This window comes from Lentzea sp. NPDC006480, assembly GCF_040611995.1.
In the GTDB taxonomy this organism is placed as follows: Bacteria; Actinomycetota; Actinomycetes; order Mycobacteriales; family Pseudonocardiaceae; genus Lentzea.
Map to the genome: position 1 here is coordinate 1 of NZ_JBEXPJ010000062.1, position 44,040 is coordinate 44,040.

The 44,040-nt window shown below is 68.8% G+C and carries 45 protein-coding genes and 1 pseudogene; 21 read left to right on the forward strand and 25 right to left on the reverse strand.

Annotation, left to right across the window (positions count from 1 at the left end):
* Positions 1-121 precede the first annotated feature (121 nt).
* From ABZX92_RS23755 to ABZX92_RS23775, 5 genes are all read right to left on the reverse strand, one after another.
* On the reverse strand, positions 122-2,407 hold the full coding sequence (locus ABZX92_RS23755; protein ID WP_355563204.1) for a bifunctional (p)ppGpp synthetase/guanosine-3',5'-bis(diphosphate) 3'-pyrophosphohydrolase: 2,286 nt from the start codon (positions 2,405-2,407) through the stop codon (positions 122-124).
* Between the two features lie 122 nt (positions 2,408-2,529).
* Entirely contained in the window at positions 2,530-2,706 is a 177-nt protein-coding gene (locus ABZX92_RS23760; protein WP_355563207.1) for a DUF397 domain-containing protein, read from the reverse strand.
* The gene (locus ABZX92_RS23765) at positions 2,681-3,532 is read right to left on the reverse strand and encodes a helix-turn-helix transcriptional regulator (protein ID WP_355563210.1); all 852 of its coding nucleotides are present in this window, start codon (positions 3,530-3,532) and stop codon (positions 2,681-2,683) included. Before ABZX92_RS23765 ends, ABZX92_RS23760 begins: the two co-directional genes overlap by 26 nt.
* A gap of 124 nt (positions 3,533-3,656) precedes the next feature.
* Positions 3,657-4,769: an HEXXH motif-containing putative peptide modification protein gene (locus ABZX92_RS23770; protein WP_355563212.1), complete on the reverse strand. Its 1,113-nt coding sequence runs from the start codon at positions 4,767-4,769 to the stop codon at positions 3,657-3,659.
* Positions 4,766-5,878, reverse strand: coding sequence for an FxsB family cyclophane-forming radical SAM/SPASM peptide maturase (locus tag ABZX92_RS23775; RefSeq protein WP_355563214.1), 1,113 nt, complete (start codon positions 5,876-5,878; stop codon positions 4,766-4,768). The genes ABZX92_RS23770 and ABZX92_RS23775 overlap by 4 nt, the downstream gene beginning before the upstream one ends.
* A gap of 259 nt (positions 5,879-6,137) precedes the next feature.
* Between ABZX92_RS23775 and fxsA the strand changes: the two genes are divergently transcribed.
* From fxsA to ABZX92_RS23795, 4 genes are read left to right on the forward strand one after another with little or no spacing between them, the layout of a single operon-like run.
* Positions 6,138-6,311 carry an FxSxx-COOH cyclophane-containing RiPP peptide gene (gene fxsA / locus ABZX92_RS23780; RefSeq protein ID WP_355563217.1) on the forward strand — a complete coding sequence of 58 codons (174 nt, stop codon included), beginning with the start codon at positions 6,138-6,140 and terminating at the stop codon, positions 6,309-6,311.
* A 23-nt stretch (positions 6,312-6,334) separates the two neighbouring features.
* A complete protein-coding gene (fxsT, locus tag ABZX92_RS23785) occupies positions 6,335-10,012 on the forward strand; it encodes an FxSxx-COOH system tetratricopeptide repeat protein (protein WP_355563220.1) in 3,678 nt (1,225 codons plus the stop codon).
* Positions 10,013-10,027: 15 nt separating this feature from the next.
* Entirely contained in the window at positions 10,028-11,029 is a 1,002-nt protein-coding gene (locus ABZX92_RS23790; protein ID WP_355563223.1) for a hypothetical protein, read from the forward strand.
* Positions 11,029-12,216 carry a hypothetical protein gene (locus ABZX92_RS23795; RefSeq protein ID WP_355563226.1) on the forward strand — a complete coding sequence of 396 codons (1,188 nt, stop codon included), beginning with the start codon at positions 11,029-11,031 and terminating at the stop codon, positions 12,214-12,216. The genes ABZX92_RS23790 and ABZX92_RS23795 overlap by 1 nt, the downstream gene beginning before the upstream one ends.
* On the opposite strand, the gene ABZX92_RS23800 is transcribed toward ABZX92_RS23795, so the two are convergent.
* The 3 genes from ABZX92_RS23800 to ABZX92_RS23810 all read right to left on the reverse strand — a co-directional run bounded on the left by ABZX92_RS23800 (position 12,164) and on the right by ABZX92_RS23810 (position 16,205).
* Complete coding sequence (locus tag ABZX92_RS23800; protein ID WP_355563229.1) at positions 12,164-14,479, reverse strand: hypothetical protein; 2,316 nt, start codon at positions 14,477-14,479, stop codon at positions 12,164-12,166. The genes ABZX92_RS23795 and ABZX92_RS23800 overlap by 53 nt on opposite strands.
* Complete coding sequence (locus ABZX92_RS23805) at positions 14,479-15,324, reverse strand: hypothetical protein (protein WP_355563232.1); 846 nt, start codon at positions 15,322-15,324, stop codon at positions 14,479-14,481. Before ABZX92_RS23805 ends, ABZX92_RS23800 begins: the two co-directional genes overlap by 1 nt.
* Before the next feature lie 89 nt (positions 15,325-15,413).
* Entirely contained in the window at positions 15,414-16,205 is a 792-nt protein-coding gene (locus ABZX92_RS23810; protein WP_355563235.1) for a hypothetical protein, read from the reverse strand.
* A 206-nt stretch (positions 16,206-16,411) separates the two neighbouring features.
* Here ABZX92_RS23810 and ABZX92_RS23815 point away from each other — a divergent pair, with 206 nt between their 5' ends.
* The 3 genes from ABZX92_RS23815 to ABZX92_RS23825 are packed head-to-tail and all read left to right on the forward strand — an operon-like array spanning position 16,412 to position 17,670.
* Positions 16,412-16,687 (forward strand): hypothetical protein, encoded by a 276-nt coding sequence (locus ABZX92_RS23815; RefSeq protein ID WP_355563238.1) that lies wholly within the window; start codon positions 16,412-16,414, stop codon positions 16,685-16,687.
* 49 nt (positions 16,688-16,736) lie between these two features.
* Positions 16,737-17,009 carry a hypothetical protein gene (locus ABZX92_RS23820; protein WP_355563240.1) on the forward strand — a complete coding sequence of 91 codons (273 nt, stop codon included), beginning with the start codon at positions 16,737-16,739 and terminating at the stop codon, positions 17,007-17,009.
* A 1-nt stretch (position 17,010) separates the two neighbouring features.
* Positions 17,011-17,670 (forward strand): hypothetical protein, encoded by a 660-nt coding sequence (locus ABZX92_RS23825; RefSeq protein ID WP_355563243.1) that lies wholly within the window; start codon positions 17,011-17,013, stop codon positions 17,668-17,670.
* Here the strand turns inward: ABZX92_RS23825 and ABZX92_RS23830 are convergent.
* The 7 genes from ABZX92_RS23830 to ruvC form a co-directional block, all read right to left on the reverse strand.
* Positions 17,648-18,139, reverse strand: a complete 492-nt coding sequence (locus ABZX92_RS23830) for an adenine phosphoribosyltransferase (protein ID WP_355563246.1) — start codon at positions 18,137-18,139, stop codon at positions 17,648-17,650. The genes ABZX92_RS23825 and ABZX92_RS23830 overlap by 23 nt on opposite strands.
* Positions 18,140-18,162: 23 nt before the next feature.
* A complete protein-coding gene (secF, locus tag ABZX92_RS23835) occupies positions 18,163-19,317 on the reverse strand; it encodes a protein translocase subunit SecF (RefSeq protein WP_355563248.1) in 1,155 nt (384 codons plus the stop codon).
* A gap of 1 nt (position 19,318) precedes the next feature.
* Positions 19,319-21,106 carry a protein translocase subunit SecD gene (secD, locus tag ABZX92_RS23840; protein WP_355563251.1) on the reverse strand — a complete coding sequence of 596 codons (1,788 nt, stop codon included), beginning with the start codon at positions 21,104-21,106 and terminating at the stop codon, positions 19,319-19,321.
* A 129-nt stretch (positions 21,107-21,235) separates the two neighbouring features.
* On the reverse strand, positions 21,236-21,580 hold the full coding sequence (gene yajC / locus ABZX92_RS23845) for a preprotein translocase subunit YajC (RefSeq protein WP_045314541.1): 345 nt from the start codon (positions 21,578-21,580) through the stop codon (positions 21,236-21,238).
* A gap of 93 nt (positions 21,581-21,673) precedes the next feature.
* A complete protein-coding gene (ruvB, locus tag ABZX92_RS23850) occupies positions 21,674-22,690 on the reverse strand; it encodes a Holliday junction branch migration DNA helicase RuvB (RefSeq protein ID WP_355563254.1) in 1,017 nt (338 codons plus the stop codon).
* Positions 22,687-23,268 carry a Holliday junction branch migration protein RuvA gene (gene ruvA / locus ABZX92_RS23855; RefSeq protein WP_355563257.1) on the reverse strand — a complete coding sequence of 194 codons (582 nt, stop codon included), beginning with the start codon at positions 23,266-23,268 and terminating at the stop codon, positions 22,687-22,689. Before ruvA ends, ruvB begins: the two co-directional genes overlap by 4 nt.
* Positions 23,269-23,298: 30 nt before the next feature.
* Entirely contained in the window at positions 23,299-23,865 is a 567-nt protein-coding gene (gene ruvC / locus ABZX92_RS23860; RefSeq protein WP_355563260.1) for a crossover junction endodeoxyribonuclease RuvC, read from the reverse strand.
* A 135-nt stretch (positions 23,866-24,000) separates the two neighbouring features.
* On the opposite strand from ruvC, the gene ABZX92_RS23865 reads away from it, so the two are divergent.
* Genes ABZX92_RS23865 through ABZX92_RS23880 form a run of 4 tightly spaced genes read left to right on the forward strand, consistent with a single transcriptional unit; the run spans position 24,001 to position 27,265 of the window.
* A complete protein-coding gene (locus ABZX92_RS23865) occupies positions 24,001-25,485 on the forward strand; it encodes a GGDEF domain-containing protein (protein ID WP_355563263.1) in 1,485 nt (494 codons plus the stop codon).
* A complete protein-coding gene (locus ABZX92_RS23870) occupies positions 25,482-25,913 on the forward strand; it encodes a cupin domain-containing protein (RefSeq protein WP_355563266.1) in 432 nt (143 codons plus the stop codon). The genes ABZX92_RS23865 and ABZX92_RS23870 overlap by 4 nt, the downstream gene beginning before the upstream one ends.
* Before the next feature lie 24 nt (positions 25,914-25,937).
* Positions 25,938-26,741, forward strand: a complete 804-nt coding sequence (locus ABZX92_RS23875; RefSeq protein ID WP_355563268.1) for an alpha/beta fold hydrolase — start codon at positions 25,938-25,940, stop codon at positions 26,739-26,741.
* Positions 26,738-27,265: a S1 RNA-binding domain-containing protein gene (locus tag ABZX92_RS23880; RefSeq protein WP_355563270.1), complete on the forward strand. Its 528-nt coding sequence runs from the start codon at positions 26,738-26,740 to the stop codon at positions 27,263-27,265. The genes ABZX92_RS23875 and ABZX92_RS23880 overlap by 4 nt, the downstream gene beginning before the upstream one ends.
* On the opposite strand, the gene ABZX92_RS23885 is transcribed toward ABZX92_RS23880, so the two are convergent.
* Positions 27,249-28,121: a hypothetical protein gene (locus ABZX92_RS23885; RefSeq protein WP_355563273.1), complete on the reverse strand. Its 873-nt coding sequence runs from the start codon at positions 28,119-28,121 to the stop codon at positions 27,249-27,251. The two genes, ABZX92_RS23880 and ABZX92_RS23885, sit on opposite strands and share 17 nt — an antisense overlap.
* Before the next feature lie 82 nt (positions 28,122-28,203).
* On the opposite strand from ABZX92_RS23885, the gene ABZX92_RS23890 reads away from it, so the two are divergent.
* Positions 28,204-28,644, forward strand: a complete 441-nt coding sequence (locus ABZX92_RS23890) for a MarR family transcriptional regulator (RefSeq protein WP_355563276.1) — start codon at positions 28,204-28,206, stop codon at positions 28,642-28,644.
* A 62-nt stretch (positions 28,645-28,706) separates the two neighbouring features.
* Here ABZX92_RS23890 and ABZX92_RS23895 read toward each other — a convergent pair whose 3' ends face one another.
* Both ABZX92_RS23895 and ABZX92_RS23900 read right to left on the reverse strand, forming a co-directional pair.
* Entirely contained in the window at positions 28,707-29,306 is a 600-nt protein-coding gene (locus tag ABZX92_RS23895) for a hypothetical protein (protein ID WP_355563279.1), read from the reverse strand.
* Between the two features lie 11 nt (positions 29,307-29,317).
* On the reverse strand, positions 29,318-29,998 hold the full coding sequence (locus ABZX92_RS23900; RefSeq protein WP_355563282.1) for an SDR family NAD(P)-dependent oxidoreductase: 681 nt from the start codon (positions 29,996-29,998) through the stop codon (positions 29,318-29,320).
* A gap of 53 nt (positions 29,999-30,051) precedes the next feature.
* Here ABZX92_RS23900 and ABZX92_RS23905 point away from each other — a divergent pair, with 53 nt between their 5' ends.
* Positions 30,052-31,089 (forward strand): serine hydrolase, encoded by a 1,038-nt coding sequence (locus tag ABZX92_RS23905; RefSeq protein WP_355563285.1) that lies wholly within the window; start codon positions 30,052-30,054, stop codon positions 31,087-31,089.
* Between the two features lie 111 nt (positions 31,090-31,200).
* Here the strand turns inward: ABZX92_RS23905 and ABZX92_RS23910 are convergent, their stop codons facing one another.
* Genes ABZX92_RS23910 through ABZX92_RS23920 form a run of 3 tightly spaced genes read right to left on the reverse strand, consistent with a single transcriptional unit; the run spans position 31,201 to position 34,158 of the window.
* Positions 31,201-32,007, reverse strand: coding sequence for a sugar phosphate isomerase/epimerase family protein (locus ABZX92_RS23910; RefSeq protein ID WP_355563288.1), 807 nt, complete (start codon positions 32,005-32,007; stop codon positions 31,201-31,203).
* On the reverse strand, positions 31,989-33,023 hold the full coding sequence (locus ABZX92_RS23915) for a dihydrodipicolinate synthase family protein (protein ID WP_355563291.1): 1,035 nt from the start codon (positions 33,021-33,023) through the stop codon (positions 31,989-31,991). Before ABZX92_RS23915 ends, ABZX92_RS23910 begins: the two co-directional genes overlap by 19 nt.
* On the reverse strand, positions 33,016-34,158 hold the full coding sequence (locus ABZX92_RS23920; RefSeq protein ID WP_355563293.1) for a Gfo/Idh/MocA family oxidoreductase: 1,143 nt from the start codon (positions 34,156-34,158) through the stop codon (positions 33,016-33,018). The genes ABZX92_RS23915 and ABZX92_RS23920 overlap by 8 nt, the downstream gene beginning before the upstream one ends.
* Before the next feature lie 122 nt (positions 34,159-34,280).
* Here ABZX92_RS23920 and ABZX92_RS23925 point away from each other — a divergent pair, with 122 nt between their 5' ends.
* From ABZX92_RS23925 to ABZX92_RS23935, 3 genes are all read left to right on the forward strand, one after another.
* Positions 34,281-35,297 carry a LacI family DNA-binding transcriptional regulator gene (locus ABZX92_RS23925; protein ID WP_355563296.1) on the forward strand — a complete coding sequence of 339 codons (1,017 nt, stop codon included), beginning with the start codon at positions 34,281-34,283 and terminating at the stop codon, positions 35,295-35,297.
* Between the two features lie 126 nt (positions 35,298-35,423).
* A complete protein-coding gene (locus ABZX92_RS23930; protein WP_355563299.1) occupies positions 35,424-36,731 on the forward strand; it encodes a hemolysin family protein in 1,308 nt (435 codons plus the stop codon).
* Positions 36,728-37,753, forward strand: coding sequence for a hemolysin family protein (locus ABZX92_RS23935; RefSeq protein WP_355563302.1), 1,026 nt, complete (start codon positions 36,728-36,730; stop codon positions 37,751-37,753). The genes ABZX92_RS23930 and ABZX92_RS23935 overlap by 4 nt, the downstream gene beginning before the upstream one ends.
* Here ABZX92_RS23935 and ABZX92_RS23940 read toward each other — a convergent pair.
* Complete coding sequence (locus tag ABZX92_RS23940; protein ID WP_355563304.1) at positions 37,750-38,322, reverse strand: HAD-IA family hydrolase; 573 nt, start codon at positions 38,320-38,322, stop codon at positions 37,750-37,752. The genes ABZX92_RS23935 and ABZX92_RS23940 overlap by 4 nt on opposite strands.
* A gap of 53 nt (positions 38,323-38,375) precedes the next feature.
* Between ABZX92_RS23940 and ABZX92_RS23945 the strand changes: the two genes are divergently transcribed.
* A complete protein-coding gene (locus ABZX92_RS23945) occupies positions 38,376-39,260 on the forward strand; it encodes a hypothetical protein (protein WP_355563307.1) in 885 nt (294 codons plus the stop codon).
* Here ABZX92_RS23945 and ABZX92_RS23950 read toward each other — a convergent pair.
* Both ABZX92_RS23950 and ABZX92_RS23955 read right to left on the reverse strand, forming a co-directional pair.
* The gene (locus ABZX92_RS23950; RefSeq protein WP_355563309.1) at positions 39,251-39,580 is read right to left on the reverse strand and encodes a cupin domain-containing protein; all 330 of its coding nucleotides are present in this window, start codon (positions 39,578-39,580) and stop codon (positions 39,251-39,253) included. The two genes, ABZX92_RS23945 and ABZX92_RS23950, sit on opposite strands and share 10 nt — an antisense overlap.
* On the reverse strand, positions 39,581-40,357 hold the full coding sequence (locus ABZX92_RS23955) for a carbon-nitrogen hydrolase family protein (protein WP_355563312.1): 777 nt from the start codon (positions 40,355-40,357) through the stop codon (positions 39,581-39,583).
* A gap of 25 nt (positions 40,358-40,382) precedes the next feature.
* Between ABZX92_RS23955 and ABZX92_RS23960 the strand changes: the two genes are divergently transcribed.
* Positions 40,383-41,018, forward strand: coding sequence for a GntR family transcriptional regulator (locus ABZX92_RS23960; protein ID WP_355563315.1), 636 nt, complete (start codon positions 40,383-40,385; stop codon positions 41,016-41,018).
* Here the strand turns inward: ABZX92_RS23960 and ABZX92_RS23965 are convergent.
* Positions 40,979-42,325: an MFS transporter gene (locus ABZX92_RS23965; RefSeq protein ID WP_355563317.1), complete on the reverse strand. Its 1,347-nt coding sequence runs from the start codon at positions 42,323-42,325 to the stop codon at positions 40,979-40,981. The two genes, ABZX92_RS23960 and ABZX92_RS23965, sit on opposite strands and share 40 nt — an antisense overlap.
* Before the next feature lie 46 nt (positions 42,326-42,371).
* Here ABZX92_RS23965 and ABZX92_RS23970 point away from each other — a divergent pair, with 46 nt between their 5' ends.
* The 3 genes and pseudogenes from ABZX92_RS23970 to ABZX92_RS23980 form a co-directional block, all read left to right on the forward strand.
* Positions 42,372-43,052: a DUF2848 domain-containing protein gene (locus tag ABZX92_RS23970; RefSeq protein ID WP_355563320.1), complete on the forward strand. Its 681-nt coding sequence runs from the start codon at positions 42,372-42,374 to the stop codon at positions 43,050-43,052.
* Between the two features lie 80 nt (positions 43,053-43,132).
* Positions 43,133-43,729, forward strand: a complete 597-nt coding sequence (locus ABZX92_RS23975; protein WP_355563322.1) for a dihydrofolate reductase family protein — start codon at positions 43,133-43,135, stop codon at positions 43,727-43,729.
* Positions 43,707-44,040: pseudogene (locus ABZX92_RS23980) on the forward strand (hypothetical protein); the annotation flags it as partial. The gene ABZX92_RS23975 and the pseudogene ABZX92_RS23980, both read left to right, overlap by 23 nt.

Genomic DNA, 44,040 nt, shown 5'->3' on the forward strand with positions numbered 1-44,040 from the left:
AGCACGACCAGGCCGTTGACCAGGATGAGGCCCATCGCCTCGGGCCAGCTGACCTTCGCGGCCACCGAGACGGCGACGGCCGAGACCAACTGCGAGTTGGTAGTACTTGCAGACGCCTGAACTAGGAGGCTGAGGTCACGCGGTAGACGTCGTAGACGCCCTCCACGCTCCGCACGGCCTTCAGGACGTGGCCCAGGTGCTTCGGGTCGCCCATCTCGAACGAGAACCGGCTGACGGCCACACGGTCCCGCGACGTCGTCACCGACGCCGACAGGATGTTCACGCGCTCGTCGGCCAGCACCTTCGTGACGTCCGACAGCAGCCGGTGCCGGTCGAGCGCCTCCACCTGGATCGCCACCAGGAACACGCTGGAGGCCGACGGCGCCCACTCGACGTCGAGCAGGCGTTCCGGCGACTTCAGCAGCTCGTCGGCGTTCGTGCAGTCGGTGCGGTGCACGGACACACCGCCGCCTCGGGTCACGAAGCCGAGGATGTCGTCGCCCGGCACCGGAGTGCAGCAGCGGGCGAGCTTCACCCACACGTCGCCCGCGTCCTTGACGATCACGCCCGCGTCGCCGGTGGGGCGGCGCCGGGTGACCGTGGACGGGGTGGCGCGGTCGGCCAGTTCCTCCTCGGCGTGCTCGACACCGCCGAGCTGCGCGACGAGCCGTTGCACGACGTGGCGGGCGGAGGTGTGACCCTCCCCGACCGCCGCGTACAGCGCGCTCATGTCCGGGTAGTGCAGTTCCTTGGCGAGGGCCTGCATCGAGTCGACGCTGACCAGGCGCTGGATCGGCAGCCCGACGCGGCGGACTTCCTTGGTGATCGCGTCCTTGCCCTGCTCGATCGCCTCTTCCTTGCGCTCCTTGGCGAACCACTGCTTGATCTTCGCCTTGGCGCGCGGTGAGGCGACGAAGCTCAGCCAGTCGCGGGACGGGCCCGCACCCTCCGCCTTGGAGGTGAAGATCTCGACGACCTCGCCGTTCTCGAGCTTGCGTTCGAGAGCGACCAGCCGGCCGTTGACCCTGGCGCCGATGCAGCGGTGCCCGACCTCGGTGTGGACGGCGTAGGCGAAGTCGACCGGGCACGAGCCCGTCGGCAACGTCTGCACGTCCCCCTTCGGCGTGAACACGAAGATCTCGCGCGCGGCGAGGTCCCACCTGAGTCCTTCGAGGAACTCACCGGGGTCCGCGGCTTCCCGCTGCCAGTCGAGGAGCTGGCGCATCCACGCCATCTCGTCGATCTCGACGGACTTGCCGTTGTGCGTGCCCTTGGTCTCCTTGTACCGCCAGTGCGCCGCGATGCCGTACTCGGCCCGCTGGTGCATCTCGTGGGTGCGGATCTGCACCTCGAGAGGCTTGCCGTCGGGACCGATGACGGTCGTGTGCAGCGACTGGTAGACGCCGAACCTGGGCTGCGCGATGTAGTCCTTGAACCGTCCCGGCATCGGCTGCCAGGCCGCGTGGACGACGCCCATCGCCGCGTAGCAGTCGCGCACCTCGTCGACCAGGATCCGCACACCCACGAGGTCGTGGATGTCGTCGAAGTCCCGGCCGCGGACGATCATCTTCTGGTTGATCGAGTAGTAGTGCTTCGGCCTGCCCTCGACCTTCGCGACGATCCGCGCGGTCTCCAGCTGACCGTTGAGCTCCTGGACCACGGTCCGCAGATACGTGTCACGACTGGGCGCGCGCTTCGCGACCAGCCGCACGATCTCGTCGTACTTCTTGGGCTGCAGGATCGCGAACGCGAGGTCCTCCAGCTCCCACTTCACGGTCGCCATGCCCAGGCGGTGGGCCAGCGGCGCGAGCACTTCGAGCGTCTCCCGGGCCTTGCGAGCCTGCTTCTCCGGCGGCAGGAACCGCATGGTGCGCATGTTGTGCAGCCGGTCGGCCAGCTTGATGACCAGGACCCGCGGGTCCTTCGCCATCGCGATCACCATCTTGCGGATGGTCTCGGCCTCGGCCGCCGCCCCCAGCTTGACCTTGTCGAGCTTCGTGACGCCGTCGACCAGCCGGGCGACCTCTTCACCGAAGTCTTCCTTGAGCTGGTTGAGCGAGTAGTCGGTGTCTTCCACGGTGTCGTGCAGCAGCGCGGCCACCAGCGTCGTGGTGTCCATGCCCAGCTCGGCGAGGATCGTCGCCACGGCGAGCGGGTGGGTGATGTACGGGTCGCCGGACTTGCGGCGCTGCGGGCGGTGCTTCTCCTCGGCAACGTCATATGCGTGCTGCAGAAGCGCCAGATCGGCCTTGGGATGGAGGTCGTAGTGCGCGGCGGCGAGAGGTTCGAGGACCTGCTTCACCGGGGCCGCACGTTGGGCGGTGATACGCCGCGCAAGGCGGGCGCGCACACGCCGGGTAGCCGACGGTTGAACAGCCGTCGCAGCGGGTTCGGTGTCTTGACTCAACCCCACGCTCCTCGGGTCTCGCGAGTACCGAGGATAACGCGTTTACGGTGACGAAACTTCCGATGACGCGACGAGCGGCGCAGCTCACACGGTGAACGCCGCCCGAACTTTTGCTGGGCCGATCAGGCGACGCTCGCCACGAACGCGCGCCACGCCTGAATCGAGAAGACCAGGGCGTCACCGCGAGCGACCTTCGAGTCACGCACGAGAGCGTCCTGGGCGAGCGACACCTCGACGCAGGCGCTGTCACCCTGGTCGCCGCTGTAGGTGCTCTTACGCCAGCTCCGCCAGTGGGTCATCGAGGTCCCTTCGCACGCCGCTGACGTAGCTCGCCAGCAGGCTCCGCGATTGTCCCTCATCCAAAGCGAGCGAATCCAACCACTTGAAGAACTCCCTGCTCTGCGCGATCGCCTTGCCGTCGTGCGCGAACACGTTCGCCATGTCCGTCTCGCAGTACGCGACCGGCACGAGTTTCTCGAAGCTGAACAGCATCCGGGCGGACCGCCTGATCGCCACCGGTCCGGCCGACATGGGTATGACGCGCAGGACGTGGGTGTGGAAGAGAAGGCGCAGGTACTGCTCCTCCATGACCGCGTCGTCGCCCTCGTGAAGCCGCAGGGCGAGCTCGTGCACGTAGAAGGTGCATTCAGGACGGTTCTGGCGCCTCATGATCGCCTGCCGGTCCATGCGCCATTTGAGGAACTTCTCGACGTCCGCGGGCGTGTTGCCGCCCGAGCTCAGGAGCGTTCGTGCGTAATCGGGCGTCTGGATGAGGCCGGGGACCGTGTGGACGTCGTAGGTCGTGATCTTCTTGGCTTTGGCCTCGGTCATCGCGAGGGTGCGGAGGTTGTCGGGCACCTGCACGACGTACGGGTCGAAGGCGTAGCGGTACCGGTCGCGGAAGCGTTCGAAGTACGGCGTGTCGCGGCCGCACGTCATCAGGTACTGGATGAGGTCGATCTCGCTCGCCCGAGCCTTGCCGTTCTCGATGTTGGACACCTTGCTCGGGTCCCACCCGAGCTGCTCGGCGAACGCGAACCCGGTCAACGACGTGAACTTCTCGCGCAGCCGCCGCAGCTCGTCACCGAGGTCCCGGCTGTAGGCGGTGGAGGTGATCGCAGTCATGCGTCCGAAACATAGAGCTTGGACCTGCTCCACGAACCGGCTCGATCGGGTGAACCATCAAATTGATTCCACGCGGACCAGAACAAACGGTGGCCATTTTTTGTCCATGAATGTCCATTCGTTGTCATTGAATCAACGAGTCGAGCCTGCGGCGCATGTGCCCGACGAAAGCACGGCCCCTGTCGGTAAGCGCGCCGGAGGACTCCAGTGAACCGACCGCGGCACGGGTCGCGGAACTCCACCGGACGAATTCCACACGGGCCACGGCGTCGGGGTGGTGACGCCAGAAAGCGGCCACCGCGAGGTGTGCGTAGGCACCGTGCAGAACAGCGACCGGCGGCCGCGGATCCGGCCGCCAGCCAACGTGCAAACGCGCGCGCGAGGCGCGGTCCACCAATGGGAAGAGATCGAGCAGTGCGGACAGCTTTGCGTGTTGCACCTCGTGGGCGAATGCGACCGCCATGACGCGCGGGTCGTCCGGCAGGGACATCGCGACGCAGCCGAGCGCGTTCGCGAACGTCACGCTCGCGTGGCCCGGCAAGGTCGTCGACAGGGGCGTCAGCACGGACAACGTCGCCGCGATCTCCTCGGCGACCGGCCGGTGGTGCTCGACGAGCAGCTGCCAGCTCGTGCGCAGACAGCGTTGCCAACGGCGTTCTTGCAGGTCGGACGCTGCCACGACGTGGTCGGGGAGCCGTTCCGGCAGGTCGTCGATCGCCAGCGTCAGGCGCAGGCCGTCGTGTTCGGCCCGCCAGCGCCGCAGGGGCTTCCAGTGCGGTGTCGGAGGACCGGAGAGGTCGCAGGACACCTCGCCGTCGGACACGTGGCAGCCGTCCTCGCCGGTCACGACGCGGACCGGACCGTCGCCCGCCGGGTGGAACGTGCCGACGGACGGCAGCACCACCGGACGCCCGCCCGGCACCTCCACCACCCCGCTGACCTGCGCACGCACGCGTGCGGCGGCCAGCACGGCGGCCAGTTCGCCGGCATCCGTGCCGGTCAGCGCGGTGCGCAGGGCCCAGGCACCCACCCGCGGGTGGTCGAGGACCGGGCGGACAGCGGCCGCGGGCAGCTTCCTCAGCTGAGCGAACGCCGGGTCGCCCGCGGCCACCGCGTGCAGGAGCAGGAGCGTTCTGCTGCGCCGGGCGCCGAGGAGGAAGCGCGCGGCCGCAGCCCCACCGCGACCGCACGCCAGCTCGGTGAACATCTCGGGCCGCATCTCGAGCGTCGCCGTCACCGGGACAACCTCGCCACGTCGGCGACGAGCCTGCTCCTGATGTGGCTGATCAGACGCTGCAGATCGGCGCAGTACACGGACGGGTTGGCGAACCCGGAGCCCGCCCGGAAACGATGGGCGTACGCCCCTCCCCCGCACACTTCGCGCAGCTCACAGGCCTGACAGGTAGCGCACAGGGGCGACCGGCGCGCGAGGATTCCCGGCGCTTCCAGCGCGTCGTCGAAGGACGAGTCGAACACGGTCAGGCCGGTCGCCGCCGCGCCCTCGAACGCGGAGCTCAGCATGTCGGAAACCTCGATCGCGCCATCCGTCTCGACGACCACCGTCGCGGCCGGTGACGTGCCGAACCCCTCGACCGCCGAACTGCCGCCGAGCAGCATGTTGATGATCTCGGCGAACATCCGCACGACGGGCTCACCCGTGCCCGCGTACCAGCGGTCGAACACCGTGATCAGCCACGACGCGTACGGCGTGCCTAAACCGATGTGCGGTGGCGGGTCCGACCAGTTCCCGTTAGGCAGGAGGAAGTCCACGACAGGTGGGCTGAACTGCAGCAACGCCTCGTAGGTGCGCACCGGGTCGTTGTCCACGTCGATGGTGCAGAGCAGGCCGCCGTAGATCGACGGCTCCGTCGCGAGCAGCCGCACCGCCGCGGCCACCGCGTCGTAGCTGCCGCTGCCGTCGTGCCTGCGGCGATGCCGGTCGTGCGCCGCGCGGTCGCCGTCGACGCTCACCCCGGTCCGCACCCCCAGTTCGACCAGGGCGGACAGTGCGGCGGCATCGAGCAGCGTCCCGTTCGTCTGCATGCTGACCTGCACCGGAGCCGGCACGAGCGAGCGGAACAGCCGCACCAGCGCACGCAGGTGCGGCACGCCCACGAGCAGCGGTTCGCCGCCGTGCAGGACGATCTCGATCGCGGGCAGCCGGTGCGCGCGGACGTGGTCAGCGACCCGCCGGGCGACCTGGTCCGCCGTCGCGAGCGACATGGCCCTGTCGCGCGTCCGCCAGCGCTGGTCGGCCTTCGTGTAGACGTAGCAGTGGTCGCACGCCAGATCGCACCTCTCGTGGACCTTGAGGATGAACTGCCGGAATGGGCGAGGCTCGTTCATAGCGCACCGCTTCCGCCACGATTACGAGAATCACCGTCGACGATAGACGAAAATCAAACCCGCCAGTGGCGTCCCCGTCGCCCGAGTGGCCGATCGACACGCCCTCGCGGTAGCTCGATAATGCATCACTCCTAACATGCATCGCGGCGCGGTCACCCGATTAGATATTGCGTCGTTTGCTAACGCGGTGTCGTCGCTTCCCGAACTACAATCGGTACGCGCCGCAATGGGGCGGAGACGAACGGACGGTGCGAGACGGATGGCGCAGCAGCCCGACGCCGGTTTGCGCTCGGACCTGGTCGACCTGAGCGGGGTGGATTTCGATCGGCTCGACGATCTGCCCGACTCCGTGCTGGCCAGATCGCTCGAACGCGTCCTGCGCGACAACACGTCGGCCGCCGACCACTACGCGTCTTTCCAGAACCGAATCTGACGACAGCTCACCGTGGAGCGACGATGATCGACGATCGGCCGGTACCAGGCGCTCCGACGATCGCGGCGTTCACGTCGTCGACGAACGGCATCGGGCGCACGGCCGTCGTGGCGAACCTGGCCTGGGTGCTCGCCGCGTCCGGGCACCGGGTGGCCGTCGCGGACTGGGGCACCGAGGCACCGCACGTGCACGACTTCCTCCAGCCGTTCCACGCGAGGACGCTGGAGGTCGCCGACCTGCTCGCCGAGGTGCTGGAGGTCTCGCCGTTCAGCGACCCGGCCCGCCGCCTGCTGTTCGACGAGGAGACGTTCCCCTCCCTGGAGGCACGCCGGTACGAGCTGCCCGGCGGGCGTGGCCGCGTCGACCTGCTGGCCTCGCGCGACCCGAGCATTCCCGTGCGCGGCTTCTCCCCCACGCCGCGCGGCCCCGGCGAGGTGGAAACGCTGCGAGAGGGCATCCGGCGTTCGTCGTACGACTACGTGCTGATCGACAGCCCCACGAACCTGTCGCCGGACGCGGCGACGCGGATGGCCCGGCTGTGCGACGTCGTGGCCGTGTGCTTCGAGCCGATGCGCAGCAGCATCAGCCAGGCCGCTGACTTCGCGCAGGACGTGTGGGACTCCGCCCCCGTCGGGGTCAGGGTGCTCGCGGTGCCGGTGCAGTTCGACCGCAGCGACGCCGGCCGCGCGGAACAGGCGCTCGCGGCCATCACGGCGACGTTCGCACGGCTGCTGACGCCCGACGACGACCCGTTCGGCCGCAGCATGTCCGCGGAGCTGGTGCCGATTCCGCTGTACCGCAAGGAATCGTTCGTGGAGACGCTGGCCGTGCTCGTCGACGACAGCGGAGCCCAGCTCGACTCGTACCGCGAGCTCGCGATCGCCGTCGCGGGCACCGGGATCGGCACCGTGCGGGGGCTCGAGGAGGACGTGCGGGAGAGCTACCGGCGCAGCATCGGCCTGAGCCCGACGCACGTCGCCCTGGAGTACGTGCCGAAGGACCGGCCGTGGGCCGACTGGGTGCGGTCGCAGCTGACGTGCGCGGGTGCGGAGGTGACCAGCGACCGGCAGCCGGGCGACGCGCTCGTGCGCATCGTGTCGCAGCACTCCCGCGCCCAGCGGGCCGAGGACCGCGTGGCCGGGCGCGTTGTCGTCATCACCGTCGACGACACCGAGGCCCCGGAGGGCTGCGAGCACATCGCGCTCGCGAACTCGGACGAGGCGACCGCGCGCGCGGCGGTCCTGGAGGCGTTCTCGCTCGTCGCGGGCGCGCCGACCGAGGTGCGCTATCCCGCCGGCAACAACGAGAAGCAGGAGAAGAGGCGGCGCAACCTGCCGCGCAGGCTCGGCTCGTTCAGCGGCAGGGGCGCGGAGCTGGAGGAGATGCGGGACGCGCTCTCGGACGCCTCGGTGCTGCGCACGTGGTGGGTCACGGGCCCCGCGGGCGCGGGCAAGACCGAGCTGGTGAAGGAGTACGCGCACCGGTTCGCGTTCGACTACGTCTACGTGTGGTGGATTCCGGCGCACGACCGCCGCACGATCACCGAGCGGCTCGCCGATCTCGCCCGCGTGCTCGGCATCGAGATGGAGTACCAGGTCACCGAGGCCGTGCTCGACCGGCTGTGCGGCAGCCCGCAGGGCAGGCGCTGGCTGCTGGTCTACGACGGCGCCGACGATCCGGAAGTGTTGCGCGGACTGGTTCCCACACGCGGCTGCGGGCACGTGGTGGTCACCTCGCGGGTCCGGCCGGACGGCAGGCCGGGCAGGGAGATCGGCCCGCTCGATCCCGAGGACGGCGTGGCGTTCCTGCGCGCGGCACTGCCCGACCTCCCCGGCAAGGAACTGGTGCGCCTCGCCGAGCTCGCCGAGCACGAACCGCTCACGCTGAGACTGGCGCGGTCGTGGATCCTGCAGACGGCCAAGCAGCGGCGCAGGGAGGCGGCCTCGCGAGGCGATGCCGCGATCAGCGCGACCGAGCAGTACTGCTCGTTGTTCTCCGGTCAGGACAGCGGTTCCGGCGCCGAGAGGGCGATCGGGGTGCTGGCCGGCACCTTCGCGGAGACCGAGCACGGCCGGGCGGTGCTCCGGCTGGTGAAGATGTGCACGTTCCTGTCCAGTGCGGGTGTTTCCGTGTCACTGCTGCACTCCGCGCCGATGCTCGCGGTGGTGTCGCGGGCGGACGGGGTCGCCGCGCTGGACGACCTGGAGCTGGACGCCGTGCTGTGGCACGGAGTTCGCTACGGGCTGTTCGACGTGGCGTGGGGCAGGCCCGCCACGCTGACCGTCCACCGGCTGGTCCTCTCGCTCGTCTCCGGCCTGATGGACGACGCCGAACGCGCGGCCGTCCAGGACAGCGTGCTGGCCGGGCTCGCCGCGCAGGCGCCGTCGGAGTCGCAGATCAACGACGGCAGCCGGGTGGCGGACATCCGCGAGCTGCGCGAGCACGTCCTTCCCAGTGGGGCGGTGCAGTCGGAGTCCCCGGCCGTGCGGCGGTGGCTGGTCAACCAGATGCGCTACTTCCAGGTGGAGGGCGACCCGGAGGCCTGGACGTTCGCCGCGGGGCTGTCCGAGCGGCTGCTCGAGTCGTGGCCGGAGGACGTGGAGGTCCGGCTGCGGTTGTGCCTGCGGTTCCACCTGGGCAACTTCTACAAGGCGCTGGACCGGCCGTCCGACGCGCTCAACACCGACGAGCGGCTGCTCAAGGACCAGCGGCGGCTCCTGGGCCGCGACGATCCGCACACCTTGCGCACGGCCCGTGGTGTGGCGCACGGCAATCGCGTGCTGGGCAACTTCGCCCAAGCACGCACCGAGGAGGCCAGGACGGAGCGCCAGATGCGCGCCGTGCTCGGTGAGGACCACCGGGACACGTTGCGGACGACGAACAACCTGGCGTTCTCGCTCTTCCTCGCCGGCGAGACCGGTGAGGCGCTCAAGGTGCAGCGGGAGAACTTCGAACGCAGGCTCGCCGTGCTCGGCCCGCACGACCTCGACGTGTGGTGGTCGGCCTGCAGCGTCGGCAGGTACCTGCGCGAGCTCGGCCAGTACGTCGAGGCGCTGGACGAGCTCCGCGAGGCCGCCCAGCGGGTCGCGGTGATCGGTCCGCCCAGCCCGCGGCACGAGCTGCGGATCAAGTGGAACCGGGCGATCACGTACCGGTTGCTCGGCGAGCACGCGGACGCGAAGAGCCTCACCCAGGAGACGTTGCGCGGCTACCGCCACGTGTTCGGGCCGGACCACGCGGACACGCGGGCGTGCAAGCTCAGCTTCGCGGCGGACCACCACGCGATCGGCGACTTCGAGACCGCGACCCGGCTCGCGCGGGAGTGCTACGACGCCTACCACGCACGGCAGGGCGCGTACCACGCGTTCACGCTGATGTGCCTGCTCGACCACGCGATCTTCCTGCACAGCCTCGGCCGCAGCCAGGAGGAGGCGCTGCGGGCCGCGAAGGAGGCCAGGGACGGTCTCGTCAACAGGCTCGGCGACGTCCACCCGTGGGCACTCGCGGCGAGGCTCGGGCACGCGGTGATCGACGGGCGCACCGCGGACGTCGACCGGGGCAGCACGACCCTGCGCGAGGTGCGCGACGAGTGCGTGGAGTGGCTGGGAGCCACGCATCCGGTCACCGTGCGCGCCGAAGCGAACCTCAAAGCCTCCGCCGCCGAATGGAAATGCGTTGTCCTCGACGTACCGGACATGTGAACGGAGGTGATCGATGTGACTGGACCGCGTGTGCGCAAGGCGCCGCACGTCGACGCCAGGTGGGACGACGCCGTCGAGATGCTGCTGACCGCCATCGGCCGCGATCGCCTGCTGTACCACCTGGGGCACTACACCGACGGCTTCGACGACATAGTCGTGGAGATCGTGGACTCCGAGGAACCCGAAGACCCCGACGACTCCGACGACTCCGACGACTCCGAGGAATCCGGCCACTCGCAGACCGCGCGGACGCTCAGCACGGCGGTGAGCCAGCTCGAGGCCGACCTGATCGCGGTGCGGACCGGTTCGCTGATCCGGGTCGTGCTGCAGACCGGCCAGGGCGTGGCGTACTGCGACTCGGTCGTGCCGGACCAGCACGTCATCGGGTTCGGCAGCACCGAACCGCCACCCGCGCCGCTGCCGTGGACCGCCGCCCGCAACGTGCGCGCGGCGGACGAGCTCACCTCGGAGCTCGCGACGGCCCTGCGGGCCAGGATCAGCCAGCAGCCGCTCAACCCCGGCGGGTGGAAGACGCTGCACGATCCCGACGACGACGTCGATCCCGCGGTGGTGCCGGTCGCGACGCCGGAGTCGTTGCGCGTGCAGGGAGACGTGACGAGCACGCTCGCGGACCAGTGCCGCAAGTTCGTCGACCCGCGCGATCTGCACTACGTCGCGCTGTGGGCGGACTGCGAACAGGTCTTCACCATCGACGTCTTCGACGATCTCAAAGTCGGCAGGTTCTTCCACGAGTCCATCACCCCGGCGCAGCGCCGCCGGTTCTACGCGGACCTGTCCCGCAGGCTGCCCTCCCTGGTGACGCAGTTCGGCCGGATGTGCCGCCAGACGCTCGGCGGCCGGGTGGAGCGGCTCGTGCTGGACGTCGAGATGGGCGCGATCTACTACTACCGCGTCGAAGCCGGTGAGTACCTCGTCGGCGTGACGCTCGACCAGAGCGAGGTCTACCCCGCCGACGAGAAGGTCGCCCGTCTCGCCGCGGCCGCACGTCCGTTGTGATGACGTCCGGGGTGGACCGCAACGCTTTCGCCGCGACGGTGCGGCGTTTGGTGACGCCCGCGAAACAGCGCAGCGCCTTCGCCGCGACCATGCGACGCCTGGCGCTGCTCGTGGTGGCGGTCGGCGCGGGCTGGGCCGTGGCACGCACCTCCGGCCTCGACGCCGTCACCACCAGCGGCTGGTACTTCACCGTCGCGAGCGCGTTGCTCGCCATTGGCTTGTACAGCAGCACTTATGGCATCTGCCTGGCCGAGGTCCGTCAGCACCTGCGCATCGTCGTGCTGGCGGTGACCGTGGGCGTGCTGGCGAAAGCGGCGTTGATCGCGGCCGTGCTGTGGCTGGTCTTCCGCGACCCCGCCTATCTCGTGCTCGCGATCGCGGTCGCCCAGATCGATCCGCTGTCCACGGCCGCGGCGGCCGCCAGCTCCCGGTTGTCGGACCGGGCCAAGAGCGTGCTGGCGGCGTGGGCGTCGTTCGACGACCCCATCACCATGCTGCTCACCGTCTACCTGTCCGCGCTGGCGTTGCGGGCGATGGGTGATCCGTCGTCGGGCGCGCTGGCCCACGGCGGGCTGTTCTCCTTCGGTGCCAACGTGATCGCGAACCTGGCGTTCGCCGCCGTCGTGGCGCTGCTGTGGTGGGCGTGGTCGCGGATCACGTCGGGGGCGCTGCGAACCGCCGGTCAGATCACCGTGGTGGTGGCCGCTCTGGCGTTCGGCGTGTGGCAGTTCCTGATGCTGGGAGTGGCGATCGTCGGGCTGGTCGCGCGGCCGGCCATCTCCGCCTGGATAGACCGGGTCACCCGCGTGGCGTTCGTGGCCGCCGCCGTCGCGCTCGGATTCCTGCTCGTGGGCGGGCTATCGCCGTGGCCGGGACTGGTGCTCGGGCTCGCCGCGTTCTTCGCCCAGGTGGTGGTGGGGCTGATCCTCACCGGCGGACTCGCGCGCAAGGACCGGACGTACATCGCGTTCGCGCAGCAGAACGGGATCACCGCGATCGTGCTGGTGTTGTTGCTGGAACCGGAGTTCCCCGGCACCGCCGCGGTGGTGGCGCCGGCGATCCTGGTGATCAACACCCTGCACGGCGTGTTCACCGGGTTCTGCGACAGGTTCGGAGACCGGGTGGCGGACGCGCTCAGCCCACGTCCGCGACGGACTCCAGCGCTGCGGCGTGAACACGGGAGCTGAGCCGGTTGAACAACTCCCGCGCCTCGCCGAGCTGGGGCACGGGCACGATCGCGGCGTTGCCGTCGACGAGGTGCGGCCCGAACTGGTCGAGCTCCTCCAGCTGGAAGAACGGGATGTACTCGTAGACCGTGTCGTAGGCCCGGCACAACGCCCCGAGCCTCTCCCGGTCGACCGGGTACGGCCGGCCGGACGGGCTCGGCACGTACGTGCGGAACCACTCGTTGACGCCGTCCTGGAACGTGACCAGCAACAGGCGCAGCATCGCCGAGACGCCCAGCGCCGAGAAGACCTTCTGCGACCGGAACTGCGCGCGCACCGCGACCCTGGCGTCGATGGCGTGCACCGGATCGCCCTCCGTCGCGGCGAACATGGCGCGCAGCGTCGCGTCCACCTGGTCCAGCGAGTCCAGCGACGTCCTGGCCGTCACGAACAACGTGTGCACGACCGGTGGCAGGCGCGTCGGTTGCCCCGGCTCCGCGACCCGCTGGGCGAGCGGGGCCGCGGTGAACTCCGCGACCTCCCGCTGCAGCTGGTTCAACGACCGCTCCGACGACGCGCGCAACGACGTCAGCGTCTTCATCGCCTGCTCGAGCATCCGCTGGGTGTTCGCCTGCTGCCGGCCGAGCCTCGTGAACTGCTCCCGCACCCCCGGCAGCACGTCGCCGCCAGGATCGACGAGCAGGCTCAGCTGCCGTTCCAGCACGGCGGACAACGTGTCGTTGAACGTGTACTGGTCGTAGATGATCGGCTCGACGCTGAACGCCTCGGTCAGCGACGGCATGAAGTCGGCGTCAACGAGGCCCACCACGACGAGGACGACCTCCATCCGTTCGACGGCCGACTGCAGGAACGTCGCCCGGTTCACGAGTGCGTCGCGTTCGGACTGGTTGAGCACGGACTCGTTGAGCACCAACGCACAACCGGAGTTCGCGTCACTTCCGAACGGAACCCAGTAGTCCGCCTTCGAGTCGGTCTCGGGGTTCATCCAGATGTCGCGCTCGTAGGTGAGCCCGAGCGCGGCGAGCACCTGCCGGATCTCGTTGCGGACGTGGTCGGTGGTGGTGGCACCGGCGTGTTCGCGGGCGACCTCGCGCACCATCGCCTCGTTGATCCGCGCCCGTGCCGGGTCGCGCGGGCTCGCGTCCACGGCCCGCCGGTAGAGATGGCTGCACAGCCGGATGATGCGGCGCGCGTTGCCGTCGGTGAGCTTCACCAGGTACCGCACGGTGTTCTCGGTGAACGGGTCGAGCATCCGCCCGCGGCCGAGCCGGGCCTGGCTCTGCTTGATGTACTCCACGGTGTTGGCGACGGTCAGCGGTGACACCGGGATGATCCGCCCGATGCGCTGCCGGACCGCGCCACCGAGCTCGTCGAGGTAGTCGGGCAGCCCGGCGAGGATGAGCAACGCCTGAGCGCCCGCGAACACCTCGAGCATCTTCTGGAACGCCTCCACGGCGTTCTCGCTCGGTTTCCGGCTGGCGGACACGACCTTGTTCATCTCGTCGATCGCCAGCACGAACCGCCGCCCCCGCTGGCTGTAGAGCAGAGCCAGCACCCCCATCGCCTCCAGCGCCAGCTCCTCGGTGGCGATGGGGTGCGTGATGCCGCGGTCGACCAGCACCTGGTCGGGCTGGTGGCCGGTGAGCCACTCCCAGGCGGCGTCGGCGAAGTCGGGCCTCAGGAGCAGCGGGAGCGCGATGCCGAAGGCCGGGTTGTTCGTCACCTTCGCGAGCACTCGGCCGAGGAGGTCGAGGTTCCTGCTCTCCATGAGGTTCATGCTGTCCGACGCCTCGACCGGGTCGAGTTCACCGTTGCGCAACAGCTCGGCGATGTCCGAGGTGAACGGCGAAGCGCTCAGCTCGTCCGCGAGCACGTGCGCGTAGAACTCCCGCACCTGGTCGTGCACGTCCTCCTTCTTGAGCTCGTCCCCGATGAGCTGCCGGTAGAGGTCGACGAACGTGGCCGGCCTCGCCTCCAGCAAGGCGACGCGCGCCCGGCGATCCTCGTCGTCCGAGTGCTTTCGGGCGTGGTGGAGCAACGCACCGACGAGGTGGCTCTTCCCCGTGCCGTACTCGCCCTGGATCGCGATGACGTTGCCCGCGGGCTGCGCGGACGGGCGGAGGAAGGCGTCGACCAGGCTGACGGCCTCGGTGATGGCGGGGGTCGGGATCGACAACGTGGTGTCGTCGAACTCCCTCGGCTTGGCGACGGCGGCGGGTACGAACGGGTTGTCGCTCGGGGCTGATCGTGGGCGATCGCTCATCACTGTCTCCCCGGTCGCCGGAAATGGAACTCCATGAGATCCAGCAAGGTCACCTCGCCCATCGAGCCGGAGCCTATCGCCCCAGATGCCTTGCCTTTCTTCAGAACTTCCTGATACGTCCCGTAGAGCAACTTGTGTAGCTCACCGATCGAAAGCGTTCGAGCCTCGGTCACGCGACGTATCGTCTCTTCTGACACAAACGGGTAGTTCGGTGCATCCGTTCGGTCTCCCTTGCGGGACTGCACGAACGCCCAACCGTCGCCGTTGTCCAGCGTTCCCACCTTGAGGCGAATGGGCAAGGCCGAGTTGTGGGCGCTTTCGATCGCCGACCAGTGCTCGTTGACCGATTCGACCTTGCGGCTCTCCGCGAGGAACACGATGTACGGATACGCCCACCGCGCGTAGTTTTCCACTTCGAGCGGAATTTCCGTTCGGGGCAGCAGGACCACCAGCACGAGGTTCTTCGGCTTGAGCACGTACTTGCTCGCGTAGAGGTAGCCGAAGTTGAGATCGCCCTTGTCCAGGGCCTCCGTCAGCTCCGCGTGTTGGTTGTCGTCCAGCAGGTCGCGATCGCGGAACTCGTGGATCAGGAGCTTGAAAACCCTGTTCTCCCGGTCCTCGCGAGGCTCGTTGTCGCGCCCGGCGTCGGCGAGGGACAGGATGTGGCAGGACTTGCCGAGCTCTGCCTTCACCCAGGCGGCACACCGGTTGAGCAACGACGTCTTGCCGCAACCGTCCCAGCCCAGGGCGACCGTCAGCCGGCCATCGTCGTGCAACGTCGTGAGGTCTTCGCCGAGAGACTCCTGGAACGCCGTGAAGGCCGTCTCGGTGTGGTCGACCGCCACGTAGTAGTCCTTGTGCGTTGGCTCCGTGTACGGGCACAACGGTCCGATGCGCGACCGCAGGCCGGGGACGTGGAACGGGTTCGGGTCGGTCACGCGCTGACCACCTGCCCGAACTCGTCGTCGAGCAACGCGCTCGCGTCGCCCGGCCGCCGCAACGCCTGCACGACGACCTCGATCCGGCGGTCCAGCGTCCTGGCGGCCTCGGTCACCTCCGCGATGCGCGGCCGCCGCTCGTTCCTGTCGTTCTCGAAGTCCCATCCCTCCTCCACAGAGGTGCCGAAGGCATCGAGCTCGGTACGCAGCACGTCGGGCGCGGACCAGTCCGGTCGCATCAGTTTGGTCACCGCCAGTTGGGTGTTGAGCAGGTCTCGCTTGCGCCGCAGTTCCGCGGGCGACGCGCGTTCCTTGAGCTGGGCTTCGCAGTAGTCGCGCACCTCGTCCGCGAACTCCCGGCCGGCCTTGCGCAGTTCCACCGAGTGCTCCTTGGCGCGGTTGCGGTCCTCGCGCCGGTTCGTCGTCACCCAGGAGATCCACCAGCCGAGCGCCGTGGAGAGGAGACCGACGGCCGCGGTGATCGTCGGGACGATCCATGAAGGAGTCGATGCCGGGGCCGGTTGCATGTGCGGTTCGGCGGCCGCTTTGCACGCCTTCTCGAATTCCGGCTGACGTGTCCTGCGCCATTCGTCGAATTCGACGGGAGTGCCGTCCAGGAGGATCCTGTTTCCAATTGATGTGGAATCCACCAGGCCCAGTGCGGCGGCCGCGTCAACGGTTTCCGATCGGTGCGACACGCAGTGGACCACCGCCGCGTCCGATATCGGCGTCGTGGTTCCACAGCCTCCCGACAACGCCAGAACGAGGAGTGCCCAGCGGCCGATCATGCGGCCTCCCCACGTTCCGTCTTCTGCACACATACCTCGTGTGTCGTTTCGGCATCGGTTCTTGTAACCCCGTTGGACTGATCGTGAAGGGATTCGCTCATGATTACGACGCTTTTGACCAAAAGCGCACCAGTTGACCCCGAACGGAGCAGGGGCACCTGACTCCGGGTACAGGCCCCCTAGTCCGCCCTGAGAGGCTCTGGCGCGTGAGGACACTGCTGTGGTGCGGCGCGATGAACGTCGTGTGGCTGGGCGCGATGGCCTACCTGGCGCTCGACGACCCGACGAACTTCGACCTGAGGTCCGTCATCGGCTCATCGGTGGCGTGGCTGCTGTCGACGAGCATCTCGTGGCTGCTGCTGCGTCGCGCCCGTGCCCCGAAGCTGTGGGAGATCGCCGTGGTGACCGCACCGGCCTCGCTGGTGACACTGGTGCTGGTCTCGATCGGGGCCGCGTTCGTGGCGCCACCGCCGCCCGCCTGATGATCCCTGCATGGCAGGATCGGGACCATCACAGGCTTGGGGGGGCCTCATGCACGAACATCGGCCGTACTGGCATTGCCTCGGCTTCGCGGGCATCTGGTACGCCGCGATCGTCCTGCTGAACCAGCTCAGCGACAACGCGGCCGACGCGCTTATGCTCGGCGTCGTGCCGTGGCTCGGCACCTCTGTCGCGCTGCTGCGAGTCGCGCACGGCGGGATGAAGGCGTGGCGCCTGATTCTGCTGGGGCTGCCGATCTTCTACTTCCTGTGGGCGATCACCGTCGTGATCGCCTGGCGGTTCGTCGTGCCGGCGATGAGCTGACATGACGGCCGATCTGCTGCGGGCCCTCGCGGAGCGAACCGCGCACGCGCCGGAACCCCAGGGCACCGGCAGGTACCACTACGTCCACACCAAGGGTGTGCACCTGGTGGTCAGCCACTACCTCAAGCGGTCCGGCGAACGCACTGTCACCACCCGCTCCGTCGAGCCGTACGAGCGCCGGGACTGGATGGCCGCCGACGGCTCCGGCCGCATCGAGGTGACGAAGGACAGCGAGTTCGTCCAGCCCACCGGTGACTACGGCCCCGGACAGCTGCCGGGACAGCTCCTCATCACCGCCGCGGACGAGGCCACCGTCGAGGCCGGGCTGAACAGGCTCATGAGGGAGACAACCACCAGCGGGGTCGTGAAGGCGGTCCACCAGGTCTGGAACCTGCAGGTCGTCACGCCCGCGTTGCAACGGCTCCTGTTGCTGCGCCTGGCGAAGTGCGCGGACCTCGCGGTGGACGAGCCGTGCGCGGTGACGCACGTCGACGACGCACGTCACCGGCGGAAGCAGCTGGCGTTCTGCCCGGAGACCGGCATGCTGCTCACCGCGGAAGAACTCGCGCTGGAAGGTTCGCGCATTCAGGGCGTGGTCAGCAGAACCGAGTGGCTGTACAGCGGGTACTGCCCGGCGACTACACCGCCATCAGGGCATTGACCTCGCGGCCCGCCAGCCGGGAGCGTCCGCCCAGAGCGGCGATCTCCAGCACGACGGACACACCGGTCACGATCCCGCCCGCGCGCTCCACGAGGGTGCACGCGGCCTCGGCGGTGCCACCGGTGGCGAGCACGTCGTCGACCACGACAACGCGCTGTCCGGGCTGGATCGCGTCCGCGGGCAGCTCCAGGGACGCGGTCCCGTACTCGAGCGCGTACGAAACCGAGTCGGCGACCACCGGCAGCTTGCCCGGCTTGCGCAGCGGCACGACGCCATAGCGCCAGCCGTAGCCCAGAGCAGCACCCAGGAGGAAGCCGCGCGACTCGATGGCGGCGATCACCTGGGTGCTGTCGTCGATCTTGTCCTGCAGGGCGTCGACCACGGCGCGCAAGGCGTCCGGGTCGGCGAGGACGGGCGTGAGGTCCCGGAAGACGACCCCCGGCTGGGGGAAGTCGGGGACCTCACGCATCAGTCCCAGAGCACGGTCCAACTTCAACGCTGACGCTTCCCGGTCGGGCGGCGGCGGGAGTCCGCGGCCTTGGCGGTGCGATGAGGCACCGACGCGGCGGCGGCCATCGCCTCTTCCTGGCGCAGGTCGGCGGCGAGGGCGTCCTCGTCGACCGACTCGATGCCCTCGGCGACCTGCGGGCCGGCGGCCTTGGCGCGGCGGGCGTTCACGCGCTTGGCCTGCGCGATGTACTTCGGATCGCGCATCTTCAGGTCGACCAGCACCGGGGTGGCGATGAAGATCGAGGACAGCGCACCGATGAACATACCCACGAGCTGCACCAGCGCGAGGTCCTGCAGCGTGCCGACGCCCAGGATGCCGACGCCGACGACCAGCAGGCCGACGACCGGCAGCAGCGCGATCAGCGACGTGTTGATCGAGCGCATCAGGGTCTGGTTCAGCGCGAGGTTCGCGGCCTCGGCGTACGTGCGGCGGGTCAGGCCCAGCAGGCCTCGGGTGTTCTCCTTGACCTTGTCGAACACGACGACCGTGTCGTACAGGGAGAAACCGAGGATGGTGAGCAGACCGATCACCGTCGCCGGCGTCACCTCGAACCCGATGAGCGAGTACACGCCCGCGGTGATGATGACGTCGTGGAAGACGGCGACGAGCGCGCCGACGGCCATTCGCCATTCGAAGTAGAACGCCAGGAACACGGTCACCGCGACGAAGAACCAGAAGAGGGCCCACAGGGCCTTGCCGCTGATCTCACCGCCCCACGACGCGGAGACGGCGCTGTCGGAGATCGCCGCCTGGCCGCCCTTCGGGTCGGTGGCCTGCGCGATGCCCGTCTTGAGGGTCGCGACCTCGGCGACGGTCAGCGCGGACGACTTGATCTGGATCGTCGCGCTGTCACCCTTGCCGACGGCCTGCACGGCGTTCGCCTTCTTGCCGGGCAGGGCCTTGCCGTACGCGTCCTCGACGGACGCCACCGTGATGGCCTGGCCCGACTGCGAGATCGACGGCATCGAGATCTTGGTGCCGCCCTCGAAGTCGATGCCGAGGTTGAACCACTTGAAGACGATCGAGCCGATGCAGATCAGCAGGATGATGCTGGAGGTGATGTACCAGCGCGTGCGCTTGCCGACGATGTCGAAAGCGCCGTTGCCCACGTAGAGGCGCGTGAACACGTTGCTCATGTCAGGCCTCCTTCACGGTGCCGGGCTTGCCGGTCACGGCGGCGCGGTGAGCCGCACCCTCACGCGCGGCACCACCCAGGCCGGACAGGTTCGGGTTGGAGAGGAACTTGGACTTCGAGGCCACCGCGACCAGCGGGTGCGTCACGAGGAACACGACCACGAGGTCGAGGACCGTCGACATGCCCAGGGTGAACGCGAAGCCCTTCACCTGGCCGACCGCGATCACGTACAGCACGGCGGCGGCGATGAAGCTGACCGCGTCGGCCGAGAGGATCGTGCGGCGCGAACGGACCCAGGCGCGCGGCACGGCCGAGCGGAACGTCCGGCCCTCGCGCACCTCGTCCTTCAGTCGTTCGAAGAAGACGATGAACGAGTCGGCGGTGATACCGATGGCGACGATGAAACCGGCGATACCGGCCAGGTCGAGGGTGAACCCGATCCAGCGGCCCAGCAGCACCAGCACGCCGTAGACGATCACGCCGGACAGGCCCAGCGACAGGATCGTCATGATGCCCAGCAGGCGGTAGTAGAACATGCAGTAGACGAACACCAGCGCGAGGCCGATGCCACCGGCGATCAGACCCGCCTTGAGCGACTGCAGACCGAGCGTCGGGGAGATCGTCTGCGCCTCGGAGGCGTCGAAGGACAGCGGCAGCGAGCCGTACTTCAGGGTGTTCGCGAGGCTCTGCGCCTCCTTCAGCGTGAACTTGCCGCTGATCTCGGTGGAGCCGCCGGTGATGGCCGACTGGATGGTCGGCGCGGACATGACCTCACCGTCGAGCACGACCGCGACGGCCTGCTGGACGTTGGCGGCGGTGAACTTGCCCCACTTGGTGCCACCGTCGGACTTGAAGTCGAGGTTGACGACGTAGCCGGTGCCGTTCGGGTTCTTGTTGGCCGCGGCGTTGTTGATGTCCTCACCCGACAGGCGGGAGTAGGTCGAGTAGTCGTCCGGCTTGGTCTGCGTGTCTTCCTTGGGCGGGTTGACCGGCGCCAGGATGTACTTGTACGCGCCCTTCTCGCCACAGGTGACGAGCGGCTTGTCCAGGTCGTCGTTGCCGCGCAGCGGGTCCGGCTTCGAGCAGTCGAGCATGAGCGCGGCCTGCTGCAGGATCTCCTGGCTGGAGGCCTGGCGCAGGGCCTTGGCCTCCTGGATCTCCTTCGCGAGCTTCGGGTCGACGTTGGACGGAGCGGACGGCGTGCTCGGCGGCGTGCTCGACGACGGGGCGGAGCTGCTCGACGGCGGGGTGCTCGACGGCTGCGCGGCCAGGTTCGGAGCGGGGCGGCCCTGCGGGGCACCGCTCGACGGCGGTGGCGCGACGGTCTGACCGGAGGACGGCGGCGTGCTCGCGCCGCTCGACGGCGGGGTGCTCGACGACGGCGCCTGGGTGTTCGGGGCGGCACCGGCCGGGATCGGCTGGCCCAGGACCTTGCGGAACGACAGGCGGGCGGTCTGGCCGAGGCCCTTCGCGCCTTCGCTGTCCGCGCCGGGCACGGTGATCGTCAGGTTGTTGCCGTCTCGCACGACCTCGGCACCGGACACGCCGAGACCGTTGACGCGGACCTCGATGAGGTCACGCGCGCGGTTCAGCGCCTCCTCGCTGGGCTGGGCACCGTCTTCCTGACGCGCGGTCAGCGTGACGATGGTGCCGCCCTGAAGGTCGATACCGAGCTTGGGTTTGGCCGAACCGTTCCCGGTGAGGAACACCAGGGCGTAAAGAGCGACCACGATGAGGACAAAACTCGCCAAATACTTCGCAGGGCGAATTTGCCCGGCCGGAGGTGCCACGATCCGTCCGTCTCCTAGTAGCGATGGTTTCCGAGCGCGCAGCGTAACGCGCGCCGCGTGAGCTGCGCGTCACTACCTGGAGTCGGCGGATTTCACAGTTGCCAACTCCAGGTAGCCGAGCTTATGCGGTTACTTCTTGGCGTTGTGGTCCAGGGGCTCGGCGACCTGTGCGGTGGTCACCTCGGCCTCGACCGGCTCGTCGGTCGTCTCCTCGACGGCCTCGTCGGTGTCGACGACCTTCTCGCGGATGGCGGCGCGCAGCCACCTCGTGACGACACCCTCGGAGATCTCGATGTCGATGGTGGTGTCGTGGCTCGCGTCGGCGACGGTGCCGTAGAGACCCGACGTCGTCATGACCTTGTCGCCAGGAGCGAGGTCGTTCTGCAGCTTCTGCTGCTCGGCCATCGCGCGCTTCTGCTTGCGCGCGCTGAGGAACAGCGGCACCGCCAGCAGAACCAGAAGCAACGGGAACATCAAAGACGAAAGGCTGCCCATCATTCTCCGATCAAGTGGACGTACCTCGACGCACGTCCGATATGTCCAGGTGCTTTCACCGATTGTGCCAGGTCACCACAGTTGATCACCGGCGGGCGGTTCCAGCCCCAGGTGGTGCCACGCGGCGGGCGTCGCCACTCGGCCGCGTGGTGTCCGCGCCAGCATGCCAGCCCGCACCAAATACGGTTCGCACACCTCTTCCACCGTGGTCGGCTCCTCACCGACCGCGACCGCGAGGGTGGCGACACCGACCGGGCCGCCGTTGAAGCTCTTGACCAGGGCGCTCAGCACGGCCCGGTCGAGCCGGTCGAGTCCCAGCTGATCGACGTCGTAGACCTGCAGGGCCTGTTTCGCGATCTCCTCGGTGACGTGGCCGTCGGCCCTGACCTCGGCGAAGTCCCTGACCCTGCGCAGGAGCCTGTTCGCGATGCGGGGCGTGCCCCGGGAGCGGCCGGCGATCTCTTTGGCGCCGTCGTCGTGCACGTCGACGCCGAGGATCTTGGCGCTGCGCTTCACGATCAGATCGAGGTCTTCCGGCTGGTAGAACTCCATGTGGGCGGTGAAGCCGAACCGGTCCCTCAGGGGTCCGGTCAGCGAGCCGGACCTGGTCGTCGCTCCCACCAGCGTGAACGGCGCGATGTCGAGCGGGATGCTGGTCGCGCCGGGCCCCTTGCCGACGACGACGTCGACCCGGAAGTCCTCCATGGCGAGGTACAGCATCTCCTCCGCAGGCCGGGCCATCCGGTGGATCTCGTCGATGAACAGCACGTCGCCCTCGACCAGGTTGGACAGCATCGCGGCGAGGTCGCCCGCCCGTTCGAGCGCCGGGCCGCTGGTGATGCGGATCTGGCTGCCCAGCTCCTTGGCGATGATCATGGCGAGGCTGGTCTTGCCCAGGCCGGGAGGCCCGCTGAGCAGGACGTGGTCCGGCGCGGTGCCCCGCCGCATGGCGCCGTGCAGGACGAGTTCGAGCTGCTCGCGCACCCGCTGCTGGCCGACGAACTCGCTCAGGTCGGCAGGCCGCAGGCTGGTCTCGAGGTCGCGCTCCGCCGGGACCGCGTACGGGCTGAGCTCGTCTTCCTCGGTCATTTGCGCCCCAGGGTCGCGAGCGCCCTGCGCAGGACCGCGGACGTGGACTGGTCCGGGTTCTCGCCGAGCACGTTGTCGACGGTCGTCTCCGCCGCCTTGGCCGGGAACCCGAGCCCGAGCAGCGCCTCGACGACGTGGTCACGGGTCTGGCTGTGCGCGGGCGTGGTGGGCGTCGGGAGGGCGCCGACCTTGTCGCGGAGCTCGATGATCAGGCGTTCCGCGCCCTTCTTGCCGATGCCCGGGACCTGCGTGAGCACGGTGATGTTGCCTTCGGCGAGCGCGTGCCGGAGCTTGTCCGGTTCCAGCACGGCGAGCGTCGCGAGGGCGATCCGCGGGCCGATGCCGCTGACCGTCTGGAGCAGGGAGAACAGCTCGCGGGCCTCGGCGTCGGCGAACCCGAACAGCGTCAGCGAGTCCTCGCGGACGATCAACGTGGTGGCGAGGCTCGCCTCCTCGCCGCGCCGGAGCGTGGCGAGCGTGGTCGGCGTCATCTGGACGGCGAACCCGACGCCGCCCACCTCGACGACGGCGTGGTCGAGGCCGACGTGCTGCACCTGGCCGCGCAGTGACGAGATCACCTGGTTCCTCCGGACTTCACTTGCTGGACGTTAGCTGGTGCGCTTGGCGGCTTCGGCGAGCCGGGCTTTGTGCACGCGGGCCAGCTCAGCCGCCTTGGCCTGCGCTTCCTGCATGCGGTTGCGCATCGGCGCGCGCCAGTGGTGGCAGATCGCGAGCGCCAGCGCGTCCGCGGCGTCGGCCGGCTTCGGCGCCACCTTCAGCCCGAGCAGCTTCGTCACCATCAGCGTGACCTGCGCCTTGTCCGCGCGACCCGACCCCGTGACGGCGGCCTTCACCTCGGACGGCGTGTGGAACTCGACCGGCAGCCCCCGCTGCGCCGCGGCCAGCGCCACCACGCCCGACGCCTGCGCGACCCCCATCGCGGTGCGGACGTTGTGCTGGGCGAAGACGCGTTCGATGGCGACTACCTGAGGTTCATAACGGTCCAGCCACTCACACACGCCGATGTACAGCTCGTGGAGACGCACGGACAGATCAGCGTCGACGGGCGTGCGCAGGACGTCGACGGCGACCGCGCGCACGGTCCGGCCCGGTCCGCCGTCGACCACGCCGAAGCCGCACCTGGTCAGACCGGGGTCGACCCCGAACACGCGCACGACAGCTCCCCACGACCGGAACGAACAACAGTTCGAACCATATCCGGTGCACGGAAGGGTGCTGAGCACCGACACGGTTCGACAAGTCCAGGTCGCCATTACTACGGTGGTCGGGTTTCGATCACAGGAGATGCGGTGAAGCGGTTCTGGTTCGTTGTGGGGTGCGTCGGCACCTTCATGGCGGTCACCATTCTCACCGCCCTCACCGTGCCGCGTGAGGTCGGCATCGCGATCGACAAGGTCGTGCAGCTCCTCTTCGCCGTGGCAGCGCTTCTTGCCTATGCGCGCCAACGCAACGGGTGGATGACGGCGGCGATGACGAGCCTGACCGTCGGGCTGTCGGCGTGGATCTGGGGCCAGCAGATCCTCGGCGTGCAACTGCCGACGACGACGATCGCGCCGCTCGGGTTCACGATGGTGCCGGTCCTGTGCCTCGCCGCGGTGGTCGTGAAGGCGCAGCAACGCCGCGCCGACGACCTGCTGCCGAACTCCCGCAGCCGCACGGTCGTGGTGCTGGACGGGCTGATCGTGATCGGGTCGCTGTTCGTGCTGACGTGGGTGTCGGCGCTGGAGTCGCTGACCCGCGCGTGGGCGACCGAGGGTCCTGGTTTCGCCACCGTGGTCGCGCATCCCGCCGCGTACCTCGTGCTGCTCGTGGCCATCGTCGTGATGTCGTGGACGCATCAGTCCGTGCGTCAGTGGCCGATGCTGTTCGTCGCGTTGGCGGGCATCGCGCAGTCGTCGTCGGGCTGGGTGTTCGCGTTCTACATCTCGAAGGGGATCACGGCGATCCCGGCGACCGCGGACATCGGGTTCATGCTGTGCCCGGCGTTCTTCTTCCTGAGCGCGCTGGCGCCGGTCCGCAATTTGGAACCCACGTTCGGCCGCATGCGCATGGCCGATCTGCTGCACCTGCTCGTGCCGTACCTGCCGCTCGCGATCACCGGCCTGTTCGTGCTGTGGAACACGGCGACGGGCGGGCGGCTCAACCCAGTGGAGATCTACGTCGGGCTCGCCGTGGTGTGCTTCGTGATCGTGCGCCAGCTGCTCACGATGATGGACAACATCCGGCTGATGGACCAGCTCCGCATCTCTCGCGAACAGCTACGGCACGAGGCGACGCACGACCCGTTGACGAGCGTGGCCAACCGCTCCTTGTTCCGCGACCGGCTGGACCGGGCGTTGGCGGTCCAGGACCGGTCGCGGCCGTTGATCCTGCTGTTCATCGACGTCGACGGGTTCAAGGCGGTCAACGACAACCACGGCCACGCCGAGGGTGACTTCGTGCTGCGCAACGTCGCGGCGCGGCTGATGCACAGCGTGCGGCCCGAGGACACCGTGGCGCGGCTGGGCGGCGACGAGTTCGGCGTGCTGGTCGACGGCGGTGATGCCGACGAGATCGGCGCGCGGTTGCTGGCTTCTCTCAGCCATCCGCACGAGGTGCACGGCCGGATCCACCACGTGCACGCCAGCATCGGTGTGGCGCAACGGTTTTCGTACGATCCCGCTGTTACGGCCGACGACGTGCTCGGTGCCGCGGACGCCGCGATGTACACGGCGAAGCGGCTCGGCAAGGGCATGGTCGTCGTGCACGGTTCACCGCTTCCGGAGATGACGTGACCCCTGAGCAGTTGATCGAGTCGCTCGGCATGCGGGAACTTCCCGTGGAGGGCGGGTACTTCGCGCAGACGCACCGTTCCGACGAGGTGTCCGCGATCGCGTATCTGTTGCGGTCGCCCGACTTCTCCGGCATGCACGTCCTGAAGCACCTGGAGATCTACAACTTCCACGCCGGGTCGCCGCTGCGGATGCTGCTGCTCTTCCCGGACGGAAGCGTGCAGCAGCCGGTCTTGAGCGCGTCCAACCCTCAGGTCGTCGTGCCCGCGGGTGTGTGGCAGGGCAGCTCGCCTGTTGACGACTGGTCGTTGGTCGGCACGGTGGTGGTGCCGCCGTACACCGACGACATCGTGTCGTTCGGGCACGCGGACGACCTGTGCGCGCGTTACCCGTCTCACGCGGCGGAGATCAAAACTCTGTGCCGGTTCTAGGGTGCCGCTTCTAGGATCTTGAGCATGGCCATCGTCCCCTTGAACGGCATCGAGCTGAACGTCCAGACCGAGGGGGCCGGCGAGCTGGCCGTGCTGGTCATGGGCACCGGCAGTCCCGGCCGCGTGTGGCGCAGCCACCAGGTGCCCGCGCTGGTGAAGGCCGGTTACCGGGTCGCGTACTTCGACAACCGGGGCATCAGGCCTTCATCGGAGTGCGCGGCCGGCTTCACGATCGACGACATGGTGGCCGACACGGCCGCGCTGATCTCTCATCTGGGGGGTCCGGCTCACGTGATCGGTACGTCGCTGGGCGCCCGAGTCACGCAGGAGCTCGCGCTGGCGCACCCGTCGCTGGTGCGGAGCGCGGTGATGATGGCGACCACCTCGCGCCCCGAACCGGTGCAGCAGGCGTGGTCGCGCAGCCTGATGGAGATGTACGACAAGGGAGTCGAGGTAACGCCGTCGTTCTACGCGGCGGCCTCCGTGACCCGGAACCTCTCCCCCGCCACCCTGGCCGACCCCGCGGCCGCCCGCGACTGGTTGCAGCTCTACGAGTTCGGCGGCTCGTCACTCGGCCCCGGCGAACGCGCGCAGCTCGCGTTGAGCGACTTCGAGCCGCGGCTGGAGGCCTACCGCGCGATCACCGTGCGCTCGCTGGTCATCGGGTTCGCCGACGACCACGTCCTGCCACCCCGCCTGTCACGCGAGGTGGCGGACGCGATCCCCGGTGCCCGCTACGCCGAGGTCGCCGGCTGCGGGCACATCGGCTACCTGGAGCGGCCGGACGAGATCAACCGGCTGCTCGTCGAGTTCCTGGCCGCCGCGTGAACCCGCGGGAGTTCCCCGAGCTCGTCGCGTTCCTGTGCTCGCTGGCGCAGGGACAGCCGATGTCCGGCACGGTGTCGGCGATCGAGCGGTTCGGCGTGTTCGTGAAGCTCGACGACGGGCCTGAGCATCCGAACCTTCCCGGCGTCGGGTTCATCACGATCCCCGAGCTGGCCTGGGAACACATCGACGCGGTGACCGACTTCGTGCGGGTCGGGCAGCACATCACCTGCGAGTTCCTCCAGTACGACACCTGGAACATGGAGGCCCGGCTGTCGTTGCGAGCGATGCGGCCGGACCCCCTCCTGGCCTTCGCGGACGAGGTCGCGGTGGGACACCAGCTGCGCGGAACGGTCACCAAGGTGATCCCGTTCGGCGTGTTCGTCCGCGTTGCCGACGGTGTCGAGGGGTTGGTCCACGAGCAGGACCTCACCTCGGCGCCCCAGGTCGGCGACGAGCTCACGGTCGTCGTCATCGAGATCGACCGTGAGCGCCGCCGGCTCCATCTCGCTAGCGGTCGAGGCTGAACTCGTCGGACGTGCCGCCCCCGAGCAGCACGTCCAGGTTGCCGCTCACCACGTAGGTGCCGTGCGGCGTGCGGGCCGCGGTGGTCGGCGCGGTCGGCCAGTCGCGCTGGGACTTCACCTGCCACGTGCGGGTGTCGAGCAGCGTGACGGCGTTCTTGCCCGGTGCGCCCAGGGTGTTCGTGACGACCACGAGGCCGTCGCGGGTGAGCGTCAGACCGTCCGCGCCGACGAGCTTCGGTGCGGGCAGGTCCTCGACGTGGCCGCGCGTGACCTTGAGCAGCGCGCCGGTCGTGTAGTTGCCGGTGACGAGGAATCCCCTGGGGTCCCAGACGACTCCGTTGTTGCCGATGGCCGCCGCGAGCCTCGGGTCCGACGCGAACGCCGTGACCTCGCCTGACGACGAGACCTGCCAGATCGTGTCACCCGCCGGGCCGGTGACGTAGGCGTTGCCGAACGGGTCGACCGCCACGTCGTTGGCGCCGCCGGGGACGTCGACGAACTTGAGAGCACGCCCGGTGCGCAGGTCGAAGATCCCCAGCCCGGACTGGCCCGGTACCGAGCGTTCGCCCAGGCCGATGTCCCCGTACGCGACGAGCACGCGGCCGCGGTCCACCTGGATGCCGAACGTGGACACCATCCGCGTGCCGGTGACCAGCGGCCGGACCTGGCCCGACGGGCTGACCAGCGACACCGTGCCGTGGCGCACGGAGCTGACCAGGAACTGCCCGCGGGCCGGATCCCACTGCACGCCTTCCGGGTGCAGCGCCGGCGATAACCCCGCGATGTGCCGGGGCGTGGCCGAAGCCGTGCCCGTGAACAGCAACAACGCCGCCATGACAGCAAGCGCGATGCGCATGATTCCCCTCCAGTAAGAGCACTGACAGCTATCAGAGTTCTGATAACTATCCATACTCTTACCACACTCTTACGATGAACGGATGCGCAGCGGCGATCGGATCGGCGGCTACATCAAGCGCGCCGAGCAGGACCTGATGGCCGCCAAAGCGGCCGCGGTGAAGCCGGCGGGCCTGACCGTGCCGCAGTACTCGGCGCTGCTGGCGTTGAGCGAGCACCCCGGCGCACCCGCGGCGGAGCTCGCCCGGTTGTGCCTGGTCACGCCGCAGACGATGACGACGATCCTGCAGAACCTGGTCGCGCTGGGGCTCGTCGAACGCATCCCGCACCAGTGGCAGCGCAACGTCCTGGACAACCGCCTGACCGAGGCCGGGAAGACGAAGTTCCGCGAGGCGGACGCGAAGGCCGTCGCAGTCGAGCAGATGCTGGCCGACGCCTACACCGACGAGGAGCGAGCGCAGCTGAAGGCGCTGCTGGAGCGGTTCTCCGAGGTGTTGGGGAGTTCCTACCGGACGCGGGAGTAGGCCCAGGGGCGGCGCACCCTTCGTGACACCGTCTTCAACAGCGCCATCCATCAAGCCCGCGGTCAGCGGCTGACGAACTCCACCGTCTCGTCGACCATCTCCGCGAGGAACTTCGCGCGGTCGAACCCCGGATCCTCCGCCACACCAGGCGGAAGCGCGTGCAGGAAGCTGAAGTGCCCGGCGCCCGGTACGACTCGCAGGTCCACCGGGCCCGCGGCACCCCGCAGCAACTCCGCCTGCCACACCGGCGTGACGGTGTCGGCCGTGCCCGCGAAGACGAGCATCGGCACGTCGACCGCGTCCAGCGCACCGGGCACCGCGAACCACCCGGCAGCGGGCGCGAGCAGCACGAGCCGGGAAACCCGGTCCGAGCGAGGCACTTCGATCGGCTGCCGGTCACGCCCCCACGGCACCGCGCCCGCGAGGCACAACGCCGCCCACGCGCCGATCGAGTGGCCGATCACGACAACCTCGCCATCAGTGCCGTCCAGCGCTTCGACCAACCCGTGCGGCCGCGCCAGCAGTTCCTCGGTGGCGGCGTTCGGCATCAGCCGGTCGAACCGGGGCGCGACGACCTGCGAACCCTGGTCCGCCAAGGCATCCAGCAACGGCTGGTGACGCTCCGGATCGCCGCCACCACCGACCGCGAACAGCACGACCACGCGAAACCCCCTCAGCGATGGGCAGCCTGCCCGGTAGGCCGGATCAGGATCTCATTCACGTCCACGGTGGACGGCTGCGACACGGCGTAAAGCACCGCCCTGCCAACGTCTTCTGGCTGCAGCTTCGGATCGTTCGCCCTGGACGCCGGAATCGCGTCGGTGTCGACGAGTCCGGGTTGGACGACGGTCACGCGCACGCCGGTGCCCACCGCCTCCGCCCGGATCGCCTGCGCCAGCCCGGTGATCGCCCATTTCGTGGCCGAGTACAGGTTTCCCGGTCGCACGCCACGCCCCGCAGCCGAGCCGGTCAGCACCAGGTGCCCGCCCGAACGCATCAGAGCAGGCATGGCCGCGCGTGCGGTGAAGGCGGGGCCGCAGACGTTCGTGACGACCATGTCCGTCCACTCGGCCGGTTTGGCGCCCGCGTCCGATATGAACGAAGTGTCCACGGAGACACCCGCGTTCGCGAAGACGACGTCGATCCGGCCCCAGCGCGACTCCACTCGCGACATGAGTTCCTGCACGGAATCCCATGAGGAAACGTCACATTTCGCGTCCCAGCCTCGGTCGCCGACAGAATCTTCGACGGAGCGTGACGCCCTGACCACGCGATAGCCGGCAGAGGCGGCCAAGGCAGCCGTAGCCGCCCCGATGCCGCGAGATGCGCCGGTCACGATGAAGACGTTTTCCATGTGGTGGAACCCTAGTCAGGGAAGTGTCAGGGGCGCCTGTTTTGATGTTGCGCATGACTTTGAACCGCAGGTCCGTGTTCGGGCTGGGAACCGTCGCGGCCGCGACGGCCGTGCTCGGCTCCAACGGTGCAGCAGCACAGGCGCAGGAAGACGCGGAGGTCGAGATCGAACGGTTCCCGACCACCGCGGAGCGGTCACGCAAGCGCGTGGCGCAGGTCTACCGCAGGCAGGTCAGAAAAGCCCGCGGCACCTGGTCGTCCTTCATCACGGTGGCCGACCTCGACGGCAACACGAAGTCCGCCGTCGACGAGGCCGCGGACAAGGTCGTCGAGGCCTACAGCGTGAACAAGATCGCGGTCGCGGTGGCGGTGATGGACAAGGTCGACCGCGGGCTGATCAAGCTCACGGACCAGGTCGAGGTCACCGAGGCCATCGTCATCCAGGACACCGACGGCATCTTCGCGCTCGACGGCGCGTACCCGAGCAAGGTGACGGTTGGTCACGCTCTCGCGAACCTGCTGACGGTCTCCGACAACACGGCGGTCCGCCTGTGCGGCCTGGTCGTGCCGGCGCTCGAACTCAACCAGATCCTGCGGGACAAGGGTTTCGTGCACACGCAGGTCGTGCCGGTCGCGAACCCGAACCGGTTCTACCTCGGCACCACGACGGCGCGCGAGATGCACACGTTGCTGTCGAAGCTGGTCGACGGGCAGCTGCTGTCCGCCGCGTCGACGGCGTACCTGCTGAACATCCTGCGGGCGACGGCGAGCTTCACCGACGGCGTGCGGCTGAACCTCACGACCAACGAGCGGCTGCGCGTCGCGACGAAGGCGGGCTGGTTCGAGGACGGCCGAAACGAAGCCGGAATCATGTTCAGCGAGGACAATCGGGCAATCTTGATCTACTCGATGTTCGCGTCCGGCGAGTTCGCCGGTGACAAGGCGCAGAACGACCAGGACTTCAGCACCACGCACCCCGCTGTCGCAGCTCGCGCCGAGCTCGGCCGGTCCATGTTCGACGCCGTCATCAAGATCACGACCACGAAGCCGAAACACCGTGCAAAGGTTTACAGGTTCTTCAACGGCGGGTGATTCCTGAGATTTATCTTAAAACTGGACCAAAGACCTCTGGTTTTCGGATATATACATACCAACGCCGGGGTCGGTCGTCGCCGCCGTCGACGACCGGCTTCCCCGCGTCGGTCAGAGCGCCGGTTCCACAATGGAGTGGTACCGCCGCGAAACCTCCCCGATCACCTCGTCGAAGTCCGCCGCCCAGATGTCGGCGTTGAAGATCTCCACCTCGACGTCCCCGGAATAGCCCGTCGCGGCGACGCGCCTGGTCAGCCGGTCTAGATCGATGTCGCCGTCACCGGGATAACCGCGGCCCAGCAACACGTCCGCCGGCACCGGCGTGAGCCAGTCGCACACCTGGTACGAGGCGATCAGCCGACCGGCCCGCGCGATCTGCGCGTCGAGGTCCGGGTCCCACCACACGTGGAGCGCGTCCACGACGACGCCGACCGACTCGTGCTTCTCCGCGATGTCCAACGCCTGCGCCAACGTCGACAGCACGCCGCGGTCCGCGCAGAACACCGGGTGCATCGGTTCCAACGCCAGGATCACGCCTGCGGCTTTGGCCTCGACGGACAGCTCCGCGATGGCGTCCGCGACACGCTGACGTGCGCCGACGAGGTCCTTGTCGCCCGCCACACCGCCGACGACCATGACCAGCGTGTCGGTGCCGAGCGTCGCGGCTTCCTCGATCGCGCGCCGGTTGTCGTCGAGTGCCGCGCGGTTGTCGACCGCGGTCAGGAACCCGCCGCGACACAAGGAGGACACGCGGAGTCCGGCGTCCTGGACGATCTTGGCGGAGCGCGCGAGACCCTGGTCCGCGACCGGTTCGCGCCACAGCCCGATCGAGGAGATGCCGTGGCGCGCACAGCCCTCGACGGCTTCGGCGACCGTAGCGCGCTTGATCGTCGCCTGGTTCAGCGAGAGGCGAGCCACTGCCGCCACCGCCGTTCCGCGAACTCCGGCTCGATCACGCCGGCGATCTCCGCGAGTCGTTTCGCCTCGGCCAGGTGCTCGACGCTGCGGGCGGTTTCCAGGCCGTCGAGCAGCAGGAACTGTTCCTGGTGCCCGGCCAGCCACGCCAGGAACACCACGCCGGTCTTGTAGTAGTAGGTCGGCGTGCTGAACAGGTGGCGGGACAACGGAACCGTTGGAGCCATGATCCGGTGGAACTCGCCGGCGTCGCCCTCGGCGAGTTTCCGCAGCGCTTTCGCGGCCACGGGCGCGATCGGGTCGAAGATGCCGAGCAGCGCGTCGCTGTAGCCCTCCGCGTCGCCCGCGATCAGCTCCGGGTAGTTGAAGTCGTCGCCGGTGTAGCAGCGGACCCCGGCCGGAAGCCGGCGGCGCAACCCGATCTCGTGGTCGGCGTCGAGCAGCGAGACCTTCACGCCGTCGACCTTGTCCGGTCGTGCCGCGATGATCGCCAGGAAGTTGTCCGTGGCCTGATCGACTTCGGCCGCACCCCAGTACCCCGCCAGCGCCGGGTCGAACGCGGTGCCGAGCCAGTGCAGGACCACCGGTTCGCTGACGTTGTCCAGCAACGTCCCGTAGACCTTCTCGTAGTCCTCAGGGCTCTTCGCACACGCCGCGAGCTGCCGCGAGCACATCAGCACCGGCTGCGCGCCCGCTTCCTGCACGACGTCGAGCTGTTCCAGGTAAGCCTTGAGCACGTCGTCGAGGCCGACCTCGCCGGTGAGGTGATCAGTGGCGACGCCCGCGCAGATCCGCCCGGTCTTCTCGGCGGCGCTGCGGCGGATCAGCTCGGCGGCGGTCGGCCAGTCGAGGCCCATGCCGCGCTGGGCGGTGTCCATCGCCTCCGCGACACCCAAGCCGTGCGACCAGAGGTGGTGCCGGAACGCGAGTGTCGCGTCCCAGTCGACCGTGCGCTCGTCTTTCGCCACAACGTGTGCCGCGGCGAACACGATGCGATCACGTTGATCTTGGCTAGACATCCGCGATCTCCACCCGGCGACCCTCCGAAGAGGACCGCAGACCGGCGGCGGCCAGCGCTACACCCCGTGCGCCCGCGCGGAAGTCGTGCGGGAACGGCGTGCCCTGGTAGACGTGCCGCAGGAACTCCGCCCACTGCACCTTGAAGCCGTTGTCGAAGTCCTCGTTGTCCGGCACCTGTTGCCACTGGTCGCGGAACGGGTGCGTGACCGGCAGATCCGGGTTCCAGACCGGCTTCGGCGTGACGGCGCGGGGCTGCACGAAACATTCGCGCAGCCCCGCGACCGCACTCCCCTCGGTGCCGTCCACTTGGAACTCGACGAGCTCGTCGCGGCGCACCCGCACGCACCAGGACGAGTTGATCTGGGCGATGACACCGTTTTCAATCTCGAAGATCCCGTACGCGGCGTCGTCCGCCGTGGCCGCGTACTCGTTGTTCTGCTCGTCCCAGCGCGTCGGAATGTGCGTGACGGCCTTCGCGGTCACCGCTTCGACGCGCCCGAAGAGGTTGTGCAGCAGGTAGCTCCAGTGGCAGAACATGTCGCTGACGATGCCGCCGCCGTCCTCCGCCCGGTAGTTCCAGCTCGGGCGCTGCGCGGGCTGCCAGTCGCCCTCGAAGACCCAGTAGCCGAACTCCCCGCGCACGCTCAGGATCCGGCCGAAGAAGCCGCCGTCGATCAGCCGCTTGAGCTTGCGGATGCCGGGCAGGTAGAGCTTGTCCGCGACGACGCCGTGCTTCACGCCCTTCGCGTCGGCGAGCGCGGCCAGTTGGAGCGCTTCCTCGACGGTCTCGCTGACCGGCTTCTCGGTGTAGATGTGCTTGCCGGCCTCGATGGCCTTGGTGATCGACTCAACATGCCTGGACGTGACCTGCGAGTCGAAGTAGATCTCGACTGACGGGTCAGCCAGTGCCGCGTCGAGGTCCGTCGTCCAGCGCGCGAGGTCGTGCCGTTCCGCGATCTCCTTGAGCTTGTCGGCGTTGCGGCCCACGAGGACCGGTTCGACCTTGATCACGGTCCCGTCCGGCAACCGGACGCCCTCGTCGCGCAGCGGGAGGAGGGACCGGACCAGGTGCTGGCGATATCCCATCCGCCCCGTGACGCCGTTGACCGCCACTCCAATGGTCCGAACCGCCATCGCACCTCCCTGGTAGCAGCGCTGGAAAGCGCTTTCCCGCCACGCTAATGGCGGCGCTTGACGGCCGTCAACCTCCGCGCGAGTTAGTCTCAGCGCTCACATGCACGTTGACGGAGGTGGTCGTGTCCGCACGACAGGTGACGCTCGCCGAGGTGGCCAAGCAGGCGGGTGTGTCGCTGGCGACCGCGTCGCGCGTGCTCAACGGCAGCACTCGGCAGGTCAGTGAAGAGCTGAGCGACCGCGTCCTGCGCACCGCGGAGCAGCTCGGTTACGTGCCGAACGCGTCCGCGCAGGCCCTGGCCCGCAACTCCAGCTCGCTCGTCGGCCTGGTGGTGCACGACATCACCGACCCGTACTTCTCCTGCATCGCGGCGGGCGTGACGCGGGTGGCCGAGGAGGCGGGGCTCGTCGTCGTGCTCGGCACGACCGGTCGCCGTCCCGAGCGCGAGGTGGAGCTGCTTTCCACTTTGCGTGCGCATCGGGCACGTGCGGTGGTGCTGGCCGGTTCGCGGACGACGGACCGTGCGTCGCAGGCCCGGCTGGCCGCCGAGATCGACGCGTTCACCGAACAGGGCGGGCGGGTCGCGTGCGTGTCGCAGGCGAAGCTCGGCACCGACACCGTCGTTCCCGGGAACCGTGCGGGAGGCCGCGCGCTGGCTCGCGCGCTGGCCGAGCTCGGGCACAAGAAGTTCGCCGTATTGGGTGGTCCTTCCGAGCTCGTGGTGGCTCGTGACCGGCTCGCGGGGTTCAAGGCCGGGCTCGCCGACGCCGGTGTCGCACCGCCCGTGGTGATCAACGGCGCGTTCACCCGTGACGGCGGCTACGAGGCGGCTTTGGAGCTGCTGGGGTCGAAGTCGCGCACCACGTGTGTGTTCGCCGTGACCGACGTGATGGCGATGGGCGCCATGGCTGCGCTGCGGGAACGTGGCGTGCGGGTGCCTGAGGACATGTCGATCGCGGGGTTCGACGACATCCCCACCTTGCGCGACACCGTGCCCGCCTTGTCGACCGTCCGGCTGCCGTTGGAGGAGATGGGCGAGCTCGCGGCCGGTCTCGTGCTGGACGCGGGTGGTGACGAGGCACGCACTGTCCGCGTGGCGGGCGAGGTGGTGCTCAGGGCCTCGACTGCGCACAATTGATTCTGGCCGACAATTAGACTGCACCTGGCTGTACACGTACTTAGTCACGAGGAGTTGAGCCGTCCCCATGGGGTCTGGCCCTGGCTGGCATACCAACCCGGTCCCTTGCTGCTCTGGAGCGCATAGGTGACCGGAATCCTTCTGAGCGTGCTCGGTCTGCTCGCCGTCGTGGCGCTGACCGCCGGCACCTTCATCGCGGTGGCGGCGGAGTTCTCGCTGACCGCGCTGGAACGCAGCACGGTCGAGCGGCACGTCGCCGAGGTCGGTGACACGAAGGCGCGGACGATCGACCGCGCCCACCGCACGTTGTCGTTCCAGCTCTCGGGCGCGCAGCTCGCGATCACCCTGACCACGCTGATCACCGGTTACATCGCGGAGCCCGCGATCGCCTCGCTGATCGAGCCTGGGCTCACGACGGTGGGCGTGCCGCACGCGGTGGCCGGCGGGTTGTCGCTGGCCTTGGCGCTCGCGATCGCCACGGCGTTGTCGATGATCTTCGGCGAGCTGGTGCCGAAGAACCTCGCGATCGCGAGGCCGCTGGAGACCGCGCGACTGGTCGTCGGCATTCAGGCGGCGTTCTCGACGGTGTTCCGCTGGTTGATCAACTGGATGAACAACTCGGCGAACTGGCTGGTCCGGCGCTTGGGCGTGGAGCCGGTCGAGGAGCTGGCCTCCGCCAGGTCGCCTGAGGAGCTGGGTGCGCTGGTGCGGACGTCGGCCGAGCACGGGACTCTCGATCAGAGCACGGCGGTGTTGCTGGGCCGGTCGTTGCGGTTCGGCGATCGGACGGCCGGCGAGCTGATGACGCCGCGGGTGCACGTCGAGGCGCTGCGGGCGGATGCCACCGTGCTGGATTTGGTTTCCAAGGCGCGCGAGACCGGTTTTTCGCGCTTTCCGGTGCATGACGGGTCGCTGGACGACGTGCGCGGGATTGTGCACGTGAAGCAGGCGTTCGCCGTGCCCGCCGCTCTGCGCGGGACGACTCCTCTCTCGGCTCTGACACGGCCTGTCTATTCGGTGCCGGAGACGCTGGAGGGCGACGCGCTGCTGGACCGGCTGCGGGCTTCCGGTCTGCAGACCGCGCTGGTCGTGGACGAGTACGGCGGCACGGCCGGCCTGGTGACGCTGGAGGACGTCGTCGAGGAGATCGTCGGCGACGTGCGCGACGAGCACGACCGGGGCGAGGCGCCGCCGGTGCGTTCACTCGGCAAGGACAGCTGGCTCGTGTCCGGGCTGTTGCGGGACGACGAGGTGGCCGAGGCGACCGGGTTCCACATGCCCGAGGGCGACTACGAGACGCTGGCCGGGCTGGTCCTGTCCCGGCTGGGACGGATTCCGGACGTCGGCGACGAGATCCGCGTCGGCGGCTGGAGGGTGACCGTGATGAGGATGGACCGCCACCGCGTGGCCGAGCTGCGGGTGGTGTCGTCGTGAACTTCCTGGTCGTGGTCTTGTTGCTGGCGGGCAACGCCTTCTTCGTCGGTGCCGAGTTCGCCGTGATCACCGCGCGCCGTGACCGCTTGGAAGCCTTGGCCGACAAGGGTTCCGCGCGCGCCCGCACCGCGATCAAGGCGTCGCAGCAGCTGCCGTTGCTGATCGCGGGCGCCCAGCTGGGCATCACGCTTTGTTCGCTGGGCCTGGGTGCGATCGCCGAGCCTGCTTTGGCGTCGGTGTTGGAGGGGCCCCTCGGCGCGGTTGGGCTGCCTCTGGCCGTGGTGCACGGTGTGGCGTTCGCGGTGGCGTTGGTCATCGTCGTCGCGTTGCACACGATCCTCGGCGAGATGGTGCCGAAGAACCTCGCGATCGCCGGTCCGGAGCGGGCCGCCGTGTGGCTGGTGCCGGTGCACTACGGCTTCTCGCGGATGATCGCGCCCGCTCTCGCGCTGTTCACCGCGGTGGGCCGGTGGGTGCTGCGCCGCTTCGGCGTGGAGCCCGTCGAGGAGCTGGAGTCGGCCTACACGCCTGACGAACTGGCGTTGCTGATCGGCCAGTCCCGCTCCGAGGGGTTGCTGGAGGACTCGGAGCACCGTCGTCTGGCGCAGACGTTGTCGTCGGCCGAGCGCACCGTGGCGGACGTTTTAGTGCCGTTGGACCGGCTGACCACCGTCTCGGCTTCTCCCACCGTCGGCGAGATCGAGGCCGCGGTGGCCGCTACCGGGTTCTCGCGGTTCCCGGTGCTGTCGGATGCCGGGCTGATCGGGTATCTGCACGTCAAGGACGTGCTGGACCTGGAGGGTGCCGCGACTCTGGTGCCGCGTGGCCGGGTGCGCGGTCTGCCCGAGGTGCCGGTGGACGCTCGTCTGGACGAGGCGCTGACCGCTCTGCGTCGCGCGCAGTCGCATCTCGCGCGGGCGGTCTCGGCTGACGGCTCGGTGCTCGGTGTGGTGGCGTTGGAGGACCTGGTCGAGGAGTACGTGGGCACGGTGCGCGACGGCACCCACGTCCGCTGGGTCTAGAACAGTTCGGCCAGCGCCTTGATCGTGACTTCCGGGCTCGTCGCGAGCACGGTGGTCATGCCCAGGGCGCTGGCCGGTTCCAGGAACTTCGGCGAGTCGTCGACGTACACGCAGTCCTCCGGGGCGGTGCCGATGCTGTCTGCGGCGATCTCGTAGAGCTTCGGGTCCGGCTTGCGCATCTGGTACCGGTCCGACGCGATGAGGGCGTCGACGTCGAGGTCGAAGCGCTCGTAGAGATCGAACGGTGTCGAGCCCAGCGAGTTCGTGAGCACGGCGACCTTGGCCCTCGTGTTGCGGACCGCTGTCACGACCTCCTGCCTCAGCTGCATCTGGCGGGTGATCCGCTCGACCAGGTCGTCCGGGAAGAGCCTCAGCCGCAACCCGATGACCTCGCTGAAATGCTCCTGGGTCGTGCTGCCGCGTTCGAGATCCGCGACGAGCTCCGCGTTCGCTTTGAGCGCGTTCGTCAACGCGTTCGGCTCGATGCCCTCCCGCTTGCAGAACGCCTTCGCGGAGTCCTCGAACGGGGTGCTGAGCACGCCGCCGAAGTCGATGATCAAACCCCTCATGTCATCCAGTTGATCAGCTCCGCTCTGGCGCGTCGAGCCCTAGGCTCGGACTCGTGACGATCGTCGTGGGTGCCGGGGACGCCGAGATCGACCTGCCCCGCCTGGCCGACGAGCTGACGACCGCGCTCCGGGCCGGGCCTGCGGAGCCCGGCCAGCGGGTGCGCGCGCAGGTGACCGAGGACGTCACGGCCATGGTCCTGGTGCCGGGCCTGGCGGCGGGCATCCCGGCCTACACGGTGAAGGTGCACGCGAAGAACCCTCGCCGCTCCCCCGCCATCACCGGCGTCATCTGCCTGCACGACCTGGCGACCGGCGACCTGCTGGCCCTGATCGACAGTGCCCCGCTCACCGCCCTGCGGACCGGGCTGGGCGGGGCGCTGGGCGCGCACCTGCTGGCACGTCCGCAAGCCCGCGCGGTCACCGTGATCGGGGCCGGTGCCCAGGGCCGGGCACAGCTGGCAGCCCTGGCGGCGTTGCGGCCGATCGACTCGGTCCAGGTGCGGGACACGAACCCCGCCGCCGCTTCGAGTTTCGCCGCCTGGGCGTCCGGACTGGGGATCCGCACGACGGACGCGCCTGACGGCGAGATCGTCCTGATGGCCACGTGGTCGCGCGAGCCGGTGCTGCACCACGTCCCGGCCGGCACTCACATCACGAGCCTCGGCGCGGACGAGCCCGGCAGGGCCGAGCTGGCTTCCGGGTTGCTGGCGGAGGCGCTGGTCGTGGTGGACGATCCCGGGCTCGCGCACGTGGAGGCGGACACGACGATCGGTGCGGTGCTGCGGGGCGAGCATCCCGGCCGGACGCGCGCGGACCAGGTCACCGTGTACAGCCCGGCCGGAATGCCGATGCAGGACCTGGTGATCGCGTGGCACGTGTACCGCAACGCGTTGCGCAAATCGCCCGCGGTGTTCGACATCGGGACGAGTCAGCGGTGATCCGTGCGGATTTCCAGCATGACGCAGCCCGTGTCCGTCCGGTATGGACCGTGGGGCATGCCGGGGCGGCGGCTCGCGAAGTGGCCGGGGCCGAAGGTTTTGCCGAGGGTCAGGTCGGTCAGCTCGCCCTCCAGGAGGTAGACCTCCTCGTGGTAGTCGTGGCGGATCACTCCTGAGGTCTCCAGGCCCGGTTGCCAGCGCGCGATTCTCGTCAGGGTCGCGGATTCCGGGTCACGGCTGAGGATTCGTTCGGTCACGCCGGGGTCGGCCTGGTGCCAGTCCAGTGCGCCGACCGGGAAGAACTCGTGTTCCTCGCGCATCTAGAGCCTCCGGTTGGCCAGCACCGGGAGCATCGCGCGGGCCTCGTCGACCAGCGGAATGTCCACATCGGACAGGATTGTGCCCGGTGCGCCGCCGAGCTGCGCGCGGACCGTGCCGAGCGGGTCGATCACGGCGCTGCGGCCGATTCCCGTCGGGGCGGAACCGTGGTCGGCACTCGGATCGGCCTGGCCGCAGGCGAGCACCCAGGAGGTGGCGTCGAGGGCTCGGGCTCGGATCAGCAGGTCCCACTGGGCGGCTTTGCCGGGACCCGCGCCCCAGGAGGCGCCGAGCAGGATCACCGGGGCGGTCTCGGCGAGGGCGCGGAAGAGTTCGGGGAAGCGGACGTCGTAGCAGGTCGCCAGGCCGAAGGTGGTGCCGTCGACGGAGAAGGTCACGGGCTTGTCGCCCGGGGTGACGTTGTCGGACTCGCGGAAGCCGAAGGCGTCGAACAAGTGGATCTTGTCGTAGCCGAGGTGCAGGCCGTTGCCGGTCACGAGAGTGGTGTTGGAAACGCGGCCGTCGATGCCCGGCGTGAACATGCCGGCCACTACGACGACGTTGTGTTCGTCGGCGATTTCTTGGACGGCGGTGGCCCAGGGGCCGTCCAGCGGTTCGGCGATCGGGGTGAGAGGGACGCCGAAACGGCACTGTGCGGCTTCCGGGAAGTGCACAATGCGGGCGCCCTCCGCGGCCGCGGCGGCTACGTGGGTGCGGATGGTGGCCAGGTTTTCGGCCGGATCAGCGCTGGAGCTGATCTGGTTGAGCGCGATACGCATGATCCTCCTCTGGTATACATGTTGTATGCAGGCTGCAGACAGCTTGTCCGGCAGGGAAAAGGCTTACGAGTTCCTCAAGGACACGATCCTCGCCGACCCCGAGATGCAGGGGCGGTTCATCAGCGAGCAGGACGTCGCCAACCAGATCGGCGTGTCCCGCACGCCGATTCGTGAGGCGCTGCTGCTGCTCGCCGCCGAAGACCTCGTGCAGCTCGTGCCGAAGAAGGGTGCGTACGTCGCGCCGTTGTCGTCGCGGCAGATCACGGAGCTGATGGAGCTGCGCGGGGTTGTCGAGCGGTATGCGGCCGAGCGCACGATCGCCGAGGGCACTGTGCCGTTGCGGAAGATGGTCGAGCTCATCGAGCAGCAGCGGTGGCTGGTCGAGGACGCGCGGCAGTTCATCGACGTCGACAGGCAGTTCCACGCGCTGTTGGTGGCGGCGACGGGCAACGAGCTGTTGACGAAGACCTACGAGGGGTTGCGCGCACGGCAGGTGCGCGCGGGAGTGGTCGCGTTGTACCGGGCGCAGAACCGGCAGCAGGCCGTGATCGACGAGCACAACGCGATCGTGGCCGCGCTCGAGTCCGGAGACGTCGGCGCGGCCACCGCGGCGATCACCGCTCACTTGGACACCACGCTGAAAGTGCTGCTCGGCGCCTGAATCTCGTCTTCGGACTGCGGGTCGCGGCCGAGACGAAGACCAACGAGCGTCACCACGCACGCCACGCTGACGTAGACGCCGACGACCACCCACGTGTGGAAACTCGCCAGCAGCGCGGTGAACAGCAACGGAGCGATCGCGCCGCCGATCACGCCGGCCAGCGTGTAGGCGAGCGAGCTGCCGGTGTAGCGGAGGCGTTCGGTGAACTGCTCGGCGATGAACGCCGCCTGCGGTCCGTACATGAACGCGTGAAAGCCAAGTCCCACCACGACTCCGAGCACCATCAGGGGCCAGGACCTCGTGTCGATCAGCGGGAACAGCACGAACGGCCACACCGCGCCGCACACCGCGGCCACCGCGTAGAGACCGCGCCGGTTGACCCGGTCGGACAGCCAGCCCGCGAGCGGCATCAGGAACAGCTGGAAGCCCGAGGCGATCAGCACGGCGATGAGGCCGTAGTTGCGCGGCAGCTTCAGCTGGGTCGTCAGGTAGGTCAGCACGAAGACGGTGTGCAGCGCGTACAGGACGTCCGGCCCGACGCGGCACAGCACGGCGGCGAGCAGCGGCCGGCCCTGCGTGCGGAACACCTCGCTGACCGGCGCGGACGGGCGGTCGCCGCGTTCCTCGATCGCCTTGAAGACCGGGGTCTCCTCCAGCTTCACCCGGATCCACAGGCCGAAGATCACCAGCACCGCGGACAACAGGAACGCCACCCGCCAGCCCCACGACATGAAGGCCGCGTCCGACAGCGCCACACCGAGCAGCGCGAGCACGCCGTTCGCCATCAGGTTGCCGGCGGGCGGGCCGATCTGAGCGGCCGACGCCCAGAAACCGCGCTGCTTCGGGTTGCCGTACTCGCTGGACAACAGCACGGCGCCGCCCCACTCCCCGCCGAGCCCGACGCCTTGCGCGAATCGCAGCAGCACGAGCAGCACACCGGCTCCGGAACCGATCGCGGCGTGCGTCGGCAACAGACCGATGAGCAACGTCGCGATGCCGGTGATCAGCAGCGTCGTGACGAGCACGCGTTTGCGGCCGATCTTGTCGCCGAGCCGGCCGAAGAAGAACCCGCCGAGCGGCCGCGACAGGTAGCCGACCGCGTACGTCGAGAACGCGAGCAGCGTCGCGGTGAGCGGTTCGGAGCTCGGGAAGAACAACGGGCCGAGCACGACGGCGGCGGCGACGTTGTAGATCGCGAAGTCGTACCACTCCAGTGCGGTACCGGAGAGCGAGGCCACGAAGGCTCGGACGAGCGCTGATCGGGGTACGTCGTGTGGAGTGACTGTCGTTGCTGTGTCTGGCGGCATGCGGTAATACTGCCTGTATACAACTCGTATGCGCAAGGAGTACCGCATGTCTACCGCTTGCACACTGGCCTTCGACCTCCCTGACGGCACCGTCGAAGAGGTCGCCGTGACGACCTTGCTGAACGGCGGGTACGCAGGTCGCAGCCAGGACGACGTGGCCGCCCACGTGCGCGAACTAGCCGAACTGGGGGTGCCGGCGCCGTCCGTGACGCCGAGCCTCTACCCCGTCTCGCCGTACCTCGCGCAGCAGACGACGACGGTCCCGGCCCAGCACCAGAAGACGTCCGGCGAGGCCGAGTGGGCGTTGGTTGTCACCGAAGACGACGTGCTGCTGACGGTCGCGTGCGACCACACGGACCGTGCGCTGGAGGTGCACGGCGTCGCGTGGAGCAAGAACGCGAGCCCGGACGTGCTCGGCCGCAAGGCATGGCGGCTGTCCGACGTCGCGGACCGCGTCGACTCGATCGAGCTGACCGCGTGGGCGGATGGCGTGGAGATTCAGCGAGGCACGCTCGCCGAACTGCTGACCCCGCAGTACTGGGTGGACCGGCTGCGCGAGCTGGGCCTGCTCAAACCCGGCACCGTGCTGTTGTCCGGCACGATCCCGATGCACCACGGCGTGGAGCAGTTCGCGTCGAAGTGGCGCGTCGAGCTGCGCGACCCCGCCACCGGTGATGTCATCGACTGCGGCTACGAGGTGACGCTGCTGCCGGACCCGATCGGCTGAGTATGCGGCCTGGCTGACCCTGTCGAAATCCGTGTCGCCTGGTTCGACCTACGGGTGACGAACACACACGGGAGGCAGCAATGGGCAAGGTCTACACGGGCGCGAGCACCTCGATCGACGGTTATGTCTCGGGCCCGGACAACTCCGGGTTCGACAAGCTGTTCCGCTGGTACGAGGCGGGCGATGTGGCGTTCACCGTGCCGACGGGTTCGATGACCGTCCACCTCACGCCCGCCAGCGCCGCCTATTTCGGCGGCTTGATCCAGGCGACCGGCGCGCTGGTCGTCGGACGCAAGCTCTACGACCTCACCAACGCCTGGGGCGGACAGCACCCGATGGGCGTGCACACCGTCGTGCTCACCCATCGGCCGTTGGAGGACACCGAGCACTTCACGTTCTGCAGCGACGGCATCGAGAAGGCGATCGAGATCGCCCGGTCGAAGGCGGGCGACAAGGTGGTGGGCCTGAACTCGGGCGAGGTCACCCGGCAGGCCATCGACGCCGGGCTGGTGGACGAGATCTTCCTCGACCTGGTGCCGGTGATCCTCGGTGGAGGAACGCCGTTCTTCGCGCCCGGCAAGGGTTATGAGCTGGAGGGCCCGATCTCGGTGATCGAGAGCGCCTCGGTCACGCACCTGCGCTACAAAGTGAAGTATGGAGCTCCGGAAGCTGTGTGAGGCCGACGCCGCGGAGTTGCTGCAGATCATTCGGGAGTCGCTCACGCATCTGCGGCCGTGGATGCCGTGGTCGCACGTCGACTACGACGCGTCGGCTGCCGCGAGCTTCCTCGCCATGGCGGCGGAGGGCTGGGAGCGCGGGACGATGTTCCACCACGCGATCACGGTCGACGGCGCGATCGTCGGGCCCCGCCCACCCAGGGGGCTGACCACCATGAGGAGGCAGCCCAAATTTATCGCGCCGACCCGGCTGTCAAGGGCCCGCTCGGCGATCTGTGGACAACTGCCGCGGCATCCGCGAGCCCGTCCAC

What these genes read in the sequence shown, in the direction of transcription:
- ABZX92_RS23965 (WP_355563317.1), bottom strand. Translation starts at nt 42,325, where the DNA reads ATGCCGCCAGACACAGCAACGACAGTCACTCCACACGACGTACCCCGA.
- ABZX92_RS23940 (WP_355563304.1), bottom strand. Translation starts at nt 38,322, where the DNA reads ATGAGGGGTTTGATCATCGACTTCGGCGGCGTGCTCAGCACCCCGTTC.
- secF (WP_355563248.1), bottom strand. Translation starts at nt 19,317, where the DNA reads ATGAGCAACGTGTTCACGCGCCTCTACGTGGGCAACGGCGCTTTCGAC.
- ABZX92_RS23890 (WP_355563276.1), top strand. Translation starts at nt 28,204, where the DNA reads ATGCGCAGCGGCGATCGGATCGGCGGCTACATCAAGCGCGCCGAGCAG.
- ABZX92_RS23775 (WP_355563214.1), bottom strand. Translation starts at nt 5,878, where the DNA reads ATGAACGAGCCTCGCCCATTCCGGCAGTTCATCCTCAAGGTCCACGAG.
- ruvB (WP_355563254.1), bottom strand. Translation starts at nt 22,690, where the DNA reads ATGACCGAGGAAGACGAGCTCAGCCCGTACGCGGTCCCGGCGGAGCGC.
- ABZX92_RS23765 (WP_355563210.1), bottom strand. Translation starts at nt 3,532, where the DNA reads ATGACTGCGATCACCTCCACCGCCTACAGCCGGGACCTCGGTGACGAG.
- ABZX92_RS23795 (WP_355563226.1), top strand. Translation starts at nt 11,029, where the DNA reads ATGACGTCCGGGGTGGACCGCAACGCTTTCGCCGCGACGGTGCGGCGT.
- ABZX92_RS23875 (WP_355563268.1), top strand. Translation starts at nt 25,938, where the DNA reads ATGGCCATCGTCCCCTTGAACGGCATCGAGCTGAACGTCCAGACCGAG.
- ABZX92_RS23955 (WP_355563312.1), bottom strand. Translation starts at nt 40,357, where the DNA reads ATGCGTATCGCGCTCAACCAGATCAGCTCCAGCGCTGATCCGGCCGAA.
- ABZX92_RS23920 (WP_355563293.1), bottom strand. Translation starts at nt 34,158, where the DNA reads ATGGCGGTTCGGACCATTGGAGTGGCGGTCAACGGCGTCACGGGGCGG.
- ABZX92_RS23960 (WP_355563315.1), top strand. Translation starts at nt 40,383, where the DNA reads ATGCAGGCTGCAGACAGCTTGTCCGGCAGGGAAAAGGCTTACGAGTTC.
- ABZX92_RS23970 (WP_355563320.1), top strand. Translation starts at nt 42,372, where the DNA reads ATGTCTACCGCTTGCACACTGGCCTTCGACCTCCCTGACGGCACCGTC.
- ABZX92_RS23760 (WP_355563207.1), bottom strand. Translation starts at nt 2,706, where the DNA reads ATGACCCACTGGCGGAGCTGGCGTAAGAGCACCTACAGCGGCGACCAG.
- ABZX92_RS23885 (WP_355563273.1), bottom strand. Translation starts at nt 28,121, where the DNA reads ATGCGCATCGCGCTTGCTGTCATGGCGGCGTTGTTGCTGTTCACGGGC.
- fxsA (WP_355563217.1), top strand. Translation starts at nt 6,138, where the DNA reads ATGGCGCAGCAGCCCGACGCCGGTTTGCGCTCGGACCTGGTCGACCTG.
- ABZX92_RS23950 (WP_355563309.1), bottom strand. Translation starts at nt 39,580, where the DNA reads ATGCGCGAGGAACACGAGTTCTTCCCGGTCGGCGCACTGGACTGGCAC.
- yajC (WP_045314541.1), bottom strand. Translation starts at nt 21,580, where the DNA reads ATGTTCCCGTTGCTTCTGGTTCTGCTGGCGGTGCCGCTGTTCCTCAGC.
- ABZX92_RS23900 (WP_355563282.1), bottom strand. Translation starts at nt 29,998, where the DNA reads ATGGAAAACGTCTTCATCGTGACCGGCGCATCTCGCGGCATCGGGGCG.
- fxsT (WP_355563220.1), top strand. Translation starts at nt 6,335, where the DNA reads ATGATCGACGATCGGCCGGTACCAGGCGCTCCGACGATCGCGGCGTTC.
- ABZX92_RS23825 (WP_355563243.1), top strand. Translation starts at nt 17,011, where the DNA reads ATGACGGCCGATCTGCTGCGGGCCCTCGCGGAGCGAACCGCGCACGCG.
- ABZX92_RS23800 (WP_355563229.1), bottom strand. Translation starts at nt 14,479, where the DNA reads ATGAGCGATCGCCCACGATCAGCCCCGAGCGACAACCCGTTCGTACCC.
- ABZX92_RS23830 (WP_355563246.1), bottom strand. Translation starts at nt 18,139, where the DNA reads ATGCGTGAGGTCCCCGACTTCCCCCAGCCGGGGGTCGTCTTCCGGGAC.
- ABZX92_RS23810 (WP_355563235.1), bottom strand. Translation starts at nt 16,205, where the DNA reads ATGATCGGCCGCTGGGCACTCCTCGTTCTGGCGTTGTCGGGAGGCTGT.
- ABZX92_RS23905 (WP_355563285.1), top strand. Translation starts at nt 30,052, where the DNA reads ATGACTTTGAACCGCAGGTCCGTGTTCGGGCTGGGAACCGTCGCGGCC.
- ABZX92_RS23820 (WP_355563240.1), top strand. Translation starts at nt 16,737, where the DNA reads ATGCACGAACATCGGCCGTACTGGCATTGCCTCGGCTTCGCGGGCATC.
- ABZX92_RS23975 (WP_355563322.1), top strand. Translation starts at nt 43,133, where the DNA reads ATGGGCAAGGTCTACACGGGCGCGAGCACCTCGATCGACGGTTATGTC.
- ABZX92_RS23915 (WP_355563291.1), bottom strand. Translation starts at nt 33,023, where the DNA reads ATGTCTAGCCAAGATCAACGTGATCGCATCGTGTTCGCCGCGGCACAC.